This is a genomic window from Pseudomonas sp. P4_C8, from assembly GCF_056401975.1.
Window position 1 is genome coordinate 1 of record NZ_JBFUIH010000049.1, and the last position, 41,005, is coordinate 41,005.

Sequence of the window (41,005 nt, forward strand, 5' to 3'; positions counted from 1 at the left end):
ACGAGTGGTGGGATGGTCGTATTCGTTGGTCGCCGACGCGACCCTAGCAAGCGAGTCACTGCGTATGGCTGTCGAATTGAGAGGACGACCTAAAGGTGTGCTGTTTCATTCTGACCAAGGGTGCCAATACACCAGCCATAAATTCAGGGACGAACTGATGGCCCACGAGCTAAAGCAGAGCATGAGTCGAAAAGGCCAATGTTGGGATAACGCCCCGATGGAGCGTTTTTTTGGCAGCTTGAAGTCCGARTGGGTGCCTGAAGAGGGCTACCACTCGGAATATGAGGCCCGAGTAGATATCAACCGATATGTGGCGCGCTACAACAATGTAAGGCGCCACAGCTACAACGGTTACCACTCGCCGGTAGCGGCAGAAAAGATGGCGGCGTGAGAACCGAAAACAATGTCCAAAATTACTGGACCAGATCAATCAGGCTGCTTCAAAAACAAGAGGTCTCACCCGAGCGCTGATGTTCAAGTCATCAACGGGGTTCCTAACGTCGACTATCGCCACTTGAAGGCAGTCGGTTTCGCGCTCTTGGAGGCCAGTCTCGGCAACAAGTGGGGTTTGTGTCAACTCAAGGCTAAAAATGCTGGTTTTCAGATGTGAGTGAGAACTGAGCGGGTATGCAACGTTTGTTAATACTTCAGAGTGGTTTGGCCAATTTCGAAACGTTTTTATGCAAAACGGCAGTTTTATGATCGTTTTTGTGCACGAAAACTCGTTTTTATGCAGAAGACCTGAATTTCTAACGATGTTCCTCACGCTAAAAGCCTCGAGCCATTCGAGGCTTTTTTGTGTGCGGTTTAAATCATGAGGCGACGCTATTGGCTCGGTTGTTACACGGTGCGGCGAGCACCTTCACCACGTCATCGATGATCGCCTTACTCATATCCTGTAAATAATGTGACGCCCAAGCATACCGGTCGGTATCGCGAACCATCGCAGCATCTGATGCAAGGAGTTTCGCGATGTGGAGCAGGTCGGAAGCGTGGGAGAGGGCCTGGATTACCGGGACGCCGGCGTTGATGCGGAACAGTGCTTCGTTGGCGTGGTAGGAGAAGGGGGTGAGGCCGATGGTTTTGAGGTCTTGAGGGTTGGTCATTGGGCACCTCCGGTTTTTGGGCGGTGGTGGGTATGAACAGGTGGAGCAGTAGCGCAAGTTTTGGACGGACTGATAGCGGGCATTAGCAAAAACTCCTGAATCAAAGTTAGAGCTACCACGTTCGTTATCAGGCGAATGGGTGGCAGCTATGCGCGGGCTGATAAACCGGAGATACAGGAACCCGGCAGACCCGAAGGTCTCCCACGCACAGCCGCCATTACACGGAAATGCAGGCACAAAAAAACGCCAACAATCGTGATTATGGGCGCTTGTGCGCCTGTATCTTACTCGGGTTATCAGGCCCGGTCGCTGAATTGGCAGCGACGACTTGAAGGTAGCTTGAGAGGGACAGATGCGCAATCGTGGCTAGGTGGTGGCGTGGGGGAACGTTTTAGTGATTTTTATGGCTGGGCAATAATTATTGCCCAGCCATAATTTTCATAATTTGAAAAAGGCTTGCTGAAGCCCCCGACTTGTTGAAGAAGGCATCAGAAATGGATATCGAATTGGATCAGTTTCAAAAGGATTTGCTGGAATCTGTACGCGAAATGAATGAGAGCCAAGCGCTTCCAATCGCTGAGGTGAGGCCGTTAACGAAGGAACGCATCGACTCGCATATGTCGTCTCCAGCGACACGTTCTAATAACGTGTCGCTGAAAGTGGAAAAAAGCGACACGTAACAAGACGGACTACATCAAAAGGGGCTGAGTCCTACTGCAAAATCGCACAACATCTAGCAGGCGTTAGCTTGTGAAATTACGATCTGAGGCAAAGCCCCGGCATCGTTGGATGGCAACGTAAAAGTCGTTCGAAAGCCGAGTTTATCCAGCATGTCCATCATTGCATCGATCGTGAATTTCTCGATCTTGCCAGTGGTGAGCTCTGAGACGCGTGATTGGGTCACGTTCAACCTGGCCGCAGCCTCACTTTGTTTGAGGCCCAGGGTTTTGATGTAGTCAGTGATGAAGATCGATAGCTCCATCTTCAACGCTTGTTTGCTGGCGACTTCGCTGTCATGCGTGGCATGGAATGGGCTGTCGAAAAATTGAACTGCCATGAACGTCTCCCTCCTTTGAGTTATCTAAAATTTACGATAAATGCAGGCTAGTCGATTGATCGGTTTTGACGCAAACGTATTGTGTCTGCGAGGCATTACTCATTACACCAAGTAACTAATGATGTTCCCGCCCCCACCTTTATCCCCTCCAGCTAACTCCCTACATTGAGCTCCAACGCCTACCCATTCATTCCGAAGGGCAGGTCACTTGGAGATTCCTCATGCCTTTTGTCAGCGTTCGCATTACCCGCGATGGCGTTACCTCAGAGCAGAAAGCTCAGGTGATCGCCGAAATCACTGAAACCCTGGAACGCGTTCTCAAAAAGGATCCGCACCTGACCCACATCGTGATTGAAGAAGTCGACACCGATAACTGGGGTTACGCCGGCATCACCACCACCCAGTACCGCAAGCAACTGGCTGAGGCGGAGGGCAAGTCATGACCRCGTCCGTCTCTATCGACTTTGTCTCCGACGTGGTGTGCCCGTGGTGCGCATTAGGCGCGACGGCGCTGGAGCAGGCGATCGAGAACGTGGCCGGTGAAGTCTCAGTGGAGCTCACCTACAAGCCCTTCGAGTTGAACCCGGGCATGCCGGCGGTCGGCGAGAAAGCCGTCGAGCATTTGATGCGCAAGTATGGACGCACTGCCGAGGACGTCGTCGCTGGCAAAGCGATGCAGATCGCTCGTGGCGAGGCCATCGGTTTCACGTTCGATCTGGAGAAGCGCACCCACTTCTACAACACGTTTGATGCGCACCGGTTGCTGTTGTGGGCGTTGCAGGAAGGGCGGCAGATCGAGCTGAAGAAGATCCTGTTGCGCGCTTACTTCACCGACGGCCAGAACCCGAGCAATCGCGAGACTCTGGTTCGTCTGGCTAGTGAAGCCGGGCTCGACGCGGCAGCTGCGCAAGAAGTGTTGGCGTCCGGAGCGTTCGCCAAAGAAGTGCGCGAGCTTGAGGAGTTCTACCGCCAGCACGGCATCAACTCTGTCCCGGCCATGATCCTCAACGGTCGTCACCTGGTATCCGGATCGCAGTCGGTCGAGTACTACGAACAAATGTTGAGACAAATGGCAAAGGCCCCCGCCGAAGCCTGATTACTTACTTTTCAAATCATCTTTTATTAGCAGAGGTTCATCATGAGCAATTCGAAGAAAGTCATCGTTATTACCGGTGCATCCCAAGGCCTCGGCGCGGGCATGGTCAAAGCTTTCCGTGATCTGGATTACAAGGTTGTCGCCACTTCGCGTTCGATCAAACCGTCCACCGACCCGGATATCCTCACCGTGGCGGGCGACATTGGCGACCCGGCTGTTGCGCAGCAGGTGATCCGTGAAGCGATCGCACGTTTTGGCCGCATCGATACTTTGGTCAACAACGCCGGGATCTTCATCGCCAAACCGTTCACCGCGTACACCGCTGAAGACTACGCCAATGTGTTGTCGGTGAACCTGAATGGCTTCTTCTACATTACCCAACTCGCGATCACCGAGATGGAAAAACAAGGCAAAGGCCACGTCGTCAACATCACCACCAGCCTTGTGGACCATGCGATTGATGGTGTGCCGTCGGTACTGGCTTCGCTGACTAAAGGGGGCTTGAACGCTGCGACCAAGTCCCTGGCCATTGAGTACGCCAAGCGTGGGATTCGGGTGAATGCGGTTTCCCCAGGCATCATCAAGACGCCGATGCATGGTGAGGAAACGCATGAAGCGCTGGGGAATCTGCACCCGGTTGGGCACATGGGCGAGATCAGCGACATTGCTCAGGCGGTTGTTTATCTGGATAGCGCCAACTTTGTCACCGGGGAAATCCTGCATGTGGATGGTGGGCAGAGCGCTGGTCACTAAGGCCTGGTTTGCAAACGCTAGAAACAACAAAGCCCTCGTATTTCTACGAGGGCTTTGTTTTGTATGGTGCCGGCACCAGATTGAAAAATAGATCTGGGAATCATCTGGCCGGCCTCCCCACCTCAAGTAGGTGGCGAGTGATTCCATTCGCTACAGACAAGAAAGCTCCACATCTTCGTCGTCGGGGACTTCGTCCGTAACAATCACTCGTGCGTGCGCGCTGTTCTCGTCCTCCATGCGCAACCCGAAGTAGCGGGTATCGTTGGCGTCCCAAAATGCCTCTATCTGCGCCATGGGTGCATGCTCAAGCAGCACCTCCGCGCTGTGCTCCAAGATGATCGAGTAACGTCGTTCGGTGTTCATTACAAAGGGGCTCGCAACGGCGGAGTGAAGTGGCAGATTGTGCATAAGCACTGCCGCCATTATGCCGCCTCACTGATTTTCGACCGTAACCGCTCATCGTTTCGGTGAGGTATGCAGACACGCGGTACCAGAATTGGATACGTCGATTCCGCACCTGTGTTGAATATCACCACCCCTCAGCGAGAGGGGCGAAAGCGACCAGAAGAGGGGGGCGAATACGAAATGGGGAGCGAACGGGGGGAAACTCAGGAGCGAAAGACCCATAAACGAAAAAGGCCCACCGCAAGGTGAGCCTTTTTCGTTGTTCTATATGGTGCCGGCACCAGGAGTCGAACCCGGGACCTACTGATTACAAGTCAGTTGCTCTACCAACTGAGCTATACCGGCGTGTTGGGCGACGATTATAGCGATTGGATTGGTTCTGTAAACCCCTGAATTCAGACTATTTTTGCGCAGGCTTCAGGTCAGGCGCGAAGCAGGGTTTTCTTGAGTTTCTGGATAGCCTGCCAGGTCCGGCTATTTTGCATTGCGCGCAGCTGTGCTTCGGCCTGTTCTGCGCGTTGCAAGGCGGCGGCCAGCTGGTGGTCGGCGTCGCCGACGGGGTGGCTGAAGTTGTGGCCTTTGCAGAACTGGAATTCGTCCAGGTTGCAGGGCGGGATGTCGAAGGCGGGTTTGAGGTTCAGGTGTTCTTCGGCGAGGTAGTAGGTGTTGATGCCGTCGAACAGGATGGATTGGTAGCCGGCGCCGGTGACGAGGGTTTCCCAGGTCTGGTCGCGGTCCCACGGGGTTTCGATGAGGATGACCCACGGCCTCCACTGGCTGAAGTCCATGCCGCGCAGGACAGTTTCTTCGTGGCCTTCGACGTCGATTTTCAAGAAGTGGATGGGACGGCCCTGGGCGTGTTCTTCGCAGATGGAGGTCAGGGTGCGGGATTGGACGGTTTGGCTGCGCACGTCCATGCCGGCGTCTTTGTGCATTTGCGCCATGGCCGGGTCGACGGTCGAGAGGCCGGTGCCGGCGATGCCGTAGAAGGTCAGGTTGTCGGCGCTTTCACCGGCCACGCATTGCAGGTTGGTGTCTTTGGGGCGTTGCTGGCACAACGCTTCATAGTAGTTGGGCATCGGTTCGACGTTGATGCCGGTCCAGCCGTGGTCGTAGAACGCTTTAGTGACCGAGTCGTGGGTGGGATCGTTGGCCCCGACGTCGATATAGAAGCCGTTCTCGACGGTTTTGAGGGCGCGCCACAGGCGTATGTCTTCGAAATTCTGTGCGTAAGAAATGAACGTCACTGTCGCATCCTGTCGGTCGAATTTTCTTGTTCGTGGGCGCGCTGTCGGCGCCCTTGCGTGTTTGTATAACAAGAGTCGGGAAGCGGTGCAATTTTCCCCGCGTGACGTCCGGGTTTAGGCGCTTATGTCGTTTGTGTTAAATGCTTATGCACAACGGGGTTGGTGCTTTGCCTCGTTCATTACTGTTTTTGTGGACCAGTTCTCATTTGTCCGCAAATCGCTGTTTTTCCGGATTTTTTTGCAAGTGTATAAAAAATGAACAGTGTCGTTTTACCCCTGAAACAGGCTCAGGTATTGGATCCACGGAAATTCCATCAACAGAGTTATCCACAGGCTGCGACTTTTTTACGCACGTTCCGCCAAGAGCAGGAAATTGCGGGGTGTGAGCGGGATTTCGCAAAAAGTACCCAGACGAACGGTATAGCCTTGCTCCCTCAGGAAGAGTGCTCGGTCAAGTACCAGCCAAAGCTCCAGCGGGCGTCGAAAAAGTCCGCGTAGTAGCTCCAGATTGCGCACTTGTGCCAATCGTTGCCAGCCGGCGGCTTCGAGTGCGGACCAGTCTTGCGGGCCGACTGTGGATAACTCTTTCAGTGCGGCCAGATGATGGCAGTACTCGGCAAAGGATGTGTCTAGCCAGGCACTCGGCAGGGAAGGGGTGGGCAGGTATTCATCAACACCGCGCAGTTGCCGTTGTAGCAGGTCGAAACCCAGGCGCCGGGCCATCGAGGTGTCGCGCTGACGTCGTACACGAGCACCGGCGGTGACGGTTTCGCTCATTGGTAGCGCGAGGTCATCGAGGGAGAGTTGTAGGGCGGAGCCTTTTGCGGCCAGGGATATCGGCGAATACTCGGTCAGACCGATGCGGTTGTAGCAGCATGGCGCGATGGCGAGTTGTTTGCAGCCTGCCGCACTGGCGAGCTGGATCAATCGCACATGCAGGTCACCGCAGGCATGCAGCGCTACTGGCGTTTGCTCAGCATTCAATAAACTCGCGGCGCCAAGAGCGAGCACATCCTGTTCGACATGCAGGGCACGCAATTGATGACGCTGGCTGAGTGCCTGTCCGCTGGCCACCAGCGCCGGGTCGTATTCCAGGCAGGTCAGTTGTTGCCCGGTTTGCAGCAAACGCCGCCCCAAGTGGCCCTTGCCCGAGCACCAGTCCAGCCAATGCTTGGGCGGTGCAGCAAACGACAGGCGACTGGCAAACGCCTCAATTTGTTGCCACTTGCGCCCCGGTACATCGACATTCAGCCGATGCCCGGCGGCTTCCAGTGCGTGCGCCGGCAACTCACTGACCGTACTCAGCACAGCCGACAACGTCGCCAATGAAGCAAACGGCTCCGGCGCATCCAGCAAACAAGGTTGGTTATGAGCAACTTCCGCGTCTTCCAGCGACCGCCCACGCAACCAAAGCGCCAGTTCTGGATAGGACGCTTCCCAAGGCAGTTGCAGATGAGTAAACGGTCGTGGTTTCCACAGCGCCTGATGCTCAATCAGAAAAGCATCCAGCGCGATGAAGCGGGCGAGTAGGTCCTCGCCCGTCAGCACGCAGGAGGCATCAACGCCCTTGGCAGGCATCGACGCGCAGCCAGCGCTCCAGCAGCTTGAAGCCGCGAACCAGCACGTAAGCCATCAACAGATAGAACATCCCCGCGGCGAAGAAGATCTCCACCGGCAGGTAGGTCCGGGCAATGATGGTGCGGGCCATGCCGGTCAGTTCCAGCAAGGTCACGGTACTGGCCAGGGCGCTGGCCTTGAGCATCAGGATCACTTCATTGCTGTACGCCGGCAGGCCGATACGTGCGGCACGCGGCAGGATGATGTAGAAAAGTGCTTTGGCGCGAGACATGCCCAATGCTCGCGCTGCTTCGATCTCACCCGGCGGAATCGCCTGGATCGCGCCGCGCAGGATCTCGGCGATATAGGCCGCAGTGTGCAGGGTCATGGTGGCGGTGGCACACCAGAACGGATCGCGCAGGTATGGCCACATCGAGCTGTTACGAACTGCATCGAACTGCGCCAGGCCGTAGTAGACGAGGAACAGTTGAACCAGTAACGGCGTGCCACGGAAAAAGAAGATGTAGCCGTAGGGAAATGCCCGCACATACCAGAGTCGCGACGAACGCGCGATACCCAGCGGAATCGCCAGCAGCAACCCGGCGATTACAGCGATGGCCACCAACTCCAGGGTCAGCGTTGCGCCTTGGGCCAGCTTCGGCAGCCACTTGATGATGATGTCCCAGTTCATTGGGTGCTCCTCGCGAAGCCGCGAGCGGCACGACGTTCCATTAAGTGCATGCCGCTCATGGCGAGCACGGTCAGGCCCAAGTACATGAACGCGGCCACCATATAGAAGGTGAACGGTTGCTTGGACACGGTCACGCCGATTTGCGCATGACGCATGATTTCTTCCAGGCCGATGACTGATACCAGCGCGGTGTCTTTCATCAGGATCATGAACAGGTTGCCAAGACCCGGCAGGGCGATGCGCCACATTTGCGGCATGATCAGTTTGGTGAAGATGCGAAATTTCGACAGACCCAACGCCACGCCCGCTTCACGGTGACCTTTGGGAATCGCCAGAATCGCGCCCCGAAATACTTCGGTGGCATACGCGCCGAAGCACAGGCCCAGCGCAATTACGCCGGCGGCAAAGGCGTTGAGTTCGAGGTCGGGATTGCCGAAAAACTCGCCCAGGGCACGCATCAGGTTGACCGTGCCGAAGTAGATCAACAGCACCCAGAGCAATTCCGGAATGCCGCGAACCAGTGTCGAATAAGTGCCGCCAAGCCATTGCAGCGGCTTGTACGGGGATGTCTTGGCCAAGGCGCCGAGCAAACCGAGCACCAGCCCAAGACACAAGGCTGAGAGTGCCAGTTTCACAGTCATCAGCGCGCCAGCGGCGAGCGCCGGGCCGAATCCGTAGAGATCGATAGTCATGGGTTTCTTTTCAAGTCGCGGCAGGCAATGCCATGGACTGGCGCCGTCAGAGTACGGCGCCGGTCCGGCAGGTCAGAATCAATAGATGCTGAACGGGAAGTACTTGTCGTTGATTTTCTTGTAGGTGCCGTCCTCGACGATTTCCTTCAGGGCGAGGTTCAGCTTCGCGCGGATCGGGTCGCCTTTACGTACCGCGATACCGATCTTGTCGCTTTCTTCCACCGGATCGCCTTTGAATTCGTAAGGGCGGCCAGCGTCGCTTTTCAGCCACTCATAGTTGACGTACTTGTCGGCAAGGATGCCGTCCAGGCGACCGGAAGTCAGGTCCAGGTAAGCATTTTCCTGGGTGTCGTAGAGTTTGATCTCGACGCCGTCCATGTTGTCTTCCATCCAGGTACCGGCGAGGGTCGCACGTTGTGCGCCGATCACTTTGCCTTGCAGGGAAGCCTTGTCGGTTTTGAAGTCGACGTCTTTCTTGGCGATGAACTGCAGTTTGTTCGAGTAGTACGGGTCGGTGAAGTCCACCGCGCCCTTGCGCTCATCAGTGATCGACATCGAGGAGATCAGGAAGTCGAACTTCTTGGCGTTCAGGGCCGGGATGATGCCGTCCCAGTCGGAGGTGACCACGGTGCACTCGACTTTCATCTTCGCGCACAGGGCGTCGCCGATTTCCTTGTCAAAGCCGACGACATTGCCACTGGCATCTTTATTGTTGAACGGCGGGTAGGCCGCTTCGATGCCCATCTTCAGGGTTTCGGCCATGGCGCCGGCGCTGAACGCCAGGGTGACGGCGGCAGCCAGGAAGATCTTTTTGTAGTTCTGCATGCGGGAAGCTCCGTTAGCGGTTGCTGGACATGAATTGTTTGCAGCGTGCCGAAAGCGGGTTTTCAAACACCTGCTGTGGTGATCCTTGCTCTTCTACCAGGCCTTGGTGGAGGAACACCACTTCGCTGGACACCTGACGGGCAAAGCCCATTTCGTGGGTGACCAACAGCATGGTGCGGCCTTCTTCGGCCAGTGCGCGGATGACATTAAGTACTTCCTGGACCATTTCCGGGTCAAGGGCGGAAGTAGGCTCGTCGAACAGGATCACCTTGGGCTGCATCGCCAAGGTACGGGCGATGGCGGCGCGCTGTTGCTGGCCGCCAGACAGTTGCGCCGGGTACGCGTGACGCTTGTCGGCGATGCCGACCTTGGCCAGCAAGGCTTCGGCGACTTCGATGGCTTCGGCTTTGCTTTGACCGAGGACGCGGCGCGGCGCTTCGATGATGTTGTCGAGCACGCTCATGTGCGGCCAGAGATTAAAGTTTTGAAACACAAAACCAATCTCGCTGCGCAGGCGGTTGATCTGCTTGCCGTCGGCGGCGACCAGTTCACCGTTTTTCGCGGCCTTGAGTTTGAGTTCTTCGCCGGCCACCAGGATCTGACCCTGGTGCGGGTTTTCCAACAGATTGATGCAACGCAGAAACGTGGATTTGCCGGAACCGGAAGAGCCCAGGATCGAGATCACGTCGCCGTCGCGGGCGGTCAGCGAGATGCCTTTGAGCACCTCAAGCTGTCCGTAGCGTTTGTGCAAATTGCGGATTTCAAGCGCGGGCGTGGCCTCAGCCATGTGCGTTCCTCATAGTGTTTCGCTCCTGCTGTTGGCGGCCTTCCTGGCGAGGCGGCCAAGCTAGCATAGCGTTTGAATGGCAGCCAACAGCGCTACGGGCGGTAAACGGAAGTGATGTAGCAGGTTGTCGCATCGCTACAGCAGACTGTCGCGCTGCTATCAACCGAACAGCCGTTTGAACCTGCTTTTAAATACAAAGCAGCCGTGGGTGTCGCGTAAAAAAAGGCGCGATGTTGCCAGCTTTGACGGGGTGTTGGAAGCGCTAACCGGCCAATCGTCCCTGATCCGCACTTTTATAGTGCTTCGAGCCTTTTTCGGGTGTGTTTCCGGTGCGCGCATTCGTTCTAAAAGTGAGTCGCAGGGTAACGTTCTGGCAAAGTGCCATTAATTTCAATGACTTGCGATGACCGTCCGGTCGGGACGAGATCACCGTGGTAGACGGTTTTGAAACATTTTGGCGCAATTATTGCGTACAGAATCCAGAACGCCCCGTTGGTTTCTTTTTACGAGAAAGAATTCAAAGCGGGATGCACGCATTCGCTTTTCCTTACAAAGGTAGTTTCAATGAGCAGTACCCCAAGCTCCAATGGCCTCGAACAGGGGCTCAAACCGCGTCATGTGACCATGCTGTCGATTGCCGGAGTTATCGGCGCCGGCTTGTTCGTTGGCTCGGGTCACGCCATCGCCGCCGCAGGCCCGGCCGTGCTGTTGGCATACGCTGCCGCCGGTATGCTGGTCGTGCTGGTGATGCGCATGCTCGGCGAGATGGCCGTTGCTTCGCCGGATACCGGATCCTTCTCGACGTACGCCGATCGCGCGATTGGTCACTGGGCCGGTTTCACCATCGGCTGGTTGTACTGGTGGTTCTGGGTCTTGGTCATCCCGCTGGAAGCCAACGCCGCCGCAACCATCCTGCATGCCTGGTTCCCGAATGTGGCGATCTGGGCTTTCACGCTGATCATCACCCTGCTGTTGACGGTGACTAACCTGTTCAGCGTAAAAAACTACGGTGAGTTCGAATTCTGGTTCGCCCTGATCAAGGTCGTGGCGATCATCGGTTTCATTGTCCTCGGCGTTATGGCGATCTTCGGCTTCATGCCGACCAGTCAGGTCAGCGGCGTTTCGCACCTGTTCGACACCCAGGGCTTCCTGCCAAACGGCATGGGCGCGGTACTGGGCGCGATCCTGACCACCATGTTTTCCTTCATGGGCACCGAGATCGTGACCATTGCGGCCGCAGAATCGAAGAACCCTGGTCAGCAAATCTCCAAGGCCACCAACTCGGTGATCTGGCGGATCGGCTTGTTCTACCTCGTGTCGATTTTCATCGTCGTGGCCCTGGTGCCATGGAACGACCCGATCCTGGCCAGCGTTGGTTCTTACCAGACTGTGCTTGAGCGCATGGGCATCCCGAATGCCAAGCTGATCGTCGACATCGTGGTACTGGTTGCTGTGACCAGCTGCCTGAACTCGGCGCTGTACACCGCCTCGCGCATGATGTTCTCCCTGGGCAAGCGCGGTGATGCACCGGCCGTTTCCCAACGCACCAACAAGAGCGGCACGCCGTACTGGGCTGTGATGTTGTCCACCGGCGCTGCGTTCCTCGCGGTATTCGCCAACTACGTGGCCCCGGCCGCTGTGTTCGAATTCCTGCTGGCCAGCTCCGGCGCCATCGCGCTGCTGGTGTACCTGGTGATCGCCATTTCACAACTGCGTATGCGTAAACAGCGTATGGCTCGCGGTGAAAAAATTGCCTTCAGCATGTGGCTGTTCCCGGGCCTGACCTACGCGGTGATCATTTTCATCGTGGCGGCCCTGACCATCATGCTGTTCCAGGAAGCGCATCGCGTGGAGATTCTCGCAACCGGCCTGTTGGCCCTGCTGGTGGTGGCGGCTGGCGTGCTGGTAGCTCGCCGTCGTCGTAATGAGAAGCTGAGCGCAGTGTTGGCACGCTGAGGGTTCTGACCCAAGGCAATTGTTGTTGATACCTACGAAAACGGCCGCTGTCAGTGATGACAAGCGGCCGTTTTTGTTTTTTTGCAATCATGTTTGATGGCGGGTGGTCATGAAGTCGACACTGACATCATCGCCTTCGAACCAGTCATTCCATTGAGTTCCTGCGGGCTTGATGACGCGAGCCCTTCCAATGGCGACGAAATCGACTGGATTCACCGAATCCGACATCGGTTCCGTATTGACCCGTTCGGCGGACTTGCATCCTTCGTTTCGGAAAAGGGTCTTCTTTTCCATGGGGCTCCTTCGCATGCCTGTGAAAACGGCGGCTGGTAATTAGCCGTTATTCTGAGGAAAGGTTTAATCAGTTTTTTCTTCTTGCGCATCCAGCGCCTGACGATAGCTATCCAGCGCATCGCCGAAGTCGGTGATGAACTGCGGATCGGTCAGCCAGGCTTGAGCCGTTTCCCGGTCCATGCCGTCGGCCCACATGCGGTAGTCGATCAGCATGTCGGCGGCCAGGTGAGTGGCGGCCATGGCTTCGTTGTCGGCGTTTTCCATGTCCAGCAATTCTGGATGGTCGCTGATGATCCCGGCGAGATCTGACAGCAGGACCTGAAGCATGTCGTTACGGTTGACGGCCTCTGCATCACGCATCTTGCTGAACATCGCCAGGGTGTATTCCGGGATCGGCTCGCCGATTTCCCCCAGTTCATCGTCCAGCGCAGCGGGTTTTCTGCCGTGGATGTTGATTTGCTTGGCTTTGGCCTTTGCGCGTTTGGCGCGTTTCTGTTGCTTGTTCGGGGATGCCATGGGAACTCAGTTTGTTTTCTGTTGGGTTTGGGCGGCGATGATATCGGACGCTGCCACATAGTCAGCCTGGAAGGCCGGTGATTCGATCCACGCCAGGGCGCCGGCTTCGTCCACTTCGGTCGACCATTGGCGGTACTCGATCAGCGCGGCGAGGATGAAGTCCATCGCGCCTTCTTCACCTTCCTGTTCATAGACCAATTCCAGCAGCGGGTCTTCCAGGAACGCCACGCACATCGCTTGCTGGCTGGTCTTTTCGGCGTCGATCATCTTCTTGAACAGCTCGGTCAGGTCTACCGATTCGAAGTCGATGCGATCATCGTTCGGGTCCAGCTCGATCGGCGCGGCGGCCCGTTGGGTGCGGTTCTGCTTGGCCTTGGCTTTGGCGCGAGTGGCGCGTTTGTGCTGTTTGTTGGCGGAGGCCATGGGTGTCGTTCCGTATTCGTTGAGAGGGCTCAGCTGCGTGGGACTTGCCGCCCGGGTGTGCCGGGGGCCAGTTCGGCGTTTTGCAGCCAGGACAATGCAATGGGCCATAGTGTGGCTTGGTATGCGCTACGAAAAAAGGCGAAATGTCCGACTTCTTCTTCGCCGATGTCTTGGGGGGCGATTCGCAAGTGGGTGTTGGTGCTGTGGGTGAAGTAGCGGAGCAGGCGTTCAATGGCTGAAATCGTGCCATAAGGATCGTCGCTGATGCTGATCGCCAGGATTTTCGCGCTGACACGCTCAAAGGGCAGTCGACCGGTTCCGCCATGGAGGCGTCGACCGCTGGGGCGCGTTTCATAACGGGCTGTCGGTGTAGTCCAGTCGCGAACTACGCCGGCCGGTGTGTCCTCCAGCCAGCCGAGGCGCTTGCCGGGGAAATAGCCGTGGAACATCGTCATCAACGGCATCACCACATGCCACTTGCCGAACATCCGCCAGCGATGGGCGGGCGCGTAATCACGCCAGTAAGCGAATTGCGCACCGACCGTCACCATCCGTCGAATGACACGCCCGGACGCCCCCAGGCCTGCTGCACAGCCGCCAAAGCTGTGGCCGACGACGTCGATGGGCTGCCCGGGGAATTCACGCTCAGCGCGCCTTAGCATCGCTTCAAAGTCCAGCGCGCCCCAGTCGGTCCATGAAGCGTCGAGATCTTTGAGCGAGACGGGACGTGATTCGCCGATGCCACGGTAATCGTATGTGATGACATCGAACCCGTTGGCGAACAGGTAATCGGCGAATCGTGAGTAATGGCGGCAGCGGACAGAGGTGGCAGCGTTGATGATCACGACGGGGCGAGCAGGGTCTTGCGGAGTGTGCCGCCAGGTGAACCCGCCGAGGGTGAAGTCGTCTGCGGCGGGCTCCTTGAAGGGGGCTCCGGGTGTGGTGTCAGGCAATGGCAGCTCGATCTGAGCGGGTGCCAGTGTAGGCGTGTCCTTGAAATTCATCGGTGACGGACCTTTGCGCGTAGCTGCCAACGATAGTCTTCATAGTGCTTGGGGACAATCTACTGAGGCTGTATCAGGCAGGCCGAGAAACTCCAATACCTCTGAACTCCGTGTAGGGTCAGTGGGACTAGTGGCCATTCTCCGGATATTGGTGGCGGCTTCCTCCCTGACCGCAGACCGATCGCGACTTGCCAACAGCCGCTCGTAATACAGCGTGTTGATCTGACGCTCCAGGGCGCGACTCGACCAATTCTGAAGGGCTGACTCGTTCATGTACCAATGACGGGCATGGTCGTTGTCCACCCGCAGTAGTCTGCGGTAGTGGGTCCAGCTCAATTCGTGACGCAGTGCGTCACAAATTGGGAAGGCTTGATAGAACTGGCGCATGTAGCGAAGGTTGGAAGCGTCAAACCCTTTCCCGAACTCGGCTGTCAGAATTTTCGCCAGAGTCGCCAACAACTGCTTCCCATACCCCGCCCTACGAGCCCCCTCCTGCTCAAACTCGACAATATGCCGCCCGATCTGCCAACAGGTTTGCACTTGAGCCGTATCGACCGCTCGAAGCACTTTAAGACGTGCCTGGCGGATCAGATCTCCAAGGTTGCTCACCAGAGAGGCGAGTTGTGGATCTTGGGTGTTATCGGTTTTGACGATGGTCATGAAGTCTTCCGTGGCTGGAGGAGCAGGCGAAAGAGGATGACAAGAGAGCGTGGGGTGGCGATGCAGTACGCCGCTGGTAAGCCGGAAGGAATTGCCGGATTCGTTTTGCAGGACCAGGCCGACGGCGGGACGTATTTGTGGAATACAGGGTGTAGTCCGTTTCGCAGTGAACCCAAGATCGAATCAATCTAAAACTCGACCGGTGTACTGGAAATCAAAATTCAAGGGAGTGAAAGGGTTCTGAGAAGCCCGGGAGTCGTCATCATGAAATTCGCCCATGCATTCATGTTGTCCCTTGTTGCCATCGGCGCTCTGGCGTTTCCAGCGATGCTGAATGCGGCCAGTCTTGAGCCCGTCGACAGTTCAGGCGTGCAAGTTCAGCAGCAGGAGCAAAACGGGATTGCTTACCTGTCCGGTGGTATTGGCGAGGATGAAGCGAAGGCTATCCAGCAAACCACTGGTTATAACCTGCACATGACCTTCTCTGTCGGTCCGAAAGACGAATACATTCCAGACGTGGAACTGCTTGTCCAGAACGCTCAAGGTCCGGTGCTGACGCTCAGGCAGGCAGGCCCTTTGGTTTACGTCCAATTGCCTCCTGGCAAGTACACGGTCGTGGCAACGCGCAATGGTGAAGCGAAGCGTGACACGACAGATATCGCCAGTGCTGGCGCGAGGAATCTGGTGTTCCACTGGAACAGTAGCGAATGAGGGGGTTGGTTTCAGGGTTTTCGGTATTTGGTACCGGAGACGGCATCGAACCGCCGACCCTGCGCAGGGTGGGTCGGCGGCGATCAAAGTTGAAGGCAAGAACTGGTCAGAGTCGCACCGGCAATCATAGCGAAGCCAAAGTTTCAAGGATCGCGACGCGTAAGGGATTGCTTTCTACGCTCAGCAGCTTGATGGCCAAGGCGCAGCAGACCACGATCAACATGGGTTTAATCAAGCGTGGACCGACGCGAACAGCGGCTCGTGCACCCAATTGAGCGCCGATGAAGGCCGCCAAAGCCATGGCTATGGCAATCGGCCAAATAATCACACCTTTGGTAATGAAGACCGACAAAGAACCCAGGTTGCATGAGGCGTTGGCAAGTTTGGTAAAACTCATGGCCCGCATCATGCCCAAGCCGCAGAGAAGTACAAACCCGACAATAAAGAAAGAGCCCACACCGGGGCCAAATATACCGTCGTAAAAGCCCAGGATCGGCGCGACGGTAAACGAAAAAAGCAGAATGCCGATTCTCTTGCGTCGATCTTCATTGGCCAGCTTGGGAGAGAAAGCAAAATAGATAGCCACCAGAATCAGCATGATAGGCACGCAAACTTCCAGATAGTGCTTATCAATAGAGCTGACCAGCAAGGCACCACTGGCGCCGCCAATAAATCCGCAGATCACCAGGAAACGGCCTTCGCGCCACTCGATCATTCCTTTACGAGCAAAGGTCACAGTGGCCGAAACAGTTGCCGACGCGGCCTGGAACTTGTTCGTTGCAATTGCGCTGATCGGATCTATACCGGCCAGAAACAATGCAGGTAAGGTAATCAAGCCCCCACCGCCGGCAATCGCATCAAAAAAACCGGCGAAAAAAGCGACAAGCGCCAACATGCCTATTAAATCCCAAGACATAACATTCCCTCTTTATAGTTATTGGCCAGTAATCACATGACTGGTCCTTGCGCAGCTTGAACGCTTAAAAAATCAGCCCTGCAGCAGTAACGGGTCCTCTGAAATAACGACAGGGGAAGAAAATTTTGAAAGCCCGAAAATACGTACCAGGACCCGTCTGTTGTCTTTGATGACATCGCGACAGTGCAGGGATCGGACGTTATTGATGACCATGGCCGACTCTTGCGTCAGCGTGTACTTGAATGGAGTTGCTTCGCTTACCCCCTGGCAAAGGGCGGCATAGGCCGTTTTGACAAAGCTCGAGGCGTTGTCGTTGACCGAAAAGCGATACGAGTTGAAGCGGGCCGCGAACCCGACCTTGTCGTCAAACTCTAGAATCGAAACGTTGCGACCATCTTCCCCTTTGCCACTGACAAAGGAGTCGCTACGAGTGAATTGGAAGTTGCCCGTGGTCAGTGCGAGGCAGTGGGTAACGCCAATTTTTTCCAATAGGGGAGGTAACGGAATCACCCGCGTAGGTTCCAGACTCGGGTTCCACAGGGCGGAAAGTATGAGCGACGACGGAGAGGGCGAGTGCCCGTCTTTCGCGTTCACGGCGCACCAGTAAGGCGCCTCGGTATGCGGGCCAAGCGCGAGGCCGGAATGGGAACTCAGTTCTTTGATGTCCGTCTCGGCATTGATTTTGACGAGTCCGCCACCCTTGAAGTTGGCCACTAGTCGAACCAGCTTTCCTTCGTTGTCCATGTCGTAGGCAAAGGAGTTGTTATCCACCAGTTTCAACAAGATCTGATTACGGGCGGCCAGGCAAAGGACGTCGTAGCGATTTTCCAGGGATGTCAGGTTGGGTAGTTCATTTGGAGGGTTGCCATCGGTGATTTTTTGCAGCCCTTCAAAGATCAACACGCAAACAAGGCCATTGGAGTAGGCCTCCAGCAGTTCGCAATGGTCTTTCGAAAACGAGAACTTTAATTCTGTGGCTGCCAGAGAGGCTTTGAAATTGGCTCCTGGTGCCTGCGGCCCGCCGATGGCGGCCAGTTCTTCGGCGAACTTGTGAAGCCATGTTGACTGCCGAATATCAAAGCTCAAAATTCTGATGTCCTGTCCAGTAAGAAGCTCAACGTTTTCGACATCCCGTTTGATGGCGTCAGTCATTGTCTACATCCCTGTTGTGTATCTGCTCCCGGTTATGCGGCAGCTCCTCCCACGATTCTGCCCAAGCCGATGATCAGCGTATGTCATCCACTTCCGTTAAAGCATACGGAGCGTTCCGACAAACCCGAGAGATTGCGAGAAGGGCCGATCACTAATGCTTGATGCCACTCGGGACTCGGCTTCGGAAGGCGTTGCAGGTGCTTGCTGGCGTGGCGCGAGGAGGTGGGGGGATGCTTCGTCCGGCGCTTCGAGGGTGACTGGAACAGTGCCTCATCAAATCGCAGGCATAAAAAAACCCTGAATCTTGCGATTCAGGGTTTTCGGTATTTGGTGCCCAGAGACGGAATCGAACCGCCGACACGGGGATTTTCAATCCCCTGCTCTACCGACTGAGCTATCTGGGCAACGGGGCGCATTAAACTGGTTTTTCAGGGGGTCGTCAAGAAAGTTTTGAAAAAAATTTTAATTATTACCGTCGCTTACGATCCGACCCCCGAGAAATCGGGATTATTCAGCCGGCGGGACGTAGCCGTCAGCCTTGGCGTAATCCTCGCCGGAGAAGTACTTGTCCATCTCGCCCTGAAGATATTTGCGATCTTCGGCATTCATCATGTTCAGGCGTTTTTCGTTGATCAGCAGGGTCTGGTGTTTTTGCCAGTCGGCCCAGGCCTTGGCCGAGACGTGGTCAAAAATGTCCTGACCTTTTGCGCCCGGGAAGGGAGCGCGTTCCAGGGCGGGCAATTCTTCTTTGTACTTGCGGCACATGATGGTGCGGGTCATGACGACTCTCCTGCGTTCAATACGGCGGCCGCGCGTTCGAGCAAGGTTTTGACCGGGGCGGCAAGGCCCAGGCGCGGCGGGGTGGCGAGGTTATACCAGAGCCAGTCGGCCTCGGCCACGTGATGGCCGGCTTCCTGGACATGGACCAGCCAGGGTTCGATGGACAACTGAAAGTGGCTGAAGGTGTGCACCAGGCTTGGCAGCGCTTGTTGGCTGCCCAGTTCCAGTGAGTGCTGCGAGGCCAGATGTTGCAGGTCATCGAGGTCATCGAGCTCCGGCAAACTCCATAGACCGCCCCACAGGCCCGTGGAAGGGCGACGGTAAAGCAGAATCGCGCCCTCGCCATTGGCGAGCATGGGCATCAGCGTGCGCTTCTGTGGCACGGTTTTACGCGGTTTGGGGACGGGGTAGCGGGTTTCCAGGCCGAGCATGTGCGCTTCGCAACCCTTTTCCAGCGGGCAGAACAGGCAGCTCGGCTTGCTGCGGGTACACAGCGTGGCGCCCAGATCCATCATCGCCTGAGTGTAGGCGTTGACCCGATCATGCGGCGTAAAGCGCTCAGCGTTGGCCCAGAGCTGTTTTGCGACCTTCGGCTCCCCCGGGTAACCCTCTTGCGCGGTAAAGCGCGCCAGGACGCGTTTGACGTTACCGTCGAGGATCGGCGCCCGCAGGCCCATGCTCAGGCTGGCGATGGCGCCCGCCGTCGACAGGCCGATGCCCGGCAGATCAACCAGTTTTTCCACGTCTCGCGGAAACTCGCCGCCGTACTCGGAGACGACAATTTTTGCGGTCTTCTGCAAATTGCGCGCGCGGGTGTAATAACCCAGGCCCGTCCACAGGTGCAGCACTTCGTCTTCCGGCGCGGCGGCCAGGGCCTCGACCGTTGGCAACGAGGCCATGAAACGATCGAAGTAATTGAGCACGGTGCTGACCTGGGTTTGCTGCAACATGATTTCCGAGACCCACACCCGATACGGGGTGATGCCCTGTTGCCAAGGCAAATCGTGGCGGCCGTGGCGGTCGTACCAGTCCAGCACCGCCGAAGAAAACTGCTCGGCTTTCATCGCTTGAACAGCTCCTTTAACGCGTTTTTCAGTTCCGGGCGAATTTTATCGCCAAACTTCTCGTCGATTTTTTCACTGATCCGATCTTCAGCCAGTTTGCTCGCGACTTGTCCCATGCGTTCATTGTCGAGACGGCAGGCTTTGGCGCCGAGTTCCAGCGGCCCCCGGCAACGCAGCGGCCACACGATGCCGACATATTTGTCGCCGACCTGGCAGGCCGGGTCCGGCATGGCGCTCGTATCGCCTTCGACGATGATGCCCACGCGATAGTCCATGCCCAGCACGCGCAGATCAACGTCGCCGTCGCCATTCACGGTCATGCCCGGGATGCGCACTTTCAGGTCCGGGTTACTGGCCACGCCGTTATGGAAAGTCAGGGTGCCTTTGAGTTCCTGGAAGGGAGTGTCCTTGCCCCGTGGCTCGCCGCTGAGGGTTTTGCGGTTCAGGGTGGCGATGCCTTTGCACAGCTGTTGTTCGAGGTTGGCGTTGAGCAACACGCCATTGTTGACGACGAAACTGGCGTTGCCGTTGAGGCTGTCGATCAACGCTTTCTGGCTGTTGCCGCTGGCGGTCAGCGCGCTGTTGAGCGTCACCAGGCCGTTGACCGGTGGATTTTTGCCTTGGCTTTCGAGGATTTTTTCCACCGGCACTTTGCTGATCTGCGTCTGCATGCTCAGCGCAGGCACTTGCTGGCGCACGTCGAGGGTGCCCTTGGTTTCGAAGTTGCCGTCGTACAGATCGCCGCGCAGGTTCTCCAGAGTCAACAGGCCGCCCAGGCCAGTGGCCTTGAACGCGGCGTTGTGGATCGGCAGCTTGTCGAGGGTCAACTGGCCAAAGGTCAGGTCGGCGTCCACGTCGAGTTTGCTCAAGCGTTCCACCGGCAGCAGGCGTTCGGTACTCCAAGCGTCCTTGGTCGGTGACTCCGGCAGCGGTGTGCTGCCCGCGCCGGCTATGGCATTGGCCTCGGTGCTGGCGACTTCAGCCTGACGCACCTGTGTCGCGCTGTTGGCTTCGGCGGATTTGGGTGGCAGATAGCGGTCGACATTGAACGTGTCAGCCTTCAGGACTGCGCGCAGCGATTGTTTGGCGAAATCCTCGACGGCGATGCGGCCACTGAAGCTGCTGTCATCGACTTTCAGGTTGATGTCGTCGAACGAAACGCTGGTCGGCGTGCCGGCAACGCGACTCACCAGTTCGACTTTGCTCAGGCTGCCTTCGGCCATGGCCGGAAGCTTCTGGCCAATACTGTCGACGAATTTTGCCAGGTCGAACTGGGCAATCGAAATGCCGCCGCTGATCTGCGGCGTCTTGTCGAGGTCGTTGACCTTGAGTTCACCCAGTGCGCGCAATTGGTTGGCAGAGATCTTGATGCCGGTCCATTCGGCGACGTTCGCAGCTTTATCCAGCAGCAATTGCCCTTGGGCTGCGAAGGTCATGGTCTTGCCTTGCAGCGGATCACCGGCGACTTCGCCGGATATTTTCATGTCTTCGAATTTGTAGCGTTGCAGCGCGCGTTCGAAACGCAGCTCACCAGTGAGCTCGGTACGCACCCGCAGAACCGGTTGGTTAGTGCCGAGGAACGCGGTGAGTTTGACCGGGATGTTGGTCGAGTCATGCACCGGGCCTGTACTCAGCTGGATGCTTTCGGCGCTGAACTGCCTGCCGGTCTTCTCGTCGCTGTATTCGACGCGGGCGTTGTTCACGGTCAGGCTGTCAATGTCCAGGCGAATCGGCTGGGCCGGTTTTTCTACCTGAACGGTGGTTTCCGGCGCCGGTGCAGGTTCGCCAGGAGTGGCTGGTTGCGTGGCCGGAGTGACTGGCGCCGGGACCTTGCCGACATCTTCCCAGTTGCCATGGCCGTCCTTGTCGCGGTTCAGGCGCAAGTTCAGGCCTTCAACACGCACATCGCTCATCTGCACTTCACGGCGCAGCAGCGGCAGCACGCGCACTGACAGGCCAAGCATCTGCAAGTCGGCGAACGGCTCCGTCGGCTTGGCCAGGGTCGCGACACTGGCCTCATGCAATTCCAGGCCCAGCCAAGGGAACAGGCTCCAGCCGATATCGCCATTGAGCGTCAGCTCGATGTGGGCCTTGTCGCGGGCAATCTGGCGAATCTCGTCTTTATAGTCGTTGGGATCAAAGAGGTGGGTCAGGGCAAAGCCCAGCGCCACAATGATCAGCAACAGCCCGAGAAGTACCAGACCCAGGATTTTGCCGAACGCTTTCATGGGCGAGTCCTTGTAGATAGTCGAATTCGAAATTTAGCCGGGGAGTATAGCGCTCTGAAGCGGACGACCGGTCAGGCGATAACTGCCGGAAGTACATCCAGTGGCAGTTTCAGCTTGGCGGCAAGGGCCTGGGCTTCGAGATGCCCGGCGGGGGCCAGCAAGCGAAGCGTGGCGCCCGACTCAGAGGCCATTTTCTGCGCTTCGTTCACCAGACGTTCGGCGACGCCACGCCGACGGGTAATTTTTCGTACGCAAAGTTGGGACAAGTGCCAAACGTCCTGATGCCGTTGCAAGCGGGCCGCGCCGAGCAGTCGATCATTGAAGCGTCCGGCGATCAGCGAACCGTCCCGCAGGCAGCCTTCGATCAGTTGCACATCCCCTGAATACGGGGCGTACAGCCAGTCCGGGGCGTCACGGTAAATTTTCTGCAAGTCTTGCTGATCCTGGTAAGTGGCCTCGTTCAGCGGTTCGACAATGATCGGCATGGCGACTCCTTAAGAGGTACGAGAACGGATGACATACAAATGGTGATATCAGTTTGGCTTTTCTGCCACGCTCAAATGGTAACCTTTGCCCGTTCGTCCGTCCTGCTGCGACGAGATGCCGCACAAAAAGCAGCTTCACCTAACAAAACGGTCACGCGTGCGCATAAGAAGCCGGGGGTGAGGAGTGGCTGGCGAACCCTACTAATAATTGGGGGATACACAATGACCACGAGCATCACGGCGGACGGCCTCATAGCCGGCCAGCCTGCGTTCCTGTCCAAGGAGCGCATCATCGCCAAGCCCGGATTTAACCGTTGGCTGGTGCCACCGGCCGCTTTGGCCATCCACCTTTGCATCGGTATGGCTTACGGCTTTTCGGTGTTCTGGTTGCCACTGTCCAAGGCGCTGGGCGTGACCGCTCCAGTGGCCTGCGCGCCGGACATGAGCTTCATTTCGCAAATTTTCTCGTCGCAATGCGACTGGCCGATCTCGATGCTCGGCTGGATCTACACTTTGTTCTTCATCTTCCTCGGCTGCTCGGCAGCGATCTGGGGTGGCTGGCTGGAACACGCCGGGCCGCGTAAGGCTGGCGTTGTATCGGCGCTGTGCTGGTGTGGTGGTCTGTTGATTTCAGCACTGGGGATCTATACCCACCAGATCTGGCTGATGTGGGTCGGCTCCGGGGTCATTGGCGGTATCGGCCTGGGGTTGGGTTACATCTCGCCGGTTTCGACGTTGATCAAGTGGTTCCCGGACAAGCGCGGCATGGCGACCGGTATGGCGATCATGGGTTTTGGCGGTGGCGCGATGGTCGGTGCTCCGCTGGCCGCAGCCCTGATGAGCCATTTCGCTTCGCCAACCAGCGTCGGCGTCTGGCAGAGCTTCCTGGTAATGGCCGCGATCTACTTCGTGTTCATGATCGGTGGCGCTCTGTCCTACCGCGTTCCGCCAACCGGCTGGAAGCCTGAGGGCTGGACAGCGCCGGCGAAAAAAACCGCTAACGCGATGATCACCCACCGCCATGTTCATGTGAATGTCGCCTGGAAAACTCCACAGTTCCGTCTGGTGTGGCTGGTGCTGTGCCTGAACGTATCGGCCGGTATCGGCATCCTTGGCATGGCGTCGCCGCTGTTGCAGGAAGTGTTCGGCGGCAAATTGATTGGTGTGGACCTGCCATTCGGTCAACTGGACGCCGGGCAACTGGCTTCGATTGCGGCGATTGCTGCCGGTTTCACTGGTTTGCTGAGCCTGTTCAACATCGGTGGCCGGTTCTTCTGGGCCTCGTTCTCGGATTACCTGGGCCGTAAAAACACCTACTTCGTGTTCTTCGCGTTGGGTTTCGCGCTGTATGCGTTGATCCCGAACCTCGGTCACCTGGGTAACGTCTCGCTGTTCGTCGCGGCGTTCTGCATCATCCTGTCGATGTACGGCGGTGGTTTTGCGACGGTTCCGGCTTATCTGGCGGACTTGTTCGGTACGCAAATGGTCGGCGCGATCCACGGTCGTCTGTTGACGGCATGGGCGGCAGCGGGGGTGTTGGGTCCGGTGTTGGTGAACTACTTGCGTGAGTATCAACTGAGCATCGGCGTTGAGCGCGCCGCCGCTTACGACATCACCTTGTACATTCTCGCCGGCCTGCTGGTGCTGGGTTTCCTGTGTAACCTGCTGGTGCGTCCGGTGGCTGACAAGTACTTCATGACCGATGCTGAGCTGGCTGCCGAACAGGCGCTGGGTCACGACAAAGGTGCCGACAGCAGTACCGAGCTGGAGTGGAAAGCGGACGCGGGCACTAAGCCTTTGGCGGTGGCGGCGTGGCTGGTGGTGGGTATTCCGTTGGCGTGGGGTGTGTGGGTAACCCTGCAGAAAACGGCGATCTTGTTCCACTAACGCCAAACGTTGTAGGAGCCGGCTTGCCGGCGAAGGCGTCCTCATTGCCGCTGCACTTCGCCCGGCCGCCTTCGCTGGCAAGCCAGCTCCTACAAAAGCCGTGCATTCGCAATGAATGCCGGCTTGTATGGACATGTCTATCCCCGACAGTGCCGGGTTCAGCCCGTCAGGGATATCACGTATCGTGTTTCTGTTTCGCGCCCGCGCCCCTATAATGGCTGCCTTTTTCGCCCAATGATTTTGCGGAGCTGGTGATGGCCGAACGTAAGGCGTCAGTCGAGCGCGACACTCTGGAAACCCAGATCAAAGCCTCGATCAACCTGGATGGCACCGGAAAGGCCCGATTTGATATCGGTGTTCCTTTTCTTGAGCACATGCTGGACCAGATCGCCCGTCACGGGCTGATCGACCTGGATATTGTCAGCAAGGGCGACCTGCATATCGACGACCACCACACCGTGGAAGACGTCGGTATCACCCTGGGTCAGGCCTTTGCCAAAGCCATCGGCGACAAGAAAGGCATCCGTCGCTACGGCCACGCCTACGTGCCGCTCGATGAAGCGCTGTCGCGTGTGGTCATCGACTTCTCCGGCCGCCCAGGCCTGCAGATGCATGTCCCGTATACCCGCGCTACCGTCGGCGGTTTCGACGTTGACCTGTTCCAGGAGTTCTTCCAGGGCTTCGTCAACCATGCGCTCGTCAGCCTGCACATCGACAACCTGCGTGGCACCAACACCCACCACCAGATCGAAACCGTGTTCAAGGCATTCGGCCGCGCACTGCGCATGGCCGTAGAGCTCGATGACCGCATGGCCGGTCAGATGCCATCGACCAAAGGCGTTCTGTAATGCAGACGGTCGCGGTTATCGATTACGGCATGGGCAACCTGCACTCGGTGGCCAAGGCCCTCGAGCACGTCGGTGCCGGCAAGGTCCTGATCACCAGCGATGCCGACGTGATTCGCGAAGCCGATCGGGTGGTTTTCCCCGGCGTCGGCGCGATTCGCGATTGCATGGCGGAGATCCGTCGCCTGGGCTTCGATTCGCTGGTGCGTGAAGTCAGCCAGGACCGTCCGTTCCTCGGCATTTGCGTGGGCATGCAAGCCTTGCTCGACAGCAGTGAAGAGAACGATGGCGTCGACTGCATCGGCCTGTTCCCGGGCGCGGTGAAATTTTTCGGCAAGGACCTGCACGAAGACGGCGAACACCTGAAAGTCCCGCACATGGGCTGGAACGAAGTGAAGCAGACGATTGCACATCCTCTGTGGCACGACATTCCGGACCTGGCGCGTTTCTACTTCGTGCACAGCTACTACATCGCCGCCGGCAACGCGCGGCAGGTGGTGGGCGGCGGTCACTACGGTGTCGATTTTGCTGCGGCGCTGGCCGAAGGCTCGCGTTTCGCCGTGCAGTTCCACCCGGAGAAGAGCCATACCCATGGTCTGCAATTGCTGCAGAACTTCGCCGCGTGGGATGGTCGCTGGTAAATGGCCGTCAAAAAGAAGCCACCGATCCTGACCCTCACTCCTGAACAGGAGAACGAGGCCAACCAGAAGATCAAACGCTTCATGGAGGATCGCTTCGAACTGGACCTGGGTTCGTTCGAAGCGGCCGAAATCCTTGAGCTGTTTACCCGTGAAATTGCTCCGCACTATTACAACAGGGCGATTTTCGATGTGCAGACGCACCTCAAAGAGAGGTTCGAAAGCATCGAAAGCGACTTGTGGGCGCTCGAGAAAAACTGATTTCCGAGCGAAGCTGAATACTCGAATTTGAAGGTTTGCCAGATGCTGATTATTCCCGCTATCGATCTCAAAGACGGTGCCTGTGTTCGTCTGCGCCAGGGCCGCATGGAAGATTCCACGGTGTTCTCCGATGATCCGGTGAGCATGGCTGCCAAGTGGGTGGAAGGCGGTTGCCGTCGTCTGCATCTGGTCGACCTGAACGGCGCTTTCGAAGGCCAGCCGGTCAATGGCGAAGTGGTCACTGCGATTGCCAAGCGTTATCCGAACCTGCCGATCCAGATCGGCGGCGGTATCCGTTCGCTGGAAACCATCGAGCACTACGTAAAAGCCGGCGTGAGCTACGTGATCATCGGCACCAAAGCCGTGAAAGACCCGGCCTTCGTCGCCGAAGCCTGCCGCGCGTTCCCGGGCCAAGTGATCGTCGGTCTGGATGCCAAAGACGGTTTTGTCGCCACTGACGGCTGGGCTGAAATCAGCACCATTCAGGTGATTGACCTGGCCAAGCAATTCGAAGCCGACGGCGTATCCGCGATCGTTTATACCGACATCGCCAAAGACGGCATGATGCAGGGCTGCAACGTACCGTTCACCGCCGCCCTGGCCGCTGCCACGCGTATTCCGGTGATCGCTTCCGGCGGTATTCACAACCTCGGTGACATCAAATCGCTGCTCGACGCCAAGGCGCCAGGCATCATCGGCGCAATCACCGGCCGGGCGATCTACGAAGGCACCCTCGATGTCGCTGAAGCGCAAGCTTTCTGCGACTCGTACAAAGGCTGAGGACTGACCATGGCGCTGGCCAAACGCATCATCCCTTGCCTGGACGTGGATAACGGCCGGGTCGTTAAAGGTGTGAAGTTCGAGAACATTCGCGATGCCGGTGACCCGGTGGAAATCGCCCGTCGCTACGACGAGCAGGGTGCCGACGAGATTACCTTCCTTGACATCACCGCCAGCGTCGACGGTCGCGACACCACGCTGCATACCGTGGAGCGCATGGCCAGCCAGGTGTTCATCCCGCTGACCGTCGGCGGTGGCGTGCGCACCGTGCAGGACATTCGCAATTTGCTGAATGCCGGTGCGGACAAGGTTTCGATCAATACGGCTGCGGTGTTCAATCCCGAGTTTGTCGGCGAAGCCGCGCAGCATTTCGGTTCGCAATGCATTGTCGTCGCCATCGACGCCAAGAAGGTTTCACTGCCGGGCGAAACCCCGCGCTGGGAAATCTTCACCCACGGCGGTCGCAAACCTACCGGTCTCGACGCTGTTGAATGGGCGAAGAAAATGGAAGGCCTCGGTGCCGGTGAAATCCTGCTGACCAGCATGGACCAGGACGGCATGAAAAACGGCTTCGACCTCGGTGTGACCCGTGCCATCAGCGATGCCTTGGGGATTCCGGTGATCGCCTCCGGTGGTGTCGGCAACTTGCAGCACTTGGCTGACGGCATCCTCGAAGGTCACGCCAGCGCAGTATTGGCGGCGAGTATTTTCCACTTCGGCGAATACACCGTGCAGGAAGCCAAGGCCTACATGGCGCATCGCGGCATCGTGATGCGCTAAACAATCAATGCAGGCCAGTGGACATCATGGCGGGCTCAAGGCACTCTTGGGTACGCCATGGATTTCGGTAGCCAGACATGCTCAAACGCCTTCTTCTAGTCCTCGCCAGTGCCTCTCTGTTGTTTATCAGCGGAGCGCATGCCGCAGAAAGCCCCGACACCGACCTGGTGTTGCTGACGGAAAATTTCCCGCCGTACAACATGGCGAAGAACGGCAAAAACTTCGCTCAAGACGAGAACATCAATGGTATCGCCGTGGACATTGTCCGCGAGATGTTCAAGCGTTCCGACATCACATATAGCCTGACGCTGCGTTTCCCTTGGGAGCGAATCTACAAACTCGCCCTGGAAAAGCCCGGTTACGGCGTGTTCGTGATGGCGCGTTTGCCTGACCGCGAGAAGCTCTTCAAGTGGGTCGGCCCGATTGGCCCGGATGACTGGATCATGTTGGCCAAGGCCGACAGCACGATCACCCTCGAAACGCTGGATGACGCGCGCCAATACAAAATCGGTGCCTACAAGGGCGATGCAATTGCCGAGACGCTCGCCAAGCAGGGGCTGAATCCAATCGTTGTGCTTCGCGATCAGGACAACGCGAAGAAACTGGTCAACGGTCAAATTGATTTGTGGGCGACTGGTGATCCGGCCGGGCGCTATCTTGCGCGGCAGGAAGGCGTAAATGGTCTCAAAACGGTGCTGCGCTTCAATAGCGCCGAGCTGTACCTGGCGTTGAACAAAGACGTGCCGGACGAGATGGTGGCCAAACTTCAGGCCGTGCTGGATCAACTGCGCAAGGAAGGCAAGGTAGACGAGATCATGGCGCGGTATCTCTAATGGCGCCACCGCACCCCTTGTAGGAGCTGGCTTGCCAGCGAAGGCGGTCGCACAGGCAGCGTGATATTCAAGACCGCTTCGCCGGCAAGCCGGCTCCTACAGAGGGTGGTTCAACTGCAAGTTATCGGTACACCCCATCCTTGCCATGCGCCGTGGTTGCCCGGTTACCGCGCACACTGATCATCTGCCTGATATCAATCCACTCAATCCCCTGAGCCTTCAGCTTCGGCAACTCCCGCTCCATAACCGCCAGCGTCTGCGGATATGGATGCCCGATCATCACCGCGGAACCCTGCTTGCGCGCCAGGCTGATCGCCGTCTGTAACTGGGTGAAGATTGCCGCTTCGGTGCGTTCGTCATCCAGAAACACATCCCGCGAAACGCTGGCCAAACCAATCTTCTGCGCCTGGGCGGCGGCAACGGTTTGCGCGCTGGTGCGGCTGTCGACGAAGAATTTGTGCCGCTGCTGCAAATCCGCCATCAACCAGGCCATGGCGGCCGGTTGAGCGGTCATTCGGCTGCCCATGTGGTTGTTGATGCCGGCGGTATAGGGCACGACCTTGAACGCCGCATTCAGGCGTTTTTCCAGCTCTTCGATGGGCAAGTCCGGGTGCCACGCGAAGGGGCCCGTGGCCGGGTCCATGGGCATGTGCAGGATGACGATCTTGCCGGCGCGATGGGCTTCGCGGGCGAATTCGGTGGCGTGGGGTGTGTCGGGCATGATCGCCGCGGTCACCGGGCCGGGCAGGGCCAGCACGCGGCGATCCCGGGGCAGGTTCTGCCCCAGGTCATCGATGATCAGGCTGAGATAGGCTTTTTGAGGGGGCGTCTCGACGGGAGCTGCGTGAGCAACACCCGCCAGACAGAGCAATAAACACAGGATAAACCGCTGGAGCATCTCAGCGGCCGGACGTGATGCTCAACCCTTTGAGCAGGCTCAAGGCCTGGGCCAACTGGTAATCATCATCCTGCGGCATGGCCTTGGCTTTGCCGCTGGTGCCGGTCGGCTTATCGGCGCCGCCGTTGCCATTGCCCAGGTGACCCTGCAAATCGGCTTCCTTAAAGTACTCGCTGTCCTGCTCGTTGGTGATCTTGGCCTTGCGCACTTCGATGTCCGGGACGATGCCCTGGGCCTGAATCGAGCGACCGTTCGGGGTGAAGTACAACGCGGTAGTGATCTTCAGGGCGCGGTCGTTGTTCAGTGGCAGCACGGTTTGTACCGAGCCTTTGCCGAAACTGGTGGTGCCCATCACCACGGCGCGTTTTTGATCCTGCAAGGCACCGGCGACAATTTCCGAAGCCGAGGCGCTGCCGCCGTTGATCAGCACGACCATTGGCACGGCTTCACTTTCATCCTTGCCGGTCGCGGAGAAGCGCAGCTCGGAGTTGGCGATACGGCCCTTGGTGTAGACGATCAGGCCCTTTTTGATGAAATGATCGACCACTTCCACCGCAGCCTGCAGCACGCCCCCGGGGTTGTTACGCAGGTCGAGGATGATGCCTTTGAGCTTCTTGCCGTTTTCCTTGCGCAGTTTGGCCAGGGCCTGGGAGACCTCTTCGCCGGTCTTGACCTGGAACTGAGTGATGCGGATATAGCCGTAGCCGTTTTCCAGCAGCTGCGCCTTCACGCTCTTCACCTGGATGATGGCGCGGGACAGGGTTACGTCGAAGGGTGTACCGCCATCGCGCACCAGGGTCAGGGTGATTTTCTGGCCGATCTTGCCGCGCATCTTGTCCACGGCTTCAGTCATGGTCTGGCCGCGAGTCGGCTGGCCATTGATCTTGACGATGAAGTCACCGGCCTGAATGCCCGCCTTGGACGCCGGAGTGTCATCGATCGGCGAAACGACCTTGATGAAACCGTCTTCGGCGCCAACTTCGATGCCCAGGCCGCCGAATTCACCGCTGGTGCTTTCCTGCAACTCGGCAAAGTCTTCCGGGCCCAGGTAGGCAGAGTGTGGATCGAGGTTGCTGAGCATCCCTTTGATGGCGTTTTCCAGCAGGGTCTTGTCATCTACGGGTTCGACATAGGCGGCCTTGATCCGGTCCATGACCTCGGCAAAGGTGCGCAACTCTTCCAGAGGCAACGGGGCCTTGGTCGTCGCGGCAGTGCCCGCAGGCGCGACAGCCGGCGCTGGTTGAGCGGCGAACGCCAGAGGCGCGCCGATCACCAGGGCGATCGTCAGGGCCAGCGAGGTAAGGCGGGACAAATGCAGCATGTCAAACGAACTCCTGAATTAGGTAGCGTGCTTATCCTTGCACACGACACCATTGCGCCGGATCACTCGGGTGACCCTGCTGACGAATAGCGAAATACAGTGCTGGTGTGTCCTGCCCGCCACTGTTGCCGACAGTGGAGATGGACTCACCGGCTTTTACTACGTCACCCGCAGACTTGAGCAACGTCTGGTTGTGACCATAAAGACTCAGAAAACCGTTGCCGTGGTCGAGAATCACCAGTAGCCCGGCACCACGCAACCAGTCGGCAAACACCACGCGACCGCCATGCACGGCATGCACCTGACTGCCGGCGGAGGCGCTGATCATCACGCCGTCCCACTTGGTGCGGGCATCGTCGCCACGAGACTCGCCAAAGCGTGCCAACAGTCGACCATCAACCGGCCAGGGAAGTTTTCCCCGAGTTGACGAAAAGGGGCCGCCAAAGGTCTCGCCTGAACTTGAGACCAAAGCGCCGGGTGTCGATTTAACCGGTTTGCGTGGGGCGTCGGTGGTTTCTGCATCTGCTGCAGCCTGAGCCTCACGTAAACGCTTTTTTTCGGCTTCCTGCTGGGCGATCAGCGCTTTTTGCCGCGCTTCTTCTGCCTCACGGGCCTGGCGAGCCAAGGTTTCTTCAATGGTTTTAAGGACTTTAGACAGGTCTGCCTGATCCTGCTCGCGGGAGGCCAGTTTCTGGTCGCGAGCCTTTACGTCTTCGTTGAGCTTGGCCAGGACTTGCTGGCGCTCCTTGCGGACTTTGTCGAGTTCGTCGCGCTGGCTGTCGAGGCTGCTCTTCTGCACCAGCAACTGCGCCTGCTGTGCGTCTATGTCTTTTTCGACATTGGCCAGTTGGCGCAGGGTTTCGTTGAAATTCTTCAGCTGCTCCAGTCGGGCCTGGCTCAGGTAGTCGTAGTAGGTGAGGGTGCGGGCGAACTGTTCCGGGTTCTGCTGGTTCAGCAGCAGCTTCAAGTATTCCTGACGGCCGTTTTGATAGGCCGCGCGGGCCTGAATGGCGATCAGTCGTTGCTGTTCAATGCGCGCGCTCTGGAGTTTTTTTTTCTCGGCATCGAGTCGCTGTAGCTCGGTTTCGCTTTTCTTCAGCTCTTTTTGCAGGGCGTCGACCTGTTTCTCGAGCTTGCCCATTTCAGTCTCGGTGCCTTTGAGCTCTTTTTGCACACCGGATTTTTCTTCCTGCAACTTGCCCAGCAGTTTTTTCAGCTCGGCAATGTCCTGACGCGTGGCGTCCAACTGTTGTTGGGTTTGCTCGCGCTCGTCAGCGAAGGCCGGTTGGAGCAGGCAAGTCAGTGCTAGGACTATCAGGACGCGGAGCATAGAGGCGGGCGGCACCAGGGAAAGGGACGGCCTAGTATGCCCGCCAAGCGTGGCAAAAAAAATGCCCAATTGGGGCTGTGTGATAACTGGACAAAAAAACACCACAAACCAATGTGGGAGCGAGCCTGCTCGCGATGGCGTCCTGACATTCAACAGTGATGTTGGCCGTCAGATTGCTATCGCGAGCAGGCTCGCTCCCACAGGGTTTGGTGGTGATTGAACGGTCGATTACACCAGAATCGATGTCCCGGTCATTTCCGCCGGTTTTTCCAGGCCCATCAACATCAGCATGGTCGGCGCCACATCCGCCAGTACGCCGCCTTCACGGACCTTGAGGTCACGCTTACCGACATAGATAAACGGCACAGGCTCGGTGGTGTGAGCGGTGTGCGCCTGGCCGGTGGCTTCGTCGGACATTTGCTCGACGTTGCCGTGGTCGGCAGTGATCAGCGCTTCGCCGCCGACTTTTTCCAAGGCTTCGACGATGCGGCCGACGCACTGGTCCAGACATTCAACGGCTTTCACCGCTGCTTCGAACACGCCGCTGTGGCCGACCATGTCGCCGTTGGCGTAGTTGACCACGATCACGTCGTAACGCTGGTTATCGATGGCGTCGACGATGCGGTCGGTAACTTCCGGTGCGCTCATTTCCGGCTGCAAGTCATAGGTAGCGACTTTTGGCGACGGGATCAGGATGCGTTCTTCGCCCGGGAACGGTTCTTCACGACCGCCGGAGAAGAAGAAGGTCACGTGGGCGTATTTCTCGGTTTCGGCAATGCGCAGTTGAGTCTTGCCGTTTTTCGCCAGGTAATCGCCCAGCACGTTTTCCAGGCTGCCGGCGGCGAACGCCGACGGCGCAGGAATGCTCGCGGCGTATTGGGTCAGCATGACGAAGCCGGCCAGTTTCGGTTGGCGCGCGCGTTCGAATTCATTGAAATCGTCTTCGACGAACACACGAGTCAGTTCACGGGCGCGGTCGGCGCGGAAGTTCATGAACACCACCGCGTCGCCGTCTTCGACCTTGACCGGCTCGCCGATGGAGGTGGCTTTGACGAATTCGTCGCTCTCGCCACGCTCGTAAGCAGCTTGCAGACCTTCCTGGGCGGTGGCTGCGTTGAATTCGCCGTTGCCGTCAACAATCAGGTTGTAGGCTTGGGACACGCGGTCCCAACGGTTGTCGCGGTCCATGGCGAAGTAGCGGCCGATGATGCTGGCGATACGACCTTTGCCCAGCGCCTGGAAGCTGGCGTCGAGCAATTCGATGGATGACTGCGCGCTTTTCGGTGGCGTGTCGCGGCCGTCGAGGAAGGCGTGCAGGTAGATTTTTTCAGCGCCGCGTTTGAATGCCAGTTCAGCCATGGCGATCAGGTGGTCCTGGTGGCTGTGAACACCGCCGTCGGACAGCAGGCCCATGAAATGCACGGCTTTGCCGGCTGCAACGGCCTTGTCTACAGCGGCGCAGATGGTCGGGTTCTCGAAGAACTCGCCGTCGCGGATCGACTTGGTCACGCGGGTGAAGTCCTGATACACCACGCGACCGGCGCCGAGGTTCATGTGGCCGACTTCAGAGTTGCCCATCTGGCCATCCGGTAGGCCGACGTCCATGCCGCTGCCGGAGATCAGGCCGTTCGGCACGGTGGCCCACAGACGGTCCAGCACGGGCTTCTTGGCCGCATAGATGGCGTTGGATTCAGGGCTCTCACTGTGACCGAAGCCATCGAGAATAATCAGGACCAAAGGTTTAGGCGTGGTAGTCATGGATTCACTCTGGCTTAAGTTAAAAGAGGGCGATGGAAAAGGGAGTGGCAGTTTAAAGCGAAGTTCCGGCCACGTCACCGCCGGACGGGGTTTGGCCCACCATAGTGGCTGTGTATACTGGCCGACATTTTAACGCCCTGGAACCTCCTTCGATGGTTGCTCACCTGATTGAATTTGCCACTAACCACTACATTCTTGTCGGTATCTTCGTCGTACTGCTGGCGGCGCTGATTGCCTATCAAATGCAAGGCGGCGGCCGTAGCCTGAGTACCGGTGAATTGACCGGGCTGGTCAACAAGGACGCAGGCGTTGTGATCGACATCCGTTCGACCAAGGACTTCGCCGCCGGTCACATCGTTGGCGCGTTGAACATTCCTCACGACAAGTTGACCGCTCGCATCGGCGAACTGGAAAAGCACAAGGCCAAGACCATCATCCTGGTCGACGCCCTGGGCCAGACCGCCGGTACGCATGCACGCGAACTGATGAAATCCGGCTTCACCGCCGCCAAGCTCTCCGGTGGTATTTCCAGCTGGAAGGGCGACAACCTGCCGCTGGTGAAGTGATATGAGCAACGTCGTCGTCTATTCCAGCGATTACTGCCCTTACTGTTCGCGAGCCAAGTACCTGCTCGAGAACAAAGGCGTGGCCTTCGAAGAGATCAAGGTCGATGGCAAGCCACAGGTGCGCGCCGCCATGGCTCAGAAAGCCGGACGTACGTCCGTGCCGCAGATCTGGATCGGCAGCACCCACGTTGGTGGTTGTGATGATTTGTTTGCCCTTGAGCGCGCCGGTAAGCTCGACGCAATGCTCAAGGCCTGTATGCCTTCCCTATAAGACCCCAAGATCAGAAAGGATCTGAGATGACTGACCAACAGAACACTGCAGCTAGCGAAGAAGAAACCGCACCGCAATTCTCCTTGCAGCGCATCTACGTACGTGACTTGTCTTTCGAAGCCCCGAAAAGCCCGGCGATTTTCCGCCAGCAGTGGGAGCCGAGCGTCGGTCTGGATCTGAACACCCGTCAAAAGACCCTGGAAGGCGACTTCCACGAAGTCGTGCTGACCTTGTCCGTGACCGTGAAGAACGGTGACGAAGTGGCATTCATCGCTGAAGTGCAACAGGCCGGGATCTTCCTGATCAAGAACCTGGACGACGCGTCGATGAGCCACACCCTCGGCGCGTTCTGCCCGAACATCCTGTTCCCGTACGCTCGCGAAACCCTGGACAGCCTGGTCACCCGTGGCTCGTTCCCGGCCCTGATGCTGGCACCGGTGAACTTCGACGCGCTGTACGCACAAGAGCTGCAACGCATGCAGGCGGCTGGCGAGACTCCGACCGTTCAATAAAAGCTTCGTTTGCTCCATGAAAAAAGCGCCTCTGAAGGCGCTTTTTTCATGGAGCAAACGAAACCTGTAGGAGCTGGCTTGCCAGCGAAGGGGCCATCACACTCAACCTCTGTGCTGGCTGTTACACCGCTTTCGCTGGCAAGCCAGCTCCTACAAGGACGGCGGTGTTATTTGAAGTCGTTTTGGCGCCAGGCCTCGTACACGGCGACGGCCACGGTGTTCGACAGGTTCAGGCTGCGGCAGCCTTCACGCATCGGCAAGCGCAGTCGTTGTTCGCCGGGCAGGGCGTCGAGCACTTCAGCTGGCAGGCCTCGGCTTTCCGGGCCGAACAGGAAGGCGTCGCCCTCGGCGAAACTGGCATCGTGGAACGGTCGCGAGCCCTTGGTGGTGAAGGCGAATAACCGGGGATGGCCAAGACTCTCCAGACAACTGGCGAGATCGGCGTGGCGTTGCAGGGTGGCATACTCGTGGTAATCGAGGCCGGCCCGGCGCAGACGTTTGTCGTCCATCTCGAAGCCCAGCGGCTCGATCAAATGCAGGTGGCAGCCACTGTTGGCGCACAGCCTGATAACGTTGCCGGTATTCGGTGGAATTTCTGGTTGAAAAAGGATGACGTGAAACATGCACGGCTCCGAAGGTAAAGATGACGGGCATTCTACGCCGCCAAAGGATCCCCGTTCGAAACTATTCCCGCGAGTGCTCGGTTCGTTGGCGATTGTCGGGATGATGGTGGGGCTGATGATCGGTCGCCTGACCGCGCCCGATCCGACAGTTTTGCAGCAGGTCGAGGCCACCAGCGACGGGCTGGTAGTGTGGTTCAACAACGAACCCAAGAACCATGGCGAGTTTGTGGACGGTAGCCTCGCATTACTGTTCGAGGCCGAAGGCCCGGCGCAGAAAGGTCAGCTCAAGCTCAACGACAAGAGCGTCAACTGGCGGGTGCGTTTGAGTGATGGGGGGTTGTTGCTGTCGGTGGTGGCAGCCCGACCACTGCAAGGCGAATGGGCCGGTAGTGAGGTCGATGATCGCTGGCGGCTGGAGATCCATCTCCGGGAGCAATAAAAGAGGGAATCCCCGGCCTGCCTGTACCAAGGTTCCCAAAACGGCGTGGCTCGCGCATTGCGTCGTGAGCCCGGTGTAAAGAAGGAACCCCTGACCTGCCTGTATCAAGGGCCCCAAAACAGGGTGGGCTCGTCGCGTAAGCGGTGTGAGCCCGATGTAAAGAGGGGAATCCCCGGCCTGCCTGTACCAAGGTCCCCGAAACCGGGTAGTGAACTGAATCACTGAATGGACTATTGCAGGCGGCGTGCCAGGTTTTAACAAATTGGTACAGAAAATCGCTTTAAAACGCCAAAAGCCCCGTATTCAGGGGCTTTCGTGTTTTTTCAGCTGGGTTCGATTGCGAAAAAATGCGGGGTTGTGAATCAGTCTTTGTGCGCGATTGCGGTTCACGGTGCATTGCCACGGTGCATGAGGCCCCATAAAGCATCGCGGGCAAGCCTTGCTCCTACAGGTCATGCGCAATGTCAAAATTGGCATATGACCTGTAGGAGCAAGGCTTGCCCGCGATTGGATGTAACTGTCAGTGAAGAACTGCAGGCTGCTTAACCCTCATCTCCCTCATCATCATCCCCGCCATCCACTTTCATCCCCAATTCCTTGATCTTGCGTGTCAGGGTGTTACGCCCCCAACCCAGCAAGACCGCAGCATCGCGGCGACGGCCGGCGGTGTGTTTGAGGGCGGTCTCGATCATGATCCGCTCGAAGGCCGGCACAGCGGTGTCCAGCAGGCTCGACTGACCACGTGCCAACGCTTGATCGGCCCACTGGCGCAGCGCTTGTTCCCAGTTAGTCACCGGTGCCGAGTCCTGCGGCAGGCTCAGTAACTCTGGCGGCAGGTCGCTGATGTGCACTTCGCGACCCGAAGCCATCACCGTGATCCAGCGGCAGGTGTTCTCCAGCTGGCGCACGTTGCCGCCCCACGGCAGGTTCTTCAGGTATTCCTCGGTTTCGCTTTTCAGCAGCTTCGGCTCGACCGCCAGTTCCTGCGCAGCGCGGCTGAGGAAGTGCTTGGCCAGGGTCGGGATGTCTTCGCGACGGTCCGACAGGCGCGGGATGTGAATGCGGATCACGTTGAGGCGGTGGAACAAGTCTTCACGGAATTTCCCGGCGTGTACCAGGGTTTCCAGGTTCTGGTGCGTTGCGGCGATGATTCGCACATCGACCTTCACCGGCACATGACCGCCAACGCGATAGAACTCGCCGTCGGCCAGTACTCGCAGCAAGCGGGTTTGCGTATCGGCCGGCATGTCGCCGATTTCATCGAGGAACAGCGTGCCGCCGTCTGCCTGTTCGAAACGTCCGCGACGCAGGTTGGCCGCGCCGGTGAACGCGCCTTTCTCGTGGCCGAACAGCTCGGATTCCATCAGGTCTTTTGGAATCGCCGCCATGTTCAGTGCGATGAACGGCGAGGCCGCCCGTGGGCTGTGACGGTGCAGGGCGTGGGCCACCAGCTCTTTACCGGTCCCGGATTCGCCATTGATCAGCACGGTAATGTTGGAGTGGCTCAAGCGCCCGATGGCGCGAAACACTTCCTGCATCGCCGGTGCTTCACCGATGATTTCTGGCGTACGGGTCAGGGCGACCGGGACTTCCAGGCCTTGCTGCTCCTGGGCGTGCTGGTTGGCGCGCTTGACCAGAGAGACCGCTTCATCGACGTCGAACGGCTTGGGCAGGTATTCAAACGCGCCACCCTGATAGGACGCGACAGCGCTGTCCAGGTCGGAGTGAGCCGTCATGATGATGACCGGCAGCCTCGGGTGCTGTTCGCGAATCCGTGCCAGAAGTTCCAGGCCGCTGGCGCCGGGCATGCGGATGTCAGAGATGATCACGTCTGGCTGCTGGCGCGCCAGGCGGCTCATCACGCCATCGGCACTGTCGAAGCTTTGCGTGGTCATGCCTTCCTGCTGCAAGGCTTTTTCCAGGACCCAACGGATAGAACGGTCGTCATCGACGATCCACACGGTTTCACTACGGCTCATGTCGATGTGGCTCCTTGTTCCAGTGGCAGAAAGATCGAGAAAGTGGTGTGGCCTGGGTGGCTGTCACATTCGATCAAGCCCTGGTGCTGGCTGATGATGTTCTGGGTAATGGCCAGGCCCAGCCCGGTACCGTCCGGACGACCACTGACCATGGGAAAGAAAATGGTTTCCTGAAGTTCTGCGGGAATGCCCGGACCGTTGTCGATGATTTCGATCTTGGTCACCAGGCGATGGCGCACGTGGCCGATGGTGAATTGGCGCAAGGCGCGGGTACGCAGGCTGATGCGACCCAGGCGCAGTTCGTTCTGGCTGCTGATGGCCTGCATCGCATTGCGCACGATGTTCAGCACCGCCTGAATCATTTGTTCGCGGTCGATCAGCACGTCAGGAATGCTGGGGTCGTAGTCGCGCACCAAGGTGATGCAGCCCTGGCTTTCCGCTGACACCAGTTGGCAGACACGCTCCAGCACCTCATGGATATTGCACATGGCCAGCGACGGCAACTTGTTCGAGCCGAGCATGCGGTCGACGAGGTTTCGCAGGCGGTCGGCTTCTTCAATGATCACGTTGGTGTAATCGCGCAGGCTTTCTTCCGGCAGTTCGCGGGCGAGCAATTGTGCGGCGCCGCGAATCCCGCCCAGTGGGTTCTTGATTTCGTGGGCCAGACCGCGCACCAGCATCTTGCTGGTTTCCTGCTTCGACAACTGTGCCTCTTCCTTGGTGATCCGCAGCAAGCGGTCACGGGGATGGACTTCCAGCAACAGCATCGTGCCGCCATTGGCCAGGATCGGCGTTACCGCGTAGTCGACGGTCAGGGTCTGGCCGGTGAGAGCGGTGAGCATCGCTTCGCGCTTGGTGAACGGGTGCGCCTGCTCGACTGCCTGGCGCAGGGAGTTCAGCGCTTCGGTGGATTCGGTGAACAATTCGCTGATGAACTGCCCATGGCTACGCTGACCGCTGATGGCCAGCAACATTTCCGCCGCCGGGTTCATGTACTCAAGGCGCAATTCGGCGTTGAGCAGGATGGTGGCGGTGGTCAGGTTGTCGAGTAGTAGTCGATGCAGTGCGTCGCTAATGGTCATCAGGACCTCTTTTGGAGCAGGGCATGTGCGTGAATAACGCGCCGATACGAGGAAAATGCAAAAACCAAACCAAGGCTCCGAAAAGAAGCGTTTAAGGCCTGAAACGGACGTTTGACGCTCGTTTGCGTGGCGTTCTGCCAGTTTTCGCGGGTACTTTCGAACCAAAATGGGTTGCGATATGGGTACGGTGCAACCTATTGCACCAATGTAGTGCGTAAAGCTGAACGGCGTTAGAACAAACGCAAGAAAGGATTTATTTCTTCTTTCGGTTTGTCTGTGAGCGGGCATTCCGGCCGTTTGCCGTAGTCGACGAGGGCGCAGGGTTTGACCTGGCGTTTTTGCGCGAGGGATGTGCGCAGCATATGGAACGGCTGATTGGCGGTGCGTTCGACGGTGCGGCCTTGCTCGTCGAGGATTTCAACGGACAGGTTGTGACTGCCACGGTCGATGTTGCTCAGGGGGAACACCGGACTGAGGCCGGGGTCGGCGGTGGGTTGGCCGTCGAGCAGAAGTCGGTAGCGATGGCCCGGTTGCAGGCGGGGTTCGTTGGTGACGCTGACGATGATTTCGCCGGCATTACTGCGGATCGTCGCGTCCGGCTCCGGCACCAGTATGCGAAGCAAGTCGTAGTGGAACAGCGGTTGTTCTTCGGGCGGGTTCGCGGCAATCAGCGGCTTCGTAGCGGTGGGCTGGGCAGTCATGCGATTGCTGTTAGCCAGCGGCACACGTTTGGCATTGCCATGCTGCGGCTGGTCGGTGAAGGCGCGATTGCCCTGAGCATCGACATAGGTGAATACCTCGGCCGACACAGGGAAGGCGATCAAGTAGGCGATCAGCAGCCATAGCCTCATGGCTTGTGCACCCTTTGCACGGTGAACGTCACGGTGGGACTTTGCTGAAGGACGTTCTCTCCATTGATCACCTGCACCGCCAGGCTATGTTCGCCGCGGTCGACGTTCACCAGCTGCAGGATCGGCACATTGCTCGACTGCCCGTAGGGTTGGCCATCCAGCAGCAATCGCAACAGGTGCGGCGCTTGCAGGCGCGGCTTGATCAGGACGCTGACGGTGAAGGTGCCGTTATTGGCACGCAGGGCCTCACCGGTGGGCAGGCCGGTCAGCTGCAGCGCCTCATAGGCACTGTGCGGCGGCTCATTGCTGGTGCTTTCGGAAGAGGGAGCGGGAGGGGTTGGGGGTGCCACGCTATTCAGCGGCGGCAATTCAACCGGCTGGGCCGTGACGCCGTCGGGTGGTTGATTGCTGTAGGCGGTATTGCCGTCGGCGTCGGTGTATTTATAAATCTGCGCTGCGGCGGGCAGGGCGATCAGCAGCAACATCAAAAGCAAACCACGACCCATAAAATCGACCGGAAACGAAAGCGTTGGGGTGCAGCATAGGTCAGGGGCGGTGATTGACCCAAGCCGTTAACATTTGTGAATGATTTACTGATTTCTCTCCGACACCACAAACCCTGTGGGAGCGAGCCTGCTCGCGAAAGCAATTTATCATTCAACATTGATACTGACTGGCACGACGCTTTCGCGAGCAGGCTGATCTGGTCCAGTAATTTTGGACATTGTTTTCGGTTCTCACGCCGCCATCTTTTCTGCCGCTACCGGCGAGTGGTAACCGTTGTAGCTGTGGCGCCTTACATTGTTGTAGCGCGCCACATATCGGTTGATATCTACTCGGGCCTCATATTCCGAGTGGTAGCCCTCTTCAGGCACCCACTCGGACTTCAAGCTGCCAAAAAAACGCTCCATCGGGGCGTTATCCCAACATTGGCCTTTTCGACTCA

47 protein-coding genes, 2 tRNA genes and 1 pseudogene are annotated in these 41,005 nt (G+C 57.9%); 18 read left to right on the forward strand and 32 right to left on the reverse strand.

Features of this window, described 5'->3' with window-relative positions:
• Positions 1–391 (forward strand): integrase core domain-containing protein (locus tag AC1DWM_RS24720; RefSeq protein WP_477796387.1); only part of this gene is annotated, 391 nt, incomplete at its 5' end.
• Positions 392–812: 421 nt separating this feature from the next.
• Here AC1DWM_RS24720 and AC1DWM_RS24725 read toward each other — a convergent pair.
• A complete protein-coding gene (locus tag AC1DWM_RS24725; RefSeq protein ID WP_223518769.1) occupies positions 813–1,106 on the reverse strand; it encodes a DUF3077 domain-containing protein in 294 nt (97 codons plus the stop codon).
• A 494-nt stretch (positions 1,107–1,600) separates the two neighbouring features.
• Here AC1DWM_RS24725 and AC1DWM_RS24730 point away from each other — a divergent pair, with 494 nt between their 5' ends.
• A complete protein-coding gene (locus AC1DWM_RS24730; protein ID WP_477796388.1) occupies positions 1,601–1,786 on the forward strand; it encodes a hypothetical protein in 186 nt (61 codons plus the stop codon).
• A 53-nt stretch (positions 1,787–1,839) separates the two neighbouring features.
• Here AC1DWM_RS24730 and AC1DWM_RS24735 read toward each other — a convergent pair whose 3' ends face one another.
• Complete coding sequence (locus AC1DWM_RS24735; RefSeq protein ID WP_223518778.1) at positions 1,840–2,163, reverse strand: helix-turn-helix domain-containing protein; 324 nt, start codon at positions 2,161–2,163, stop codon at positions 1,840–1,842.
• Positions 2,164–2,384: 221 nt separating this feature from the next.
• Here AC1DWM_RS24735 and AC1DWM_RS24740 point away from each other — a divergent pair, with 221 nt between their 5' ends.
• The 3 genes from AC1DWM_RS24740 to AC1DWM_RS24750 are packed head-to-tail and all read left to right on the forward strand — an operon-like array spanning position 2,385 to position 4,012.
• Positions 2,385–2,606, forward strand: a complete 222-nt coding sequence (locus AC1DWM_RS24740) for a tautomerase family protein (RefSeq protein ID WP_059406388.1) — start codon at positions 2,385–2,387, stop codon at positions 2,604–2,606.
• Positions 2,603–3,259 (forward strand): DsbA family oxidoreductase, encoded by a 657-nt coding sequence (locus AC1DWM_RS24745; protein WP_477796389.1) that lies wholly within the window; start codon positions 2,603–2,605, stop codon positions 3,257–3,259. The genes AC1DWM_RS24740 and AC1DWM_RS24745 overlap by 4 nt, the downstream gene beginning before the upstream one ends.
• A gap of 42 nt (positions 3,260–3,301) precedes the next feature.
• The gene (locus AC1DWM_RS24750) at positions 3,302–4,012 is read left to right on the forward strand and encodes an SDR family NAD(P)-dependent oxidoreductase (RefSeq protein WP_223518781.1); all 711 of its coding nucleotides are present in this window, start codon (positions 3,302–3,304) and stop codon (positions 4,010–4,012) included.
• Positions 4,013–4,162: 150 nt separating this feature from the next.
• Here AC1DWM_RS24750 and AC1DWM_RS24755 read toward each other — a convergent pair whose 3' ends face one another.
• The 8 genes from AC1DWM_RS24755 to AC1DWM_RS24790 all read right to left on the reverse strand — a co-directional run bounded on the left by AC1DWM_RS24755 (position 4,163) and on the right by AC1DWM_RS24790 (position 10,216).
• Positions 4,163–4,375, reverse strand: a complete 213-nt coding sequence (locus AC1DWM_RS24755) for a hypothetical protein (RefSeq protein ID WP_477796390.1) — start codon at positions 4,373–4,375, stop codon at positions 4,163–4,165.
• Positions 4,376–4,686: 311 nt separating this feature from the next.
• Positions 4,687–4,762: transfer RNA gene (locus AC1DWM_RS24760), tRNA-Thr, on the reverse strand.
• A gap of 77 nt (positions 4,763–4,839) precedes the next feature.
• Positions 4,840–5,664: an FkbM family methyltransferase gene (locus AC1DWM_RS24765; RefSeq protein ID WP_477796391.1), complete on the reverse strand. Its 825-nt coding sequence runs from the start codon at positions 5,662–5,664 to the stop codon at positions 4,840–4,842.
• Between the two features lie 345 nt (positions 5,665–6,009).
• On the reverse strand, positions 6,010–7,242 hold the full coding sequence (locus tag AC1DWM_RS24770; protein WP_477796392.1) for a methyltransferase: 1,233 nt from the start codon (positions 7,240–7,242) through the stop codon (positions 6,010–6,012).
• The gene (locus tag AC1DWM_RS24775) at positions 7,223–7,912 is read right to left on the reverse strand and encodes an ABC transporter permease (protein WP_223518796.1); all 690 of its coding nucleotides are present in this window, start codon (positions 7,910–7,912) and stop codon (positions 7,223–7,225) included. Before AC1DWM_RS24775 ends, AC1DWM_RS24770 begins: the two co-directional genes overlap by 20 nt.
• Positions 7,909–8,604: an ABC transporter permease gene (locus AC1DWM_RS24780; protein WP_027922191.1), complete on the reverse strand. Its 696-nt coding sequence runs from the start codon at positions 8,602–8,604 to the stop codon at positions 7,909–7,911. Before AC1DWM_RS24780 ends, AC1DWM_RS24775 begins: the two co-directional genes overlap by 4 nt.
• 78 nt (positions 8,605–8,682) lie before the next feature.
• Positions 8,683–9,429 (reverse strand): ABC transporter substrate-binding protein, encoded by a 747-nt coding sequence (locus tag AC1DWM_RS24785; RefSeq protein ID WP_223518798.1) that lies wholly within the window; start codon positions 9,427–9,429, stop codon positions 8,683–8,685.
• Between the two features lie 13 nt (positions 9,430–9,442).
• Entirely contained in the window at positions 9,443–10,216 is a 774-nt protein-coding gene (locus AC1DWM_RS24790; protein ID WP_007897462.1) for an ABC transporter ATP-binding protein, read from the reverse strand.
• Between the two features lie 564 nt (positions 10,217–10,780).
• Here AC1DWM_RS24790 and gabP point away from each other — a divergent pair.
• The gene (gabP, locus tag AC1DWM_RS24795) at positions 10,781–12,172 is read left to right on the forward strand and encodes a GABA permease (protein ID WP_223518800.1); all 1,392 of its coding nucleotides are present in this window, start codon (positions 10,781–10,783) and stop codon (positions 12,170–12,172) included.
• Between the two features lie 87 nt (positions 12,173–12,259).
• Here gabP and AC1DWM_RS24800 read toward each other — a convergent pair whose 3' ends face one another.
• From AC1DWM_RS24800 to AC1DWM_RS24820, 5 genes and pseudogenes are all read right to left on the reverse strand, one after another.
• A complete protein-coding gene (locus AC1DWM_RS24800; RefSeq protein ID WP_223518802.1) occupies positions 12,260–12,466 on the reverse strand; it encodes an AbrB/MazE/SpoVT family DNA-binding domain-containing protein in 207 nt (68 codons plus the stop codon).
• 63 nt (positions 12,467–12,529) lie between these two features.
• Positions 12,530–12,982, reverse strand: coding sequence for a hypothetical protein (locus AC1DWM_RS24805; RefSeq protein ID WP_223518804.1), 453 nt, complete (start codon positions 12,980–12,982; stop codon positions 12,530–12,532).
• Positions 12,983–12,988: 6 nt separating this feature from the next.
• The gene (locus AC1DWM_RS24810; protein ID WP_223518806.1) at positions 12,989–13,405 is read right to left on the reverse strand and encodes a hypothetical protein; all 417 of its coding nucleotides are present in this window, start codon (positions 13,403–13,405) and stop codon (positions 12,989–12,991) included.
• Positions 13,406–13,434: 29 nt separating this feature from the next.
• Positions 13,435–14,409, reverse strand: a complete 975-nt coding sequence (locus AC1DWM_RS24815; RefSeq protein ID WP_477796393.1) for an alpha/beta hydrolase family protein — start codon at positions 14,407–14,409, stop codon at positions 13,435–13,437.
• Positions 14,410–14,469: 60 nt separating this feature from the next.
• Positions 14,470–15,069: pseudogene (locus AC1DWM_RS24820) on the reverse strand (DUF1016 N-terminal domain-containing protein); the annotation flags it as partial.
• A 264-nt stretch (positions 15,070–15,333) separates the two neighbouring features.
• On the opposite strand from AC1DWM_RS24820, the gene AC1DWM_RS24825 reads away from it, so the two are divergent.
• Complete coding sequence (locus AC1DWM_RS24825) at positions 15,334–15,780, forward strand: carboxypeptidase regulatory-like domain-containing protein (protein ID WP_223518809.1); 447 nt, start codon at positions 15,334–15,336, stop codon at positions 15,778–15,780.
• Positions 15,781–15,904: 124 nt separating this feature from the next.
• Here the strand turns inward: AC1DWM_RS24825 and AC1DWM_RS24830 are convergent, their stop codons facing one another.
• From AC1DWM_RS24830 to AC1DWM_RS24860, 7 genes are all read right to left on the reverse strand, one after another.
• On the reverse strand, positions 15,905–16,696 hold the full coding sequence (locus AC1DWM_RS24830; RefSeq protein WP_223518811.1) for a TSUP family transporter: 792 nt from the start codon (positions 16,694–16,696) through the stop codon (positions 15,905–15,907).
• Positions 16,697–16,768: 72 nt separating this feature from the next.
• On the reverse strand, positions 16,769–17,848 hold the full coding sequence (locus AC1DWM_RS24835; RefSeq protein ID WP_477796394.1) for a hypothetical protein: 1,080 nt from the start codon (positions 17,846–17,848) through the stop codon (positions 16,769–16,771).
• Positions 17,849–18,176: 328 nt separating this feature from the next.
• Positions 18,177–18,252, reverse strand: a tRNA-Phe gene (locus AC1DWM_RS24840).
• Positions 18,253–18,355: 103 nt separating this feature from the next.
• Positions 18,356–18,628, reverse strand: a complete 273-nt coding sequence (locus AC1DWM_RS24845; RefSeq protein WP_007949047.1) for an oxidative damage protection protein — start codon at positions 18,626–18,628, stop codon at positions 18,356–18,358.
• Entirely contained in the window at positions 18,625–19,692 is a 1,068-nt protein-coding gene (gene mutY / locus AC1DWM_RS24850) for an A/G-specific adenine glycosylase (protein WP_477796395.1), read from the reverse strand. The genes AC1DWM_RS24845 and mutY overlap by 4 nt, the downstream gene beginning before the upstream one ends.
• Positions 19,689–21,920 carry an AsmA family protein gene (locus AC1DWM_RS24855; protein ID WP_477796396.1) on the reverse strand — a complete coding sequence of 744 codons (2,232 nt, stop codon included), beginning with the start codon at positions 21,918–21,920 and terminating at the stop codon, positions 19,689–19,691. Before AC1DWM_RS24855 ends, mutY begins: the two co-directional genes overlap by 4 nt.
• Before the next feature lie 71 nt (positions 21,921–21,991).
• Positions 21,992–22,405 carry an acetyl-CoA sensor PanZ family protein gene (locus tag AC1DWM_RS24860; protein ID WP_223518818.1) on the reverse strand — a complete coding sequence of 138 codons (414 nt, stop codon included), beginning with the start codon at positions 22,403–22,405 and terminating at the stop codon, positions 21,992–21,994.
• A gap of 222 nt (positions 22,406–22,627) precedes the next feature.
• Here AC1DWM_RS24860 and AC1DWM_RS24865 point away from each other — a divergent pair, with 222 nt between their 5' ends.
• The 7 genes from AC1DWM_RS24865 (at position 22,628) to AC1DWM_RS24895 (ending at position 28,429) form a co-directional block, all read left to right on the forward strand.
• Positions 22,628–24,292 (forward strand): OFA family MFS transporter, encoded by a 1,665-nt coding sequence (locus tag AC1DWM_RS24865; protein WP_223518821.1) that lies wholly within the window; start codon positions 22,628–22,630, stop codon positions 24,290–24,292.
• Positions 24,293–24,546: 254 nt separating this feature from the next.
• Complete coding sequence (gene hisB / locus AC1DWM_RS24870) at positions 24,547–25,140, forward strand: imidazoleglycerol-phosphate dehydratase HisB (RefSeq protein ID WP_003218037.1); 594 nt, start codon at positions 24,547–24,549, stop codon at positions 25,138–25,140.
• Positions 25,140–25,778 carry an imidazole glycerol phosphate synthase subunit HisH gene (hisH, locus tag AC1DWM_RS24875; protein ID WP_223518823.1) on the forward strand — a complete coding sequence of 213 codons (639 nt, stop codon included), beginning with the start codon at positions 25,140–25,142 and terminating at the stop codon, positions 25,776–25,778. Before hisB ends, hisH begins: the two co-directional genes overlap by 1 nt.
• Entirely contained in the window at positions 25,779–26,036 is a 258-nt protein-coding gene (locus tag AC1DWM_RS24880; RefSeq protein ID WP_050682512.1) for a DUF2164 domain-containing protein, read from the forward strand.
• A 42-nt stretch (positions 26,037–26,078) separates the two neighbouring features.
• A complete protein-coding gene (hisA, locus tag AC1DWM_RS24885; RefSeq protein ID WP_223518825.1) occupies positions 26,079–26,816 on the forward strand; it encodes a 1-(5-phosphoribosyl)-5-[(5-phosphoribosylamino)methylideneamino]imidazole-4-carboxamide isomerase in 738 nt (245 codons plus the stop codon).
• 9 nt (positions 26,817–26,825) lie between these two features.
• Positions 26,826–27,596, forward strand: coding sequence for an imidazole glycerol phosphate synthase subunit HisF (gene hisF / locus AC1DWM_RS24890; RefSeq protein WP_007949037.1), 771 nt, complete (start codon positions 26,826–26,828; stop codon positions 27,594–27,596).
• A 77-nt stretch (positions 27,597–27,673) separates the two neighbouring features.
• Positions 27,674–28,429 (forward strand): substrate-binding periplasmic protein, encoded by a 756-nt coding sequence (locus AC1DWM_RS24895; RefSeq protein ID WP_223518829.1) that lies wholly within the window; start codon positions 27,674–27,676, stop codon positions 28,427–28,429.
• A 121-nt stretch (positions 28,430–28,550) separates the two neighbouring features.
• Here the strand turns inward: AC1DWM_RS24895 and AC1DWM_RS24900 are convergent, their stop codons facing one another.
• The 4 genes from AC1DWM_RS24900 to gpmI form a co-directional block, all read right to left on the reverse strand.
• Entirely contained in the window at positions 28,551–29,327 is a 777-nt protein-coding gene (locus AC1DWM_RS24900; RefSeq protein ID WP_223518831.1) for a divergent polysaccharide deacetylase family protein, read from the reverse strand.
• 1 nt (position 29,328) lies between these two features.
• Positions 29,329–30,648: a S41 family peptidase gene (locus AC1DWM_RS24905; protein WP_477796397.1), complete on the reverse strand. Its 1,320-nt coding sequence runs from the start codon at positions 30,646–30,648 to the stop codon at positions 29,329–29,331.
• Between the two features lie 31 nt (positions 30,649–30,679).
• Positions 30,680–31,978, reverse strand: a complete 1,299-nt coding sequence (locus AC1DWM_RS24910; protein ID WP_477796398.1) for a murein hydrolase activator EnvC family protein — start codon at positions 31,976–31,978, stop codon at positions 30,680–30,682.
• Between the two features lie 228 nt (positions 31,979–32,206).
• A complete protein-coding gene (gpmI, locus tag AC1DWM_RS24915; RefSeq protein ID WP_223518836.1) occupies positions 32,207–33,736 on the reverse strand; it encodes a 2,3-bisphosphoglycerate-independent phosphoglycerate mutase in 1,530 nt (509 codons plus the stop codon).
• Positions 33,737–33,888: 152 nt separating this feature from the next.
• Here gpmI and AC1DWM_RS24920 point away from each other — a divergent pair, with 152 nt between their 5' ends.
• From AC1DWM_RS24920 to secB, 3 genes are read left to right on the forward strand one after another with little or no spacing between them, the layout of a single operon-like run.
• The gene (locus tag AC1DWM_RS24920) at positions 33,889–34,302 is read left to right on the forward strand and encodes a rhodanese-like domain-containing protein (protein WP_223518838.1); all 414 of its coding nucleotides are present in this window, start codon (positions 33,889–33,891) and stop codon (positions 34,300–34,302) included.
• Position 34,303: 1 nt separating this feature from the next.
• Positions 34,304–34,573, forward strand: a complete 270-nt coding sequence (gene grxC / locus AC1DWM_RS24925; protein ID WP_223518840.1) for a glutaredoxin 3 — start codon at positions 34,304–34,306, stop codon at positions 34,571–34,573.
• Positions 34,574–34,599: 26 nt separating this feature from the next.
• Positions 34,600–35,085 (forward strand): protein-export chaperone SecB, encoded by a 486-nt coding sequence (gene secB, locus AC1DWM_RS24930; protein ID WP_223518842.1) that lies wholly within the window; start codon positions 34,600–34,602, stop codon positions 35,083–35,085.
• A gap of 167 nt (positions 35,086–35,252) precedes the next feature.
• Here the strand turns inward: secB and trmL are convergent, their stop codons facing one another.
• Positions 35,253–35,708, reverse strand: a complete 456-nt coding sequence (gene trmL / locus AC1DWM_RS24935) for a tRNA (uridine(34)/cytosine(34)/5-carboxymethylaminomethyluridine(34)-2'-O)-methyltransferase TrmL (protein WP_223518844.1) — start codon at positions 35,706–35,708, stop codon at positions 35,253–35,255.
• Between trmL and AC1DWM_RS24940 the strand changes: the two genes are divergently transcribed.
• The gene (locus AC1DWM_RS24940) at positions 35,707–36,147 is read left to right on the forward strand and encodes a hypothetical protein (protein WP_477796399.1); all 441 of its coding nucleotides are present in this window, start codon (positions 35,707–35,709) and stop codon (positions 36,145–36,147) included. The two genes, trmL and AC1DWM_RS24940, sit on opposite strands and share 2 nt — an antisense overlap.
• A 542-nt stretch (positions 36,148–36,689) precedes the next feature.
• Here AC1DWM_RS24940 and ntrC read toward each other — a convergent pair.
• The 5 genes from ntrC to AC1DWM_RS24965 all read right to left on the reverse strand — a co-directional run.
• A complete protein-coding gene (gene ntrC, locus AC1DWM_RS24945) occupies positions 36,690–38,126 on the reverse strand; it encodes a nitrogen regulation protein NR(I) (RefSeq protein WP_223518847.1) in 1,437 nt (478 codons plus the stop codon).
• Entirely contained in the window at positions 38,123–39,208 is a 1,086-nt protein-coding gene (gene glnL, locus AC1DWM_RS24950; RefSeq protein ID WP_477796400.1) for a nitrogen regulation protein NR(II), read from the reverse strand. The genes ntrC and glnL overlap by 4 nt, the downstream gene beginning before the upstream one ends.
• Before the next feature lie 230 nt (positions 39,209–39,438).
• Entirely contained in the window at positions 39,439–40,059 is a 621-nt protein-coding gene (locus AC1DWM_RS24955; RefSeq protein WP_477796401.1) for a DUF4124 domain-containing protein, read from the reverse strand.
• Entirely contained in the window at positions 40,056–40,565 is a 510-nt protein-coding gene (locus tag AC1DWM_RS24960) for a DUF4124 domain-containing protein (RefSeq protein WP_477796402.1), read from the reverse strand. Before AC1DWM_RS24960 ends, AC1DWM_RS24955 begins: the two co-directional genes overlap by 4 nt.
• Positions 40,566–40,796: 231 nt before the next feature.
• On the reverse strand, positions 40,797–41,005 hold a 209-nt coding region (locus AC1DWM_RS24965; RefSeq protein WP_477794915.1), incomplete at its 5' end, for an integrase core domain-containing protein.

Bases quoted from the DNA above. Each gene is read 5' to 3' on its own strand.
- AC1DWM_RS24725 (WP_223518769.1), bottom strand. From the start codon at position 1,106: ATGACCAACCCTCAAGACCTCAAAACCATCGGCCTCACCCCCTTCTCC.
- AC1DWM_RS24730 (WP_477796388.1), top strand. From the start codon at position 1,601: ATGGATATCGAATTGGATCAGTTTCAAAAGGATTTGCTGGAATCTGTA.
- AC1DWM_RS24735 (WP_223518778.1), bottom strand. From the start codon at position 2,163: ATGGCAGTTCAATTTTTCGACAGCCCATTCCATGCCACGCATGACAGC.
- AC1DWM_RS24740 (WP_059406388.1), top strand. From the start codon at position 2,385: ATGCCTTTTGTCAGCGTTCGCATTACCCGCGATGGCGTTACCTCAGAG.
- AC1DWM_RS24750 (WP_223518781.1), top strand. From the start codon at position 3,302: ATGAGCAATTCGAAGAAAGTCATCGTTATTACCGGTGCATCCCAAGGC.
- AC1DWM_RS24755 (WP_477796390.1), bottom strand. From the start codon at position 4,375: ATGAACACCGAACGACGTTACTCGATCATCTTGGAGCACAGCGCGGAG.
- AC1DWM_RS24770 (WP_477796392.1), bottom strand. From the start codon at position 7,242: ATGCCTGCCAAGGGCGTTGATGCCTCCTGCGTGCTGACGGGCGAGGAC.
- AC1DWM_RS24775 (WP_223518796.1), bottom strand. From the start codon at position 7,912: ATGAACTGGGACATCATCATCAAGTGGCTGCCGAAGCTGGCCCAAGGC.
- AC1DWM_RS24780 (WP_027922191.1), bottom strand. From the start codon at position 8,604: ATGACTATCGATCTCTACGGATTCGGCCCGGCGCTCGCCGCTGGCGCG.
- AC1DWM_RS24785 (WP_223518798.1), bottom strand. From the start codon at position 9,429: ATGCAGAACTACAAAAAGATCTTCCTGGCTGCCGCCGTCACCCTGGCG.
- AC1DWM_RS24790 (WP_007897462.1), bottom strand. From the start codon at position 10,216: ATGGCTGAGGCCACGCCCGCGCTTGAAATCCGCAATTTGCACAAACGC.
- gabP (WP_223518800.1), top strand. From the start codon at position 10,781: ATGAGCAGTACCCCAAGCTCCAATGGCCTCGAACAGGGGCTCAAACCG.
- AC1DWM_RS24800 (WP_223518802.1), bottom strand. From the start codon at position 12,466: ATGGAAAAGAAGACCCTTTTCCGAAACGAAGGATGCAAGTCCGCCGAA.
- AC1DWM_RS24805 (WP_223518804.1), bottom strand. From the start codon at position 12,982: ATGGCATCCCCGAACAAGCAACAGAAACGCGCCAAACGCGCAAAGGCC.
- AC1DWM_RS24810 (WP_223518806.1), bottom strand. From the start codon at position 13,405: ATGGCCTCCGCCAACAAACAGCACAAACGCGCCACTCGCGCCAAAGCC.
- AC1DWM_RS24815 (WP_477796393.1), bottom strand. From the start codon at position 14,409: ATGAATTTCAAGGACACGCCTACACTGGCACCCGCTCAGATCGAGCTG.
- AC1DWM_RS24825 (WP_223518809.1), top strand. From the start codon at position 15,334: ATGAAATTCGCCCATGCATTCATGTTGTCCCTTGTTGCCATCGGCGCT.
- AC1DWM_RS24830 (WP_223518811.1), bottom strand. From the start codon at position 16,696: ATGTCTTGGGATTTAATAGGCATGTTGGCGCTTGTCGCTTTTTTCGCC.
- AC1DWM_RS24835 (WP_477796394.1), bottom strand. From the start codon at position 17,848: ATGACTGACGCCATCAAACGGGATGTCGAAAACGTTGAGCTTCTTACT.
- AC1DWM_RS24845 (WP_007949047.1), bottom strand. From the start codon at position 18,628: ATGACCCGCACCATCATGTGCCGCAAGTACAAAGAAGAATTGCCCGCC.
- mutY (WP_477796395.1), bottom strand. From the start codon at position 19,692: ATGAAAGCCGAGCAGTTTTCTTCGGCGGTGCTGGACTGGTACGACCGC.
- AC1DWM_RS24855 (WP_477796396.1), bottom strand. From the start codon at position 21,920: ATGAAAGCGTTCGGCAAAATCCTGGGTCTGGTACTTCTCGGGCTGTTG.
- AC1DWM_RS24860 (WP_223518818.1), bottom strand. From the start codon at position 22,405: ATGCCGATCATTGTCGAACCGCTGAACGAGGCCACTTACCAGGATCAG.
- AC1DWM_RS24865 (WP_223518821.1), top strand. From the start codon at position 22,628: ATGACCACGAGCATCACGGCGGACGGCCTCATAGCCGGCCAGCCTGCG.
- hisB (WP_003218037.1), top strand. From the start codon at position 24,547: ATGGCCGAACGTAAGGCGTCAGTCGAGCGCGACACTCTGGAAACCCAG.
- hisH (WP_223518823.1), top strand. From the start codon at position 25,140: ATGCAGACGGTCGCGGTTATCGATTACGGCATGGGCAACCTGCACTCG.
- AC1DWM_RS24880 (WP_050682512.1), top strand. From the start codon at position 25,779: ATGGCCGTCAAAAAGAAGCCACCGATCCTGACCCTCACTCCTGAACAG.
- hisA (WP_223518825.1), top strand. From the start codon at position 26,079: ATGCTGATTATTCCCGCTATCGATCTCAAAGACGGTGCCTGTGTTCGT.
- hisF (WP_007949037.1), top strand. From the start codon at position 26,826: ATGGCGCTGGCCAAACGCATCATCCCTTGCCTGGACGTGGATAACGGC.
- AC1DWM_RS24895 (WP_223518829.1), top strand. From the start codon at position 27,674: ATGCTCAAACGCCTTCTTCTAGTCCTCGCCAGTGCCTCTCTGTTGTTT.
- AC1DWM_RS24900 (WP_223518831.1), bottom strand. From the start codon at position 29,327: ATGCTCCAGCGGTTTATCCTGTGTTTATTGCTCTGTCTGGCGGGTGTT.
- AC1DWM_RS24905 (WP_477796397.1), bottom strand. From the start codon at position 30,648: ATGCTGCATTTGTCCCGCCTTACCTCGCTGGCCCTGACGATCGCCCTG.
- AC1DWM_RS24910 (WP_477796398.1), bottom strand. From the start codon at position 31,978: ATGCTCCGCGTCCTGATAGTCCTAGCACTGACTTGCCTGCTCCAACCG.
- gpmI (WP_223518836.1), bottom strand. From the start codon at position 33,736: ATGACTACCACGCCTAAACCTTTGGTCCTGATTATTCTCGATGGCTTC.
- AC1DWM_RS24920 (WP_223518838.1), top strand. From the start codon at position 33,889: ATGGTTGCTCACCTGATTGAATTTGCCACTAACCACTACATTCTTGTC.
- grxC (WP_223518840.1), top strand. From the start codon at position 34,304: ATGAGCAACGTCGTCGTCTATTCCAGCGATTACTGCCCTTACTGTTCG.
- secB (WP_223518842.1), top strand. From the start codon at position 34,600: ATGACTGACCAACAGAACACTGCAGCTAGCGAAGAAGAAACCGCACCG.
- AC1DWM_RS24940 (WP_477796399.1), top strand. From the start codon at position 35,707: ATGCACGGCTCCGAAGGTAAAGATGACGGGCATTCTACGCCGCCAAAG.
- trmL (WP_223518844.1), bottom strand. From the start codon at position 35,708: ATGTTTCACGTCATCCTTTTTCAACCAGAAATTCCACCGAATACCGGC.
- ntrC (WP_223518847.1), bottom strand. From the start codon at position 38,126: ATGAGCCGTAGTGAAACCGTGTGGATCGTCGATGACGACCGTTCTATC.
- glnL (WP_477796400.1), bottom strand. From the start codon at position 39,208: ATGACCATTAGCGACGCACTGCATCGACTACTACTCGACAACCTGACC.
- AC1DWM_RS24955 (WP_477796401.1), bottom strand. From the start codon at position 40,059: ATGAGGCTATGGCTGCTGATCGCCTACTTGATCGCCTTCCCTGTGTCG.
- AC1DWM_RS24960 (WP_477796402.1), bottom strand. From the start codon at position 40,565: ATGGGTCGTGGTTTGCTTTTGATGTTGCTGCTGATCGCCCTGCCCGCC.